Source organism: Mesorhizobium sp. M1004 (genome assembly GCF_040318795.1).
In the GTDB taxonomy this organism is placed as follows: Bacteria; Pseudomonadota; Alphaproteobacteria; order Rhizobiales; family Rhizobiaceae; genus Mesorhizobium.
Genome location: NZ_JAMYNB010000011.1, coordinates 53,535 through 108,244, shown reverse-complemented (window position 1 = coordinate 108,244; position 54,710 = coordinate 53,535). Strand labels below are relative to the sequence as shown.

Here is a 54,710-nt window from a genome sequence, read left to right as displayed (position 1 = left end):
TGCAGGCATTCGGGTTCTTGGCGCCCTTCCTGACGTTCATCGCCGGCCTGTAGGCAGGGTCGGTATTCGACTTGTTCAGCGTGCCCGCATAGACGTCGAAACGGACGTTCAGACCGACATTGACCTGGCCGAGCGTGACACCGGGTTTAGTAGTGACGCCGTTTGACTTGTAGCAGAGACCGGCATTTCCGATGGCGAAGGCATCCCTGAGAGAAAGCCCGTCGACGGAATCGAGCAAGCCGAAATTGCCGGGACCAGGAGCCGACGATGTTTTCAGCAGCCTGAGCTCCTTGCTGTAGAGATCGCCGGCGGCAAAGGCATCGACGATGCTCTTACCGGCTGCTTCGTACGGATTACAGATGAACATCGGCGTCGTATTGCAAACCGCCGAAGACATCGTTGCAACAGCTTCAGCCTGGAAATTCAGGGTGGACAGCGTCAACCCGACCGGGAGCGGAAAGAGCGATGTCATGGCGCGGGGATTTGACCTCACAAGCAGATAGGCCGCTGCGGTGCCATTCGTGGTCTGGTGAGCGCCTATCCATGTGGCGTCGATTTTGGTGTCGTCGCTTGGCGGAATGGCATTGAGGTAAGCCGTACTGATCTGGGTCTGGTCGATAACCGCCGGGCCGCCGTTCGAAAACCGAGCCCTGTTCTTCACCAGAGCGGCCAGAGCTGTATTGGCTCTCGTGATGGAATCCGCCCTGCCGTCGAGCTCGCGCGCGCCGGCCAGTGCCAGTGAATCCGCTGCATTCTGGAGATCGGTGTGCAGGTTGTTGCCGCGCCCGACATCGATGACGAGCAGCGAAAAGCCGAGCAGTAACGGCATGGCGACCATCGTCAGAGCGGTCACATAGCCTTCGTTGTTACGAAGGAAGTCGCGTAGGATACGCATGCAATTCGAGCCCCTGCCCAATTAGAAGGCGCTTATAGAACGCCTTTTTCGGCAGGATTTCAATTCCCTTGAGCTGGTGCCTCCGGCGGGATCAGGCCGGCGCGCCTGCATTCGGCAAGTAACTCTGGATCTGGATGCCCCTTGCGGGCCTCGATCACGGCCCGCTGGCACTTCGCGACTTTGTAGACTTCCGGGATCTCGACGAAGTCGCCGCGCATCCATGCAGCAACGAAATAATAAGCAGCAAGAGAGCCGATCATCAACGTTACTGTCGGTAGAGCCTGGCCTTTTCGCACAGGCCAACCATAACCACACTTCCCGACATCTCACAACAAGCCGGTTGCCGGTGGCAAGGGGCGCAGGGGTAGATGGCGCTAACCAGCTATTGCCATTCCAATGCCAACGCCTAGGCCAATTGCGAGGCCTAGGAACAGCTTGCCTGCCATGTCGAGGGCGAAGGCGCGGACGGGGCGCCATACGTCCTGGCGGGGCGCTCTGAGGGCTTCAGGCGAGCGAGAACGCGCAGGTTCAAATCCGCAACGCGTTGCGCTTTTGCGGGATCGTCGCCGACGTGCTTGGCGACCTTCATATAAAGCTGGGCGGTGCGCATCGAGAACGAACAGTTGTCCGACACCCACGCGTCCCATTGGCCGTGGGGCTGCGTCGTCTTTGCCTGTTGCAGAAGTCGTCCGCACTCAATGACGTGTCTGACGCCTTCCCGCTTGGCTTGCTCGACGGAAGCGTGAGCCGCATTGATCGCGACGGCGATGTTTGATCCGTTGCTCATTCCGCTGCTCCTTTTGGTAGGAAGCCCTTGGCCTCCAGATCGTCCACGATGAGTTTCTCGACATAGGCGGCGACCGTGCGCCGGTCCGCCTTGGCGGCGTTCTCTAGAGCTTCTTTCAAAACGGGTTCAATCCTGAGCCCTAGTGCTGCTGTCCGCGCCATGCTGCTGTCCCTTGTATGCGATTGTTAGCAGATGCTAGTTGACCATTAACCGTAGTCGTGTCACATCTGCTAACGTTGTAACACAATGTTAGAGGATTGCAATCATGCCGAACACCCATGTTCCGGCTGCCGGCGAAGCTATGCCCGCAGTCATCGGGAGATTTTCCCGACGTGCCATGCTTGGCACCTTTGCCTCGCTTCCACTCATAGGAGGCGCTGTAGCGCTGGCGCCGCCCGCGTCGGCTTCCGACCCGCTCGCCGACACCATCGCCCAATACTATGCCAAGATGGCAGAGTTCATGGCAATTCCCAACGGCGAGATCACGGGCGAAAACGAGGATGCCCTCGTCGCGGCAACCTATGGGCCGCTGGATGACAAGCTGTGGCACGCAACGCCGCCGGCAACGAGCAATCGGGGCGTTGCAGAAGCGATCCGCTACGCTCTGGATGAGCATTCGCTGATTGATCGGGTGGCAGAAGCCATCCTGATATCGGCGCTGGCGTTCCTCGATCAGGAGCGCGTGTCATGACCGCCCACATTTGCGTTCTAAAGCCCTACGGCATGCCAAAGGGAACCGACCCGCGTGTCTGGCGCCGGTCAGTCGAGAAGCGCCTGAACGACCTCCTAGACCGTGCCATGAGCTTGATAACGGCGCTGGATCTCATGCAGGCCGATTGCGACCTGGAGGAAACCGCAGACGACGAGCCGTCTCTGGGCTGGGCGCATAACGGCGGGCAGTCATTCCTGTCCGGCACCGCTCCCAACCTGCCGGCCGGCGACACATGCGATCTAGAACTAGACAACGCCGACGACGAGGACAACCACGACGCGGAGGGGTATTGTCCGGATGACTACGGCGAAACCGTCATGTGGGGCGACGACCTGAAATCTCAGGAAGTTCTGGTCTCGCTGTAAGGTCGCGGAAATCTTTTCCACCACCACGGTAAGCCCGCTGCCTCACGGTGGCGGGCTTTTTTAATTGCCTGAGGTCGCTCGTACTAAAGCCAGCATTGCTCCACCACCAGCCAGAGCTAGAGCTAGAGCGAGCATGGAGGCGCAGATGCCAACTACCTGCCACGTCGACGGCATGGAAGACAGCCTTCCCTTAATCTCTGCTGCATCTTTCACGATGCCGTCGAGTTTACTATCGATCTTGTCGAACTTGTCCTCAAGGGCCTTTACGCGCGTTTCCATACCGCCGGATGTACCGTCGCCACCACCCGATGCCGTCGGGGTCATTGGTCGCGGAGGCGACTTCCCAGTCATCGACCGTGCAAATGGGGCACGCAGTGTGAACTGATTTCTCTCGCAAGAACTGGATGAATTGATCCGGCGAAAGATCGCCTAATATCAACTCAGATTTAAGCGACTCTTCGTCTTCTGCGTCCGTTCGTCGAAATGACAACACATCCCCCCAATTAGCGAATAGCGCGAGTTGATTGTCGCAGGAAATAGTTGGCACCGCAATTGGCACCGGACTGTGAGGGAAGGGCAGGGACAGGGTAAAACGATCGGCCAATGGCGGCAAAGAAAAAGCCCAGAAAACCGAGCTATTCGGGACCAACAAAGACCAGTCGGGATGGCTTTCACCACGTTTCAAGACCGGTGCCTTAAACCGCTCGGCCATCCCTCCAACGTGACTTTTCAATCATCTAGGAACATCAACCGACCCAGTGAACGACAGTTGGTATCGAATGATACCTATCCTTCCGGACCAGCTTGCGGTTCATTTCTCTAGAGCGTTGCCCATCGCCAAGTCAACCATCGGCGCTGCCATGGATAATAGGGGGTGGCGTTCGTTACCCGAACGGAGCTGCGAGCCCGTTTTTTTCGAGCGCAAGGGCTCTAATTGCGATCCTTGCTGCCGACCTGCACCAGTTGCAGAAGGCCCAGCACGACAAGTGCGAGCACAGTTGCCAAAGCCGCGATCTGCCAGAACCCGAGCCCAACCGCCAGGCCTATGGCGCCTGCCAGCCACATGCCCGCCCCAGTGGTAAGCCCTTGAACCTCGCCCTTGGAGAAGAAGATCAAGCCCGCGGCCAGAAATGCCACGCCGGCAGTCGTGGCTTCGATCAAGCGGATAGGATCGATGGCGATTTCCTGACCATCGAAGACGTGAAGATGAGTAATCTCGATCGTGAGGATGGCAATTAGAGCCGTCGCAACACAGACCAGGATGTGTGTCCTCAATCCGGCCGGTCGGTTACGCCATTCGCGTTCGATCCCAACGATGGAGCCAAGGACGGCCGCGAGCAAAAGCCTGGCTGAAATTACGGAAAAGGGCAGCCACGTCTGTTGCCCGAAACGTTCAATGAATTCATCCATGAGGCGCAGAACGTATCTCGGGTCGGTCGGTTCCAGGCAGCCGCGCTTCATGCCACAGGTTCACTTCCAGAGACTCCAAAGGACAGAGGTCTCGGATGCCTCCTCACAGGCGCCCGGCCAGCCCGGGACCTGGCCGCCACATTCCTGCCCGGTTCCGGACACAATCGATTAATACGCTGATAAACAATTCCTGCGCACAAGGGATGGGGATTGGCGCGTCGCAGGCATTGCTCATCTGGCTCCGCCGAAATTCTAGAAGCGGCGCCTGTGTCGAGACGGTAGGGGACATCGGAAAACATGCAGACCACGACGCATCGGCGTCTTCGTCGCGCTCCTGCTTTGGTGTTGTGCGCTCTTTCGGCTGCGTTGCTGGCCGCGTGCGCGTCGCCGCAGTCCGAGCCGAAAGCCATGGTCTACAAGAAGCCTCGCTCGAAGGAATATTTTGCCGAGACCGAATACGGTGTGAAGGCCAGCCCGCGCGTTCAGTACATGCGGCGCGGCGGCGGCCGCGACCAGTTGGGCAAGCCCTATCAGGTGCGCGGCAAGTGGTATTACCCCAAGGAAGACAAGCGCTACGCCAAGGTCGGTCTCGCCTCCTGGTATGGCGATGCCTTCCACGGTCGTCTCACAGCCAATGGCGAAGTCTACGACATGACCCATCTGACGGCGGCGCATCCGACCATGCCGCTGCCAAGCTACGCCCGTGTCACCAACACCGAGACCGGAAGCTCGGTCATCGTGCGCGTCAACGACCGCGGCCCCTATCACGAGGGACGCATCATCGATGTCTCGGAACGCGCCGCGCAAATGCTCGACTATGCCAAGGTCGGCACGGCCAGGGTCAAAGTGGAATATATTGGCCGCGCACCGCTCGACGGCGACGACGACCAATATCTGGTCGCCTCCTACCGCCCGGGCAACAACCGCCCGGACCCGTCCGATGGCTTGCCGACCGGCGTCATGGTGGCGATGAACGGACCTTCGCCGAGCCTATCTGTTGGCGCACCCCCTGCCGTAGTGCCGTTTCCTGGTCAGTTGACGAATTCCGACACACAGCCAGGGATGTCGATGCAGGCACCGGCCTCAAGCGATGTGACGCTGCCTGAATTCGGGCCGATCGTGCCTCAGCGCCCGGAATCGCCCTTTGCCGTGGCTTCGCTCTCCTACGCGGATGAGCGCGTACAGCGCGCCGACGTCTTTGCAGCGCTTGACGACCAGGGCATGTCGCCAGCCGACATCCTGCAATCGTGGAAGAAACCCAACCCGCAGGCATCGCCTGCCGTTTCCGACTATGTCGCCGCCGGATCCTTCGACGATGCTGCCGAGGCAAAGCGGGTGGCTGCGGCTCTCGAACCGTTCGGCAGGACCGAAATCCAGAGCACCGAACTCGACGGCAATGACTGGTACGCGGTCAATCTCTATCCGGATGGCCATGGCAATGTCGACGACCTCTTGCGCGCGGCATGGTCGCATGGCGCGCCGGACGCGCTGGCTGTGCGCAACTGACCAACAAAGGCACGCCGGTTTTGTCATTGCGCGGTTGATCGGCCGGGAAGAAGCCTGATAGCGTTGCGGCAAGTTTCTGCCGGCTAACAGTCGAGCCTCTTCATGCGATTTCGCCTTTTCCACCCTTTTGCCGGGCTTTTTGGCCTTGGCTTCTTGCTTGCCGCGCTGGTTCCGGCCAACGCGCAGCTTTTTGAGACCAAGGCCACGCAGGCTTTCATGATCGATGCCGAAACCGGCACGGTGCTGTTTTCCAAGGACGCCGACCAACCGATCCCGCCGGCCTCGATGGCCAAGCTGATGACCATGGAGATGGTCTTCAACGCCATCAAGTCGAAGCGCATGAGCCTCGACGACACCTTCGTGGTCTCGGAGAATGCCTGGCGCAAGGGCGGTGCGCCTTCGGGAACGTCGACCATGTTCGCCAAGCTCAAATCGGCGGTCCGGGTCGAGGACCTGATCCAGGGGGTCACCATACAGGCCGCCAATGACGGCTGCATGGTGCTGGCCGAAGGCATGGCCGGCTCCGAACAGAATTTCGCGGCGCAGATGAACGATCGCGCCCGCCAGATCGGGCTGGCGAAATCGACATTCGTCAATTCCACCGGCCTGCCGGCCGACGGCCAGCAGACGACAGTGCGCGAACTGGCGCAGCTTGGCCTGCATATATGGCGCGAATATCCGGATCTCTATCTCTATTACGGCCGGGCCGATTTCACCTGGAACAAGATCTCGCAAAAGAACCGCAACCCGTTGCTGGCCATGGGCATCGGCGCCGATGGGCTGGCGGTCGGGTCGAGCGAGGCGGGCGGTTTCGGCATTGTCGGCTCGGTCAGCCATGACGGAACCAGGGTGTTCGCGGGGATGAGCGGATTGGCCAATGATCGCGAGCGCGCCGAGGAAGCGCGCAAGCTGCTCGAATGGGGCGTCCGCTCCTTCGAGAAGACCGAGATTTTCGCTGGCAACGAAGTGGTCGGCGAGGCCCAGGTGTTCGGCGGCGCCAAATCCAGCGTAGCGCTGAAGGCAAAGGCGCCGATCGACGTCCTGCTGCCGATCGCCAACCGCGACAAGCTGACCGCCAGGATCGTCTATCAGGGGCCGGTATCGGCGCCGGTGGAGGAGGGGCAACCCGTCGGCGCGCTGCGCGTCTGGATCGGCGACACGCTGAGCCAGGAAACGCCGCTTTTCGCCGCCGAATCGGTCGGCGTCGGCACGTTGCCGCAACGCGCGTTTGATGCCGCCAGGGAACTGGCCGTAGGCTGGCTGCGTTGAGTTCCTGCGGCGTGGACCTTTTCTCGGGCGCGGACTAAGACACCAGCGCAAAGCAGGACAAAGGCCTTTCGATTGGCAAGCGGATTTTTCATCACCTTCGAAGGCGGCGAGGGCGCCGGCAAGTCGACGCAGATCGAACGGCTGGCCCAGAAGATGCGCGCCAAGAAATACGATGTCCTCCTCACCCGCGAACCCGGGGGGTCACCCGGCGCCGAGGCGGTCAGGCACGTGCTCCTGTCCGGCGCCGCCGAGCCGTTCGGGCCGAAGATGGAGGCGCTGCTGTTTGCCGCCGCACGCTCCGACCATGTCGAGCAGGTCATTCGGCCGGCGGTGGAGCGCGGCTCCATCGTGCTTTGCGACCGTTTCCTGGATTCGTCGCGCGTCTATCAGGGCGTCACCGGCGGCCTCGATCCGGCTTTCATGGAAGCTCTGGAGGAGGTCGCCATCAACGGCATGATGCCGGACATGACGCTGATCCTTGACATTGACCCCGCCGAGGGCTTGCGGCGCGCCGCCGTGCGGCGTGGCGCCGAGGACGGTCCGGACCGCTTCGAAAAGGAGACGCTGGACATCCACCAGCGCCGCCGTGACGCCTTCCTGGCGATCGCAGCCGCCGAGCCGGACCGCTGCATCGTGATCGACGCGTTGGCGCCTCCCGCTGCGGTGGAGGATGTCATCACCGCGGTGGTGTTCGCCGCACTTGAGGCGAGGGCGCCCGCGCGCAACCGACAGGCGGCGCCCGCATGATCTTCGAACGCATCGCTCCCGAGCAGCACGACACACTGGACGGTGTACCGGAGCCGTCCGAGACGCTGCGCCTGGTCGGCCATGAGCAGGCGGCCGCGATGCTCGCTGCCGCCTATCGCTCGGGAAAACTGCCGCATGCGTTGATCTTTGCCGGGCCGGTCGGCATCGGCAAGGCGACGCTTGCCTTTCACCTGGCGCACCATCTGTTGAAGCATCCGGCCTTCGACCAGGCGCCGGACACGTTTGCCGTTCCCGATCCGGCCTCACCGCTGTTTCGCCAGATCGCCACAGGGGCGCATCCCGGCGTGCTGCATCTGACCAGGCCGCTGAACGACAAGACCAAGAGCTTCAAGACGGTCGTCACCGTCGACGAGATCCGCAAGGTCAACCGCTTCCTGTCGCTGACCTCGCATGACGGCAGCTACCGGGTGGTGATCGTCGATCCGGCCGACGACATGAACACCAACGCCGCCAATGCCTTGCTGAAGAACCTCGAGGAGCCGCCGAGCCGCACGCTGTTCATCCTCATCGTGCATGCGCCGGGCAGCCTTTTGCCGACCATCCGCTCGCGCTGCCAGATGGTGCGGCTGACGCCGCTCGATGCCGGCAGCCTGATGAGCGTTCTGGAAACCGTCGAGCCGCCGCCACCTTCCGATCCTGCCGCCCGCGCGGCACTGGCGGAACGGGCAGGGGGCAGCGCCCGCAATGCGATCCTTCTGACCCAATATGGCGGGCTGGAGATTGCCGGCACGCTCGACGCCCTGGTCACGTCGGGCAAGAGCGACATCGCCGGCGCCTATCGCCTTGCCGAGGCCGTCGCCGGCCGCGACCAGGCGATCCAGTTCGACATCTTCAACCGCCGCGCGCTCGATCTGCTCTCCACCGGCGCCAGTGAAGCCGCGCTGGCTGGGGATCTCGCGCGGGCGAAAACGCTGTCCGACACTTGGCACGAGGCGCTGAACGCCATATCTGAGACCGATACCTACAATCTTGACAAGAAGCAGCACGCCTTGACCATGATCGACCGCCTGAATTCCGCAATGCGAATGTGACCGGTTTCGGCATTGGGGCGGGATGGCAATCGCCGTCTCGATGCGATATCCACCGCTCACATTCATTCGGCCATTCATGACGGTTAATTCATGTCACGCGACACATTCTACATCACGACACCAATTTTCTATCCGAACGGCAAGCCGCATATCGGCCACGCCTATACGGTCATTGCGACCGACGCGCTGGCCCGCTTCCAGCGCCTGGACGGCAAGGACGTGCTCTTCCTCACCGGCACTGACGAACACGGCCTCAAGATGCAGCAGACGGCCGAGAAGGAAGGCATAACGCCACTCGCGCTTGCCGACCGCAACTCGGCGATCTTCCGTTCGATGACAGAGGTCCTGGGCGGCTCGAATGATGATTACATCCGCACGACGGAACCACGCCACTACGAGTCGTGCCAGGCGATCTGGAAGGCGATGGCGGCCAATGGCGACATCTATCTCGACCGCTACAGTGGCTGGTATTCGGTCCGCCAGGAAGCCTATTTCGAAGAGAGCGAAACCACGCTCGGCGACGACGGCGTGCGCCGCGAGCCGCTTGGCTCGCCGGTCGAATGGAATGAGGAGGAAAGCTACTTCTTCAGGCTTTCCGCCTATCAGGACAAATTGCTTGCGCTGTACGAAAGCCGGCCCGATTTCGTCGGTCCGGCCGAGCGCCGAAATGAGGTGATGAGCTTCGTCAGGTCCGGCCTCAAGGACATCTCGGTCTCGCGCACGACCTTCAATTGGGGCGTGCCGGTGCCGGGCGACGACAAGCATGTGATGTATGTCTGGGTCGATGCCTTGACCAACTACATCACCGCTGCCGGCTATCCCGACACCAAGGCCGAGCAATGGCGCTACTGGCCGGCCACGCACATTATCGGCAAGGACATCGTCCGCTTCCATGCCGTCTACTGGCCGGCTTTCCTGATGTCGGCCGGCATCGAACTGCCGAAGCGCGTCTTCGCGCATGGCTTCCTGTTCAACCGCGGCGAGAAAATGTCGAAGTCGGTCGGCAATGTCGTAGACCCCTTCACCATGGTCGAGCATTACGGCCTCGACCAGGTGCGCTATTTCTTCTTGCGTGAGGTGCCATTCGGCCAGGACGGCAGCTACAGCCATGACGCGATCGTCAACCGCACAAATGCCGATCTCGCCAACGGTCTCGGCAATCTGGCGCAGCGCTCGCTGTCGATGATCGCCAAGAACTGCGGCGGCGTGGTGCCGCATCGCGGCGAGCTGACCGAAGCCGACAGCGCGATCCTCGACCAGGCGGTGGAAGCGCTGGGTACCGCGCGCCAGGCGATGGCGGAACAGGGCATCCATCTCGCGTTGGCGGCGATCTTCGGCGTTGTGGCGGAAGCGGATCGCTACTTCGCCTCGCAGGCGCCCTGGGCGCTGAAGAAGACCGATCCGGCGCGCATGGAAACAGTGCTGTGGACGACCGCCGAACTGGTGCGGCGCGTGGCATTGCTGTGCCAGCCCTACATTCCGGGGTCGGCCGGCAAGCTGCTGGACCTGCTGGCGGTGCCGGCGGACAAGCGTGACTTCGCGCATGTCCATGCCGACTATGCGCTGGTGCCCGGCACGGCGCTGCCCGTGCCGGAGGGCGTGTTTCCGCGTTATGTCGAAAACCCTGAGGCGAGCGCCTGATGCTCGTCGACAGCCATTGCCATCTCGACTTTCCGGATTTCACCGAGGAGCGGGCGGCCATCGTCGCCCGCGCCAAGGCTGCTGGTATAGGTCACATGGTGACCATCTCGACACGCGTGAAGCGGTTTGCGCAAGTGCTTGAGATTGCCGAGAGTTTCGACGAAATCTATTGCTCGGTCGGCACTCATCCTCACAATGCCGGCGAAGAGCTGGATGTGACGGCTGAGGACCTTGTGCGCCTGTCCGCGCACCCGAAGGTGGTGGCGATCGGCGAGGCCGGGCTCGACTATTTTTACGACAAGGCGCCACGCGATGCGCAGGCGCAGGGCTTTCGCACTCACATAGCGGCCGCGCGCGAGACCGGCTTGCCGCTGGTGATCCATTCGCGCGATGCCGATGACGACATGGCTGCCATCCTCGAAGACGAAACAGGGAAGGGCGCCTTCCCCTTCATCCTGCATTGTTTTTCGTCGGGGCGACGGCTGGCAGAGGTCGGCGTGGCGCTTGGTGGCTATGTGTCCTTCTCGGGCATACTGACCTTCAAGAACTCCGCCGATTTACGCGCCATCGCAGCCGATGTGCCGCATGACCGGCTGCTGGTCGAGACCGACGCACCGTATCTGGCGCCGGTGCCGTTCCGCGGCAAACGCAACGAGCCGGCCTATATCGCGCATACAGCCAAGGTGCTGGCGGAGACGGTCGGCGTTGGCGAAGCCGAGATCGCGACGCTGACGACGGCGAACTTCTTCCGGCTGTTCGGCAAGATGCCGCGGCCCGCCGGGCTCTGACGCATGAGCGACCGGCTGCGCCTCACCATCCTCGGCTGCGGCTCGTCACCTGGCACGCCGCGCATCACCGGCGATTGGGGCAATTGCGACCCGGCCAATCCGAAAAACCGGCGTACACGCTCAGCCGCGCTCGTCGAGCGGATAGCAGCCAACGGCGCCAGAACCACGGTCGTCATCGACACCGGGCCTGATTTCCGTGAGCAGATGCTGATGGCGGCGGTCCGGCGCATCGACGCCGTGGTCTATACGCATCCGCACGCCGACCACATCCACGGCATCGACGATCTGCGCGGCTACGTGCTGGAGCAGCGCCATTTGATCGATGTCCATGCCGACCAGCCGACCATGCTCAGGCTGCGCGAAGCGTTCGGCTATTGCTTCGAGACGCCGTTTGGCAGTTCCTATCCGCCGATCGTCAGGCCGCACATCATCGATCACGCAAGGGCGGTGACGATCGAAGGCGAGGGCGGTGCCCTCACCCTCGAGCCGCTGCCGCAGATCCATGGCGACATCATTTCGCTCGGCTTCCGCATCGGCGGGCTGGCCTACTGCCCCGATATAAGCGACTTCCCGGATGCCACCGCCGAGCGGCTGCGCGGCCTGGAAATGCTGGTCATCGATGCCTTGCAGTACCATACCCATCCCAGTCATCTGTCGCTCGGTCAGGCGCTTGGCTGGATTGAAAAACTGGCGCCGAAACAGGCCGTGCTGACGCATATGCATGTGCCGCTCGACTATGCCACGGTGAAGGCCGAGGTGCCGGCCAACGTCACTCCGGCCTATGACGGCATGGTGATCGAAATTCCTTTATGAGACAGCATGATACGAGCAGATCTTTATAAGGACGTTCGGTTCTTCGGCGCGAAGATCAGCAGCGTTCCAATCCGCTCATAGCCCATGCGGGGATAAAGCAGCGCTCCGGCACGCGTCGCCAACAGCATCGAGCACCGCGACCCATGCGCTTTGTCGTCATGCAGCATTTTGGCCATCAGCGCCTGGCCGATGCCTCGACGCTCGACAAACATTGCCGAGCACCATGTGGCGCCGACGGCGTCTATGCTGCGCACACGCCCGACGATGGCGTCGCCATCGAGCGCCACATACTGGCGAAACGGCGCATCGTCGCCGAGTTGATCGTCTGGAAGTGGCCGCCTGCGTATGACCTTTCCCAGTTGTGCAGCGCGTTCAGCCGTCCTCACGCGTTCGATAGACACGATTGCTGGCGGGTCTGGAATTTGGCGCAGCGACTGGATGAAAAAGCCTTCCGTCCGCAGCAGCCGGTAGCCGAGCGCCTTGTAGGCCGTTCGCGTTGGTTCGTCCGGGCCGTCATTCGCGATCACGACCGAAACGGCAAAGCCCGGCCGCGCATGCTGCCGCACGATAGCATCGGCTTCCTCGGCGGCGACGTCATGGACGATCCATTCTTCGCCACGGTAGTCGCGTGCATTCTTGCGCTCGGCATCGCGCATCAGCCACAAGGGTCCGACGCGGCTGGCTTCGTATGGAAAGGTGCGGCTCTTGTCGGTGCTGAAGCCGTGCACGAACACTTCGATCGCCGCTTCGATGTCACGCTTTCCTGTCGTCATCGACACAGCGTAGCGTTGGCCAACGGCTCATGCCAAGCCCTATGAAAGTCCGCGTCCTTTCCCAGCTGCAGCCTGATGCATAAGTTCCATAATCTATCTTATGCGACCTTCATATGTGGCTGCTGCTTCCATTAGCGGCGTGCCAATATACGCCCTGCTGACTGAGATGCAGGCCGGCGGCTCACTGGGCGGTCACCATCCCATGGTTGCGATACAACGCATGATTCGCCGACAACGTCCCAAGGGGTACCCTCAGAGGCATCCATCTGCCAGCGATCTGGCCTGCTGACGCGCGGTTCGTATAGCTTCCCCGAATGGAATCGTTCCCGGAGGTCATCACTCACAACTACGATCCCCGTCGAGGACCGTGCAGAAACATTTGCGAGCTGTCCGAAGAGCAGGCAGAACGGGTTCTTGACGAGATCAGAGCGTCTGGGCTGCGCGCTATCAAAGCAAACTACTTGGAGAGGCGACGATTAACGGAGGAATGGCTCATTCGAGAACGGCGCCGACTGCTTGGGCCCACGAAGCTAGAGCGTCCGGTCTATTTCTTTCTTGGCGACTTTGCCGACGGCAAAGACCCGTCACGGCCAAGCTCACTCGTTATTCGACTGCGAGAGTTCCCACCGGAGACGCTCACTTTCACCTATCCGGACAGCATGGCAAGTCTTCCGATCGCGACGCGTGACGATCTTCGCCCCCAACGAAAGCGATACCACGGGCAAGTGTTTACTCTTGGTGTGGCCGAATTTGGGATGCCCGGTGAGCGCTGGAAGAGCGATCCAACGATGAAGTATGACAAGTTCATCGAGGTGCAGGTATGGGATGATCGCCTCATTAACGAGCGGCTGCTTCAGGTCGATTCCCCCCTCTCCCCTTAGCGATTGGGATGGCGCCTTTCGCAAAGGCCTCGACTTTCCTGCTCGACCGGCCCGCGCCGGGATAACGAACAGGAGCGTCATCCCGAAAAGCTTTCCAGGAGGCCGCTGAAGGCTGCTGCGATTGCAACAAGATGGAAGACGCCAAGGGCCAGCCATCTGGAGCCGCCGGCGCCCGCACAAATGCCCCATAGGCAGCAGACTGCAGCGCAGCCAATCCGATGGAAAGGCTGGTGATCGTTGTGTTGGTCAAAAGCGTTGCCAGCATGGGGACCGGATAGAGAAGTCGCGCCAGCACATAGTCGCCATGCCCGGCCCCGGCCGAATAGAGCGCCAGGAAAAAGGTGACCGGCGGCCAGCATGGGGACCGGATAGAGAAGTCGCGCCAGCACATAGTCGCCATGCCCGGCCCCGGCCGAATAGAGCGCCAGGAAAAAGGTGACCGGCGTGACGCCGAGGCCGACAAGGAACCCTGCCCGCGAGGAGAATTTTGGCGACGTCATCTGGCCATGGCCATGGCGGCCGGTGGGTCGCCGCCGGGTGGCAGTGGTACGGGAGCGTATCCGGAATAGTCGGCGCGCAGGCGTGCCAGTCCGTTCGAACAGGACCGGAGCGCATCCTCCAGCATGAACATGTTCGCGAGCGGCATTGTCGCTTTGACAACGACGACCACGCCGCTGATTTCCCGACTCCGGATCAGGCCCCGGCGGCTGTGCAGTGCGGCGATGATTTTGTCGACATAGGCCGCCGACGTGTTCACCTCGACTTGCATGATCGGCTCGAAGAGCTGCACGCCCAGCTTGGGAGCGGCTTCACGGAAGCAGGCTCGGCCGGCGATCTCGAAAGTCAGGGGCGAGGAATCAGTATCGTGATACGCGCCGTCGATCAGCGTTGCCTTCACGCCAAGCATCGGGAAGCCAGCAAACGGGCCTGAAGACAGAATGTTCCGCAGCCCCTTTTCGACGCCCGCAACATATTCGTTCGGAAGCGCACCGTCGGCGACCTTGGACCCGAAGACGAAGTCCCAGCTACCGCCATTCGGCTCGAACGCAATCTTGACGCGGGCGAACTGACCCGTACCACCGGACTGCTTATTGTGCGTGTAGTCCTGCTCGTGCTTACGGGTGATCGTCTCGCGATACGCTACCTTGGGCGCGCCGACATTCACCTCAATGCGAGACTCGCGGCGCAGGTGGTCGATGACTATGTCGAGGTGGAGTTCGTCCCTGCCGGCGACGATCGTCTGGCCCGATTCCGCATCCTGCTTGACGTGCAACCAGGGATCCTCGTCCGCCAGCTTCGACAAGGCAGTAGCTAGCTTCTCCTGATCCGCCCGCGACTTCGGCTCGATCGCGATTTGCAGCAGAGGCCAGGGCGCGGCAGACTTTTCCATCATGACGCCATGGTTGCAGATCGATCCGATGACCGCAACGGAGGGGTCTACGCCCGGCCGGCCGCCCTGCCCGTCCCTTTCGCTTCCTGACTGTGGACGCGCGCCAGAAAATCGCGCACCAGCGGAAGCGCCTCATCGAAATGGGTTTCGAGCAACCAGTGGCCGGCGCCGCCGATGAGATGAAGTTCTGCTTCCGGCAAATCGCGCTGGTAGGCATGCGCGGATTGCGCCGGCATGTAACCATCCTCGGGACCCCAAACGATGAGCGTCGGAGGTTGGTGCTCGCGCAGAAAGCTCTGATAGCGGGGGAACCAGCCGAGGTTCGCCTCCAACTTCTCCATCAGGTTGACCGCGAGCCGCCGGCGGATCGGCGTGTCCATCAAAGGCCAGTGGAGTTTCCAAAGATCGGGAGGCACGCGCTCGGCTACAGCGTCATCCACCTCTCCGACAAACTCGTGCCGGAAGCCCTCCTCGCTTACCGCCTCTTCCAACGGCCGATGCTTTTCGGGCGTCTTCTCATTCCAATAGGCTTTTATGGCGGCGTATTTCGGCCCGAGAACGTCCTCGTAGATGTCACCGTTCTGGATAATGAGTGCGGCGATGCGCTCGGGATGTGCGATGGCGTGGCGCAGTCCGATCTGAGAGGCATAATCGTGCAGCCAGAGAGCATAGCGCGACATGCCGAGCGCATCGCCGAAAGCTGTCAGAAACCCGGCATAGGCATCGAAATCATAGCCAAAAACCGACATTTCGGGCGTGGCGCTGTAGCCAAAGCCGGGAAAGTCCGGCGCGAATGTATGCCAGCGATCGGCAAGTGCCGGCATCAACCTTCGGAATTGATAGGACGAGCACGGATAGCCGTGCGGCAGCAGGAGGACGGGAGCATCAGGCGGGCCGTCTTCGCGATAGAAGATGCTGTTTCCGTCAACGTCGATCCGGCGATGTTGCAATTCTACCTCCTTGCTCAAAGCTTGCCCGCCACTTTGTTTACGGCGCTCCGGCAAGAAGGTTCCCTTGAAGTCAGGGCGTGACGGCTTCCGGCTCTCCATTGCCCGACAGGATCTGCAGCGTTCCGCGTGTGGCGTTGCGGAACGCATCGTCGAAACTGACGCCACGTACCTGCCAGCGATACTCCTTATGCTTGAAGCTGAGCCGCCAGTCGCCGACCCAGCCCAGCGCTTCCTGGCGCCATACCAAAGTGCCGGCAAGCAGGGCGTCCCCATCCAGCGTGTTGGCCACGTCGGCGAGCGCGACGTCGGACGGCCGAGGCAACTCCAGCGGCAAACCGGTCCGGTGCGCCGCGTCCGCCAGCGCAACGCGCATATCCGCCGCAAGCTCGCCGCCGCCATCGCGCACCAGCGTGAAGCCGTCGCCTTTCATCGGCCTTACATCCAGCAGTGCGACGATTTTTGGCCGCGGCACCGTCCACGGTTTGCGCCCGAGCGACGCCAGCAAGGCATCGATCTTGTCCGGGTCGAAATCGGCGGTGATGTAATGCGGCCGGTCGTGGGTGCCCTGCTCGTCATGCGGCGGGCGGTTGTTGAGCAGGTCGCGGTAGCCGACACCAGTGACATAGTCGGCTGCGTGCCGGCTCATGTCCGCAACACGCGGGTCGCCGATCAGCCGCGGGTCGCCGGAAACCTTGACCAGCACCTCTTCAAGGCACGGCGCCAGGCCCCACGCCCGGTTCTCCTCGCCAGTGCCGCTGGTCACCGATTGCGCGCGGTAGAGGCTGGCGCGGTCGATGTCGGCGGCGGCGACCGGAAAGACAATCAGCATAGCCAGCACCGCTGTCACAAAGCCCAATTTCAAGCATCCAGGCATCCTCCGACCCTCCCGAACGGTCCGGAACATCCGGTGGAGCCATACTCCTGATCATCAGGGAATTTCAAGGTACCGCCCATCAAGGCGTATCGCCGACGATGCGCCGGTGTACGCCGTCCAGGCTCTCGGTGAGCGCCTCGAACACGTTTCGCGCCGTGAGTTCGCGAAGAACCTGTTCGTTGATGCCGCCGCGCGTCGCATAGTCCTGCGCCAGATGCATGAAGTCGGCATCCGGCGACATATCAGGAGCGCATCCCAAGGCTTTGAAAAGCGAGGCGATGTAATCGCGCCCCTTCCCTTCCTCCACGCCATTCCTGTTGAGCCAGCTGTTAATCGTATCGAGATATCTAAAGTAGCTGGCATAGGTTGCGGTGGCCACGCTCAACGCGTTGAATTCGGCTGGGTTCTCGACCTCGATCACTTTCCCCAGATTGCCGAACAAGGCAGCGACAGGGGCATCCGGCGGGCAGATGATCGTTGCCTCCAGCCGGTGGGCGATCATCGGCATGGGCAGCGCTTTCGTCACCTGGTGCGCGGGTGCGGTCAAGCGGGCAATCTCCTCGCGCGGCAGCGTGGCGATCAAGCTGATGAGGTGATGCTCGCGCCGAAACCGCAAACCCGGCAGGACGTCATGCGCAATTTGCGGCCGGACAGCCAGCATGACTAGGTCGCATTGATCGAGAACCGCCTGATTGTCATCAGCGATACGCACATCCGGATAACGGGCTGCCAGCTCTGCGGCGATCTCTTCATTGCGCGGCGACAGCAGCACGGAGACGGAGTTATCCGCGACGGATTTGAGCCCGCTGACAATGGCCGCTGTAAGGGCACCCGTGCCGATGAAGCCAAGTTTCATCGCGCCTGTCTCTGGTTCATCGGTCACAGTGGCGCATGGTAGAGCCGTAACTGATAGCTCAGCACACGCTTTTCACCGGGCGCGATCAGCCTCACGCCCGGCTTGTCCGCGAACTCGCCATCGAAATCGACGGGGCTGGCAAGCCCGTGCCAGGGTTCGATGCACAGGAACGGAGCGCCGCCCGGCTTCGACCAGATGCCCAATTCCCTAAAACCCTGCCACGACATCTCGATCGCCGCACCGTTACGGGCGGCATAGCGCACGCTGGTGCTGGCCGGCCGGTCGAGGATCACGGCGTCTGCCTCGAACAGCTGTTCGGAAAGCGCCAGCGTTTTGCCTTCGATGGGCGTCGGCTGTGGTGCAGCCACCACCAGGCCATCCTTCAGCCGGCGGATCGGCGCCGGCTCGTTCTGGGCAAAGGTCAGGTGGTAGTCTGTCTTGGCGAGCCCCGGCTGCAATGGCCAATTGAAAGCCGGATGTGCACCGATGGAGGCTGGCAGCGTCTCGTCGCCGGTGTTGGCAATCTCGAAGCTCACACCAAGTTCGCGACGCTCGAGCGTGTAGGTGATGGCAAGGCAAAAGGCGAACGGATAGCGCGTGCGTGTATCGGCATCGTCGGTCAACACCAGCGTGCAGGATCGGGGGCTCGCGTCAGCCCACACAAATGGCTTGTCGCGGGCAAATCCGTGCTGCGTCAGGGGATAGACCCGGCCCCGATGGCGAAGCTGGTCCCCCTTCAGCCGGCCGACGATCGGAAACAGCACCGGCGAATGCCGCCGCCATTCCGGCCCGGCCTGCCACAAAAACTCCAGACCCTCGGCATTGCGCAAGGAGACGAGCTCGGCCCCCTGCCCGACAATGGTCGCCGAAATGCCGTCGCCGTGAAGCGTCACTTGTTCCATGCGTTCTCGCGGAAAGCTGCGTGCGAGCGGCAGGTTAGCAAAAGCCCGCATGGACTCAAGGGCGCAGCGACATCGCGCTGATAGCGGAGCGATGTCTCCACGGCAAAACGACAGTGGCCGGAGATTCTCCTCCGGCCACTGCGAGATCGAGATTGTTGTCCTGCTACGGTTCGACTATTCGCGCTCGCCGGTGAAATTCAGCAACAGCTGGAAGATGTTGACGAAGTTCAGGTACAGCGACAGCGCGCCGAAGACGGCGAGCTTCTGCTGCGATTCCGCGTCGAAATTCTCCGCATACTGTTCCTTGATCGTCTGCGTGTCCCAGGCGGTCAGGCCGATAAAGACGGCAATGCCGATCACCGAGATGGCGAACTGCAGCGCGGTCGAGCCAAGGAAGATGTTGACGACGCTGGCGATCACCACGCCGATCAGGCCCATGATCAGGAAGGACGAGAACTGGGTCAGGTCGCGCTTGGTCGTGTAGCCGTAGAGGCTGGTGGCGCCGAACATGGTGGCGGTGATGAAGAAGGTGCGCGCGATGCTGGTGCCGGTAAAGACCAGGAACACCGAAGCCAGCGACAGGCCCATCACCGCGCAGAAGGCCCAGAACATCGCCTGGGCACTCGCCGCCGACATCGTCTGCATCTTGAACGAGAACAGCAGCACGAAGGCGAGTGGCGCCAGCATTACCACCCATTTCAGCGGGCTGGAAAAGATCGGCACGTAGAGGGCCGGCGTCGAAGCGACCACCATGGCGACGATGCCGGTGACGACGAGGCCGATGCCCATGTAGTTATAGACACGCAGCATGTGGCTGCGCAGGCCCTCGTCATAGACGGTGCCGGCGCGCGCGCCAGTGCCCATGCGGTATCCGAGGTCAGGGGTATTCATGCGGGTTCTCCTTATGTGGTCTCAGTAAAGCGTCTGGATCAGTAAAGTGTCTTGGCAAGCGTCTCGGCGGCGCGGTCGAGGTCGTGGACATCGCTGCGCGCGACGACCGCGTACGCGACCTCGCCGATCTGGAAATAGGCAGAGGAGATGTCGCCGGAGGGCGCGATGGCAGGCTTGACCACGTCGAAGGTTCCGGGCCGGATCGCAAACAGCGAGACCAGCCCCATATCCTTCGTCTCCAGCGCCACCTCGACGCTCGGCCCGAAGCGCGACGGATAGATCTGCACGTCGCGGACCTTCCAGTCCTTGGGCAGCGATGGCATGACGATTGCGGTGGCGGCGCGGATTTCGTCGCCATTGTAGTTGGGCGCCTCCAGTTGCGAGGGCATCGCCTCGCGCATGAGCGTCGTCTTGTGCGCCCGGATCGCTTCTTCGACATAGACGGGCGGCGGCGGTGAGGCTACCACTTTGGTCACCAGCAGCGGTCCGAAGAGGCCGTTCGCCAGCCAGCCGGCAGCGACAAAGACGGCGACCGCCGCCGCCCGCTGCAGCACGGCGAAGACACGGCGACTGGCCAGCCCCCTGCCCAGCCGGCGCGCGACTTCAGTCGGCGCCGGCCGCGCCATGCCTGTGCACGCGGCCAGCGCCAGACGCAGTTCGTCGCGCGTCCTCAAGTCGGACATCACCCGCGCCGCAGCCTCCGGACGAGCCGACAGGAACGCCTCGACCTCGATGCGGCGCGCGACATCCAGCTGGTCGTCGACATAAGAATCGAGATCGGTATCGGTCACCGGGTCCCGCAACAGGTCGGTCATGACGGGTCTCCCACGATCCTCAGATGGCTTTTGGCCGGCGAAGGTGCAGCGTTTTCCATCTCGCGCAGTGCTGCGCGCGCCCTGCCGATGCGCGACATCAGCGTGCCCAGCGGCACCCCGCTGGCGTCGGCGGCCTGCTGGTAGGAAAGGCCCTCGATTGCCACCAGATGCAGCGCCGAACGCTGCTCCTCCGGCAGATGGAAAAAGGCCTCGCGCACCTGCGCCAGTCGCACGGAATGTTCCTGCGGCGCCGGCGTGCTGGCGGGAGTAAGATGAAAGGCCTGCTCGACGCGCACCGCTTCCGACCGGCGCGAGCGCATCTTGTCGATGAAAGCGTTGTGGACGATCGACAGCAGCCATGCCCGCAGATTGCCGCCCGAGCGGAATGTGTCGCGCCGCTCGTAGGCGCGCACCAGCGCATCGTGCACCAGATCCTCGGCGTCAGTGCGGTCGCGCGTCAGCGAGCGTGCGTAGCGCCTGAGCGAACCCAGCTGTCCGACAATATCGAAGCGTGGCATCGACCGTTTCATGCCCTGTTTACGAAACAGGCGGGGATCTTAATCCATCGCCACTAAACTTTTTTGCGTCGCCACAATAGGCATCATGCAATCAGAAGTCCGCTTCGCAATCACCCCATCTCCCGCGCGGCAGATGTTTGCTCTATGATGACGATCTAGCCTTCTCCGTCGTTGCCGGGAGCAAAAGATGGCCAATGGTAGTCGTGTAACGGGTTTTGCGGCGCTGCCGGTCGTCGGCAGGGTGTTCATCATGTTTGGCATTGTCGGACTGATCGCTTCCGGCGTGCTGGCCATCGTCGAGATGTACGGCCCTCGTACCGCTTCGGCGACAGGCAGGATTGTCGCCGCCGAATACAATCCCCGCATCGAGTTCTCGACCGCCGACGGCACCGTCATCCGCTTCAACAATGCCGTCCACAGCTCGTTCTGGGGTGATGGCGACAGCGTCCCTGTCGCTTACGACCCAACCAATCCGCAAAATGCCTCGGTCGACAGCTTCGCCGGACGCTGGTTCCTTGCCGGGCTGGCCGGCATGCTCGGCGGTTTCTCCCTACTGACCGGCATCGGTCTCGCCGTGATTGGACGGGTGCTTATCCGGCGGATTGGAATGAACCCGTCGCCATAGCCGCCGACCCCTGCCGTACAGACAAAGCTTGGCGTAACGGTCCAGCACGCTAGCGGACTGGCGCAAGTGGAAGCACTGGCGAAACGCGGCCGCTTTGCGTATTACTCCGCCGCCATTGGAGCCGTATTGATGTTCGAGACCCTGCAACCTGCCCCGGCTGACAAGATCATCGCCTTGATCGGCCTCTATCGCGCCGATCCGCGCCCCGGCAAGATCGATCTCGGCGTCGGCGTCTACAAGGACCGCGACGGCAGGACGCCGGTCATGCGCGCCCTGCGCGAGGCCGAGAAGCGGTTGCTGCAGGGCCAGGACACCAAGACCTATCTCGGCCTTGCCGGCGACACCGGCTTCAACACGGCGATGGTCAAGCTGGCCTTCGGCCCCGCCGCCGACATGACGCGCATCCGCGCCGCACAGGCGCCGGGCGGTTCGGGCGCGCTGCGGCTGGTGGCGGAGCTGTTGAAGCGGACCCGCCCCGACGCAACCGTCTGGCTGTCGGACCCGACATGGCCGAACCACCCGCCGGTGATGCGCGGGGCCGGCCTCAAGGTGCGCGATTATCCCTATTTCGATGCCGCTTCCGGCGCGGTGCGCTTCGACGAGATGCTGGCAACGCTTGGCGCAGCCGAGCCCGGCGATATCGTGCTGCTGCATGGCTGCTGCCATAACCCGACCGGCGCCAATCTCGATATCGCGCAATGGGCCAGCGTCGCCGATCTTGTCGTCGAGCGCGGGCTGTTGCCCTTTGTCGACATTGCCTATCAGGGCTTTGGCGAAGGCCTCGACGCCGATGCCGCCGGCTTGCGCCTTCTCGCGGGCAAGGTGCCTGAAATGGTCGTTGCCTCGAGCTGCTCGAAGAACTTTGCCGTCTACCGCGACCGCGTTGGCGCGGCGATGATCCTGGCGAAGGATAGCGCGCAAGCCGATGTGGCGATGAGCCAGATGCTGGCGGCGGCGCGCGCCATGTATTCGATGCCGCCGGACCACGGCGCCGCCGCCGTGCGCATGGTGCTGGAAGATGATGGCCTTCGCGCCGACTGGGAGGCGGAGCTGGAGGAGATGCGGCTGCGCATGCTGAGGCTGCGGGTCCAGTTCGCCGACGCGCTGCGCCGGCAGTCCAACTCCGACCGCTTCGACTTCACCGCCAGCCATCGCGGCATGTTTTCCAGGCTTGGCCTGACCGAGGCGCAAGTCGAGCGGCTGCGTGCCGAGTATGGCGTCTACATGGTCGGCGACAGCCGCATCAACGTTGCCGGCCTGCCCGAGGACGGCATGGATGACCTCGCCAAGGCGGTTGTGTCGGTACTCGGCTGATACGGCTGAGCTGTGGACAAGGTCAGGCCGCCAGCTGACAGCGTTGGCCGCACGACAGGCAGCGGGATAGCATTCGCCGCATGAAACCTTCGCGCGACATTTCCCGGCTGATCGAGATCATGGCGGCGCTCAGGGCGCCGAAGACCGGCTGTCCCTGGGACATCGAGCAGGATTTCTCGACCATCGCACCCTATACGATCGAGGAAGCCTACGAGGTGGCGGACGCCATTGCGCGCGGCGATCTCGACGATCTGCGCGACGAATTAGGCGACCTCCTGCTGCAGGTCGTCTACCACGCGCAGATGGCGCAGGAGACCGGCGACTTCGCCTTTGGCGATGTGGTCGAGGCCATCACCACCAAGATGATCCGGCGCCATCCGCATGTCTTCGGCGACGAGAAGGCGCGCTACGCCGGCATGGCCAAGGGCATGTGGGAAAAGATCAAGGCGCAGGAGAAGGCTGAAAAGCGAAGTGCGCGCCTCGCCCGCGGCCTCGACCCCGAAGACAATGGCAAGGGGTTCCTGGACAGCGTGCCCGTCGCCCTGCCCGCTTTGACGCGGGCGCTGAAGCTGCAGGAAAAGGCTGCCCGTGTCGGTTTCGACTGGAGCGAGGCAGCACCCATCCTCGACAAGATCGAGGAAGAGATCGGCGAATTGCGCGAGGCGCTGGCCAAGGGCGAAACGGCGGAGATCAAGGACGAGTTCGGCGACATGCTGTTCGCCGTCGTCAATCTGGGGCGTCACCTCAAGCTCGATTCGGAAGCGGCGCTGAGCGGCACCAACGAAAAGTTCCGCACACGCTTTCACTATGTCGAGCGCGCCATCGATGCCACGGGAAGCACGCTCGAAAAAGCCACGCTGGACGAGATGGAAGCGCTCTGGCAGCAGGCCAAGAGCGCGAAATAATCAGGCTTACTCTCTGTTTTTGCGGTGCAATCGGCTTTCGATCTCACGCCGCGCGCTGTGCGTGGCCTTGAGTGCGATGGTTGCGCTGCCATCCTCATTGTCTACCCGCGAAACGACGTCGCCATTGCGGTAGAGCCAGTCGACAAGGCCGAACTGCGCCGGTTCGATCGTCACCGTCAATTCCTCCAGTTCGCCCGACATCCTGGTCTCGATCAGCGCCTTCAGCGCATCGATGCCTTCGCCGGTGACGGCCGAGATGGCGATCGGCGGCGCCTTGCTGGCGTCAGTGCCGTCGGCAAGCAGACGCTCGCGGTTGCCGTCGTCGAGCAGGTCGACCTTGTTCCACACTTCGACGACGCGCTTGGCATCGCCGGCATCGACGCCGAGATCGGCGAGAATGCGCTCGACGTCCTCGGCTTGCGCTGCGGTATCCGGATCTGAGATATCACGCAAATGGATGACCAGATCGGCCTCGACCACCTCTTCCAGCGTGGCGCGGAAGGCGGCGACCAGATGCGTCGGCAGGTCTGAAATGAAGCCGACTGTGTCCGACAGGATGATCGGCGTGCCGTGCGGCAGGCGCACGCGGCGCAGCGTCGGGTCGAGCGTGGCAAACAGCATGTCTTCGGCCAGCACGTCGGCCCCGGTCAGCCGGTTGAACAGCGTCGACTTGCCGGCATTGGTGTAGCCGACGATCGCCACCACCGGGAACGGCACCTTCTTGCGCTTGGCCCGGTGCAGGTCGCGGGTGCGGCGCACCGTTTCCAGCTCATGCTTGAGCTTGATGATTTTTTCCTGCAGCTGCCGCCGGTCCGATTCGATCTGGGTTTCGCCGGGGCCGCCGAGGAAGCCGGCTCCGCCGCGCTGGCGTTCTAGGTGGGTCCAGCTCCGCACCAGGCGGCCCTTCTGGTAGTTGAGATGGGCGAGTTCGACCTGCAGCGTGCCCTCCTTGGTCCGCGCGCGCTCGCCAAAAATCTCCAGGATCAACCCGGTGCGGTCGAGCACCTTGGCATTCATTTCTTTTTCGAGATTGCGCTGCTGCACCGGCGTCAGCGGATGGTCGACGATGACCACCTCCGCGTGACCCTCTTTGACGATCTCGGCGAATTCCGCGACCTTGCCGCTGCCGAGCAAGGTTGCCGGGCGTGGATCGTTGACGGTGACCACCGCCGTGTGGATCAGATCCAGGTTGATGGCGCGGGCAAGGCCGACCGCTTCGTCGTGGCGCGCATCCGCCGAACGCGTCAGCCGTGGACGGTTCGTTTCGTCATCGTTGCGCTGATGCCGGGAAAGCACCGGCACAATGACAACCGCCCGGGTCGGACCTGTGGCTTCCGTCCCGGAATTATGTGCTGGTTTCCCGCGGACGCCGCGGTCCGCGTCTTTTTCACGTGCCAATCAGGCGCCCTGGCTTTCCTCGCCATCGAACATCTGAACCGGCTGGCTCGGCATGATCGTGGAAATGGCATGCTTGTAGACGAGCTGGGAGTGGCCGTCACGGCGCAGCAGAACACAAAAATTGTCGAAGGAAGTGACCACGCCGGTCAGCTTGACGCCGTTGATGAGAAAGATGGTGAGTGGATTTTTGCTCTTGCGAACAGAATTCAGGAACAGGTCCTGAAGGTTTTGCGATCGTTCCGCCATTGTTCTTGTCTTTCGCCGATCCCCTTCGGTTTGCAGGCTAATGCGCCAAATTAGCGGGCACATGTCAAGCTTGCAAACACCCCCTTGTCGTCAGTAACGACAAGCAGAACGAGATATATTGATGTGCAGTCCGTCTGTGCGGTTATCAGGCTGGACTTTTTTCCGCAACGTCAAAAAAGGCTTGCCGCAATGAAAGTGTTATCGAACCGGGGTGCCCATTGGCGACCGCGGCACCGTCGATTGCCACGACCGGCATGGCGATTGTCGTTGCCGAACTGATGAAAGCTTCTCGCGCCGCCTTGGCTTCAGTGACTGAAAACCCGCGCTCCTCGATCGTCAACCCGAGCTTTGCCGCCACTTCGAACATGGTCGTGCGGGTGATGCCGCGCAGGATGCCATGCTCCGCCGGCCGGGTGACCAGAACGCCGTCCCTTGTAACGATCCAGGCGTTGGACGAGCCGCCCTCCTTGACGTTGCCATCGGTGTCGACGAACCAGGCTTCCTGGGCGCCGGCCTCCTTGGCCTTCTGCTTGGCCAGCACGTTGGGCAGCAGGCCGGTGCTCTTGATGTCGACCCGGTCCCAACGGTTTTCCGGCACGGTGATGACCTTGATGCCCGCCTCGGCTCGCTTGGCGGCCGCCACCGGGTCGGCCTTTCTGGCCGTAATCACCAGCGATGACGGTGTATCGGCCGGGAAAACGAAGTCGCGGCTGGCAACACCGCGCGTAACCTGGACATAGACCAGGCCGTTGACGACGTGGTTGCGCCGGACGATTTCGCGCAGAAGAAGCGGCAGCACGCCCTTGGTGACCGGCCAGTTGATCGACAATTCGCTAAGCGAGCGGTTCAGCCGGGCAAGATGGCGCGGCATGTCGACGACAAAGCCCTGCGCCACCTCGCAGACCTCGTAGACGCCGTCGGCGAACTGATAGCCGCGATCCTCGATATGCACGGCAGCGTCGGCATGGGCGACATAGCGCCCGTTCACATAGGCAATGCGCGGCATGGGTTATCCCTCAGAACAGTCTCGCTATTTCTAGGCGATTCCGCCGCTGCCGTAACCGGCAATTGCACGGGCCACGGCCCGCTGGACCAACAACAATGGGGATCAGACCCCCAGCGACTTCAGTTTCCGGTGCAGCGCCGAGCGCTCCATGCCAATGAATTCCGCCGTCTTCGAGATGTTGCCGCCGAAACGGTTGATCTGGGCGATCAGATAGTCCTTCTCGAACTGTTCGCGCGCCTCGCGCAGCGGCAGCGCCATGATGTGCTGGTCGGACTGGTTCGGCGTGCGCGGCATGACATCGCCGATCTCCGACGGCAACAGGTCGGCGGTGATCGGCGCATCGATATCGTCGCCACGCGCCAGGATCATCAGCCGTTCGACATTGTTGCGCAGCTGGCGGACATTGCCCGGCCAGTTGTGCGCCTGCAGCACGGCAAGCGCATCGTCGCCGATGCGGCGCGGCTTGATGCCGGCCTGGCGAGCGATCTGCTTCATGAAATTGTCGACGAGATAGGGAATGTCCTCTCGCCGCTCGGCCAGGCCCGGCACCATGACCGGAACCACCGCCAGGCGGTGATAGAGGTCTTCGCGAAAACGGCCGTCGGCGATCATCGCCTCCAGGTTCTGCGAGGTCGAGGAGATGATGCGGACGTCGACCTTGACCCGCTTGGTGCCGCCGACCCGCTCGAACTGCTGTTCGACCAGCACGCGCAAAATCTTGTTCTGCGTCTCGCGCGGCATGTCGGCCACTTCGTCGATGTAGAGAATGCCGCGGTGCGCCTCTTCAAGCGCGCCGACCTTGCGCTCGGTGCCGTTCGATTCGGTGCCAAACAGCTCGATCTCCATGCGCTCGGGCGTGATGTTGGCCGCGCTCAGCGTCACGAACGGCGCGCCCTTGCGCGTCGACAGCGTGTGGATGGCGCGCGCGGCGAGCTCCTTGCCCGAGCCGGACGGACCGATGATCATGACGCGGCTGTTGGTCGGCGCCACGCGCTCGATGGTCTGGCGCAGCTGGCTCATCGCCGACGACATGCCGATCAGGTCGAAGGTTTCGCCGCTGCGCTGCTTGAGGTCGGACACCTCGCGCCGCAATTTCGAGGTTTCGAGCGCCCGCTCGGCGATCAGGATCAGCCTGTCGGCCTTGAACGGCTTCTCGATGAAATCATAGGCGCCGCGGCGGATGGCCGACACCGCTGTCTCGATATTGCCGTGGCCGGAGATCATCACCACCGGCAGGCTCGGATGCATCGTCTTGATCTCGTCGAGCAGCGCCAGCCCGTCGAGGCGCGAGCCCTGCAACCAGATGTCGAGGAAAATCAGCCGCGGCGCCCGGTCGGCGATTGCCGCGAGCGCGCTGTCGGCATCGAATGCCGTGCGGGTTTCATGCCCTTCGTCGCTCAATATGCCCGCGACGAGTTCACGGATGTCTTCCTCGTCATCGACGATGAGAATATCAGACGCCATTACCGACCTTTTCAGTTTCTCGTTCGTGTTCCGTTTCGCCTTGACCGCGTGGCGGCGCGGTTGCGGCAGCTGGCGGCAGGATGATCGAGATCATCGCGCCGCGTCCACCGTGGAAGTCCGCGGGCGCATCGTGCAGTTCGAGCCGTCCGCCATGGTCTTCCACGATCTTCTTGACGATGGCGAGGCCGAGCCCGGTGCCCTTCTCGCGCGTCGTCATGTAGGGCTCGAGCAGCCTTTGGCGATTCTCGCGCGGCAAGCCTTTGCCATTGTCGATGACGTCGATTCTGATCGCGCCATTCTGCCGGGCAGCTTGAATCCGGATTATGCCGTGCGAACCGTCCTTTTGTTCCAATCCGTCAATCGCTTCGGCCGCGTTCTTGATCACGTTGCCGAAAGCCTGCGCCATCAGCCGGCTATCGAAGGTGCCCTTGAGCGGCTCGTTGCCGAAAACGCGTTCGAAAGCGATATCGGCGCGACTGACTTCGACCAGGAACGAGGCCTCGCGCAGCGATTCGCGCAGATCGATGGCCTTCATTTCGGGCTTGGGCATGCGGGCGAAAGCGGAGAACTCATCGACCATGCGGCCGATATCCTCGACCTGCCGGATGATAGTGTCGGTGCACTGGTCGAAAATCTCGCGGTCCTCGGTGATGACCTTGCCGAAGCGGCGCTTGATGCGTTCGGCCGAGAGCTGGATCGGCGTCAGCGGGTTCTTGATCTCATGCGCGATGCGCCGCGCCACGTCCGCCCAAGCCGACGAGCGCTGCGCCTGGACCAGATCGGTGATGTCGTCGACCGTCACGACGTAGGATTTCTCGTCCTCGCCATCAGCGCCGGCCTCGATGGTGATCTGCACGTTGAAGGTGCGCTCGGCGCCGGTGCGATAGAAGGTGACCTGCTCGCGATAGACCGGCTTGCCGGATTTGCGGCCGATCTCGAAGACACGGCCGACATGCGGCAGCACGGCGGACAGGTTCTGCCCAAGTGCTGCCGTGGCCGAAATGGCCAGCATCGTTTCGGCCGATTTGTTGACGATGGAGACGATGCCGTAGGGATCGACGCCGATGACGCCGGCGGTGACGCCGGCCAGCACCGCTTCCGAGAAACGACGCCGTTCGTCGATCAAATCCTTGGCCGACAGGATCTCGTTGCGCTGCGATTTTAGCTCAAGCAGCATCTTGTTGAACGTATCGCCAAGCGAGGCGACATCGCCGTCGGAAGGCCGTACCGGCACGGCGACATCGAGATTGCCGGTCGCAACCTCGTCAGCCGCGCCGATGAGCTGGCGGATGGGCCGCACCAGACGGTCGGCCACCGCTATGCCGGTCCAGATGGCCGACAGGATGATGATCAGCGTCAGCGACAGATAGGGAAGCGCAAACGCCACCTGCGAGGTCCGCCTGTTGTCTTCCAGGCCGCGATATTCCGCGGTGTTGGATTGGACGATCGCCCGTGCCTTGATCACTTCGGGGTCGACGAGGCGATTGGTGTAGAGATAGAGGCCTTCGATCTCACGCAACTTGATAATGGCGCCCATGATGTTGCGCGTCTTCGGCTCGATCAGCACCGGCTTGCCGTCGGCCGCACTCGCCACCGCGCCCTCTGGCGGTGCCGGCATGGCGAAATTCGCATCGGTCTGGGCACTCACGACAAAGGAGCCGTCTTCCCTGACCAGCGCCGCATGCACCAGGCTTCTGCCGACGGCTTCCTTGTTCATCAAGTCGAGAAAGCCGGTTCGATCGAGGCCATAAAGCGTGCGCGAGGCGTCGAGATCGTAGGCCATCGACAGCGTCGTGCCCTGAAGATTGCGAGCGTTTTCCTGCACGTAGGCGTCAGCGATCGACAGCGACGAGTTGACGATCGCCTTGGTGCGGATCTCGAACCAGCGGTCAAGGCCGATATCGAGCGTGATCGAGGCGATGATGGCCACCATGATGGCGGGGATGGCCGCAACCAGCGCAAACATCGTCACGATGCGCACATGCAGCCGCGAGGCCGCCTTGCCGTGCCGGCGCGCCATGGTGATGCGATGCACCTCGCGGCCGACCAGTGCGATCAGCGCCAGCACGAATACGGCGTTGGCCGCAATCAGCGTCAGCGTTGTGTTTGCGTCTGGCGTGATCGGCGTCGCGCCGACAAGAATCGCAAACGAGATTGCCGCCGTAACCAGCGCACCGGCAATCGCGACAACGCCGGGCAACGCAAGCAGCCGGCGTCCATCCCTCTGGCCGGGTCTGCTGAAAAGCGGTTCGTTTGATGTCAGAGCTTGCGAAGCCATGTCGCCGTCTAAGAGCCAGTGATTGCGTTGGATGTATGCAACGCATTGTGGCGATTATGCAACAAGTGTGGCCGTGACGGAAATCTTTCGGCTGCCGATCCCCTGAAAAGGGGATGACCTGGCGTCACTTCGGGCGGTACGCGCTCACGATCTCGACGATTTGTAGACGTTGACGCCCAATTCGCGAATCTTCTTGCGCAGCGTGTTGCGGTTCAAGCCGAGCAATTCGGCCGCCTTGATCTGGTTGCCGCGCGTTGCCGTCATGGAAGCCAGGACCAGCGGATATTCGACCTCGGACAGGATGCGCTGATAGAGACCTGCCGGCGGCAATTCGCCGGCGAAAGAGGCGAAATAGCGCTGCAGGAAGTGCTCTACCGCCTGGCCGATGGAGAGATCGTCCGGGATCAAATTGCCGCCGCCGGGAACGACCGGCCTTTCGCCTGTCTTCAGCTCGGCTTCGATGATCTCGGCGGATATTTCGTCCTGCGAATAGAGCGCGGCAAGCCGGCGCACCAGGTTTTCCAGTTCGCGCACGTTTCCGGGCCACGGATAGCGCTTCATCAATTCAATGCCGCCGGTCGAAATGCGCTTGGTCTGCAAGCCTTCGCTGGCGCCGATCTTGAAGAAATGCCGCACCAGATCGGGAATGTCTTCCGACCTCTCACGCAAGCCTGGCAGCCGAAGCGGCACGACATTCAGGCGATAGAACAAATCCTCGCGGAAAAGCCCCTGGTTGATCAGCGTGCGCAGATCCTTGTTGGTGGCGGCGACGATGCGCACATCGGTCTTGATCGGGGTGCGCCCGCCGACCGTGGTGTATTCGCCCTGCTGCAGCACGCGCAGCAGCCGCGTCTGCGCTTCCATCGGCATGTCGCCGATCTCGTCGAGGAACAGCGTGCCGCCCTCGGCCTGTTCGAAGCGGCCGGTGGAGCGGTTCTGCGCGCCGGTGAAGGCGCCCTTCTCATGGCCGAACAGTTCCGATTCGATGAGGTCGCGCGGGATTGCCGCCATGTTGATGGCGACGAACGGACCGCCGCGGCGGCGGCCATATTCGTGCAGCGCGCGCGCCACCAGTTCCTTGCCGGTGCCGGACTCGCCCGAGATCATCACCGTCAGATCGGTCTGCATCATGCGCGCCAGCATGCGGTAGATGTCCTGCATGGCGGCCGAGCGTCCGACCAGCGGCATGGCATCCGGCTGCTCTTCCGGCCGCGTATCGATCTTCGGCCGCCGCGGCTCGGACAGCGCCCGGTTGACGATATTGAGCAGCTCGGTCAGGTCGAACGGCTTCGGCAGATACTCGTAAGCACCTGTTTCGGAAGCACGGATCGCCGTCATGAAAGTGTTTTGCGCGCTCATCACGATGACCGGCAGCTCGGGCCGCGCCTTCTTGATGCGCGGCAGCATGTCGAAGGCGTTCTCGTCCGGCATGACAACGTCGGTGATCACCAGATCGCCCTCGCCCGCCGCCACCCAGCGCCACAGCGTCGAGGCGTTGGAGGTCACGCGCACCTCATGGCCGACGCGCGACAGCGCCTGATTGAGCACGGTGCGGATGGCCGCATCGTCGTCGGCGACGAGAATATTGCCGCGAACCGTCATTTGCGGTCTCCTTCGCCTTCATCATCGGCAGTGTCGATGGGTGTTTCTTTCCAGGCCGGCATCAGGATTCGGAAGGTGGTGCCGCGCGGCGTCGAATCGCATTCGATGATGCCGCCATGCTCGCCGACGATTTTCGCCACCAGCGCCAGGCCGAGCCCCGACCCGTTCGGCTTGGTGGTGATGAACGGATCGAACAGGATCGGCAGAATGTCTTCCGAAACGCCGGACCCATTGTCGCGCACGCAGAATTCAAGCGGTAGCGACACGCGGTCCTGGGTTCCGGGAACGGAAACGCGGATGCCCGGCCTGAACGCGGTCGACAGCACGATCTCGCCCTGCGGGTCGCCGCCGATCGCCTCGGCAGCGTTCTTGACCAGGTTGAGAAACACCTGGATCAGTTGGTCGCGGTTGGCGAAAACCGGAGGCAATGATGGATCATAGTCCTCCAATATCCTGATTCTCTTGGCAAAACCGTTCTTCGCGATTGCCTTCACATGGTCCAGCACGACATGGATGTTGACAGGATAGCGGTCAATCGGCCGCTCGTCGGAAAACACTTCCATGCGGTCGACGAGGGAGACGATACGATCGGTCTCGTCGGTGATGAGGCGGGTCAGCGCGCGATCCTCGTCGGACGCCGAGAGTTCGAGCAGCTGTGCGGCGCCACGTATGCCGGACAGCGGGTTCTTGATCTCATGTGCCAGCATGGCGGCAAGGCCGGTGACCGAACGCGCGGCACCCCTGTGTGTCATCTGCCGGTCGATCTTGTCGGCCATCGAGCGTTCCTGGAACATCACCACGATCGAGCCTGGGAATTCCGGCACCGGCGCGACATAGAGATCGACGACCTTCTCGATGCCGAGACGCGGCGACGACACGTCGACACGGTATTCGTTGACCGGCGCACGGCGCTCGCGCACCTGGTCGACCAGTTGCAACAGCGGGCTGCCGAACGGGATCAGCTTGGACAGTGTGTTGCGTGCCAGCATGTTGGCGCTGGAGCGGAAGAAGTCTTCCGCGTCGGCATTGGCGTAGGTGATGAACCCATCGGGATCGACCATGATGACGGGACGGCGGATGGTGTTCAGCACTATACTGGCGGCATCCGCCATGTCGGAGCTCGGTGTGACGGTGGCGTTCATGCGGCGCTCCGCAAGGGCGTGGCTTCGCCGGAAAACACCTCATGCAGCAAGGCAATGACGCGGGCGGGTTCGAAAGAGGTGAGGATGGCTTTCCGCCGCTCATCGGAAACGCCAGCAGCGTGGCGGTCGAGATACCAGCCGAGATGCTTGCGCGCCTGGCGCAAGCCACTTTCGACGCCGTAAAGCGTCAGCATGTCCTCGTAGTGGGAAACGATGTAGTCGGCCATGGCTTGCGGGCTTTCCGGCACGCCCGAGAGCGCGTCGCCCGCAGCCGTCGCCGCAATGCGGCCCGCCGTCCATGGCGCGCCATAATGGGCACGACCGATCATAACCGCGTCGGCGCCCGACTGTTCAAGGATTTCGGCGGCCTCCGCGGGCGAGCCCACATCGCCATTGGCGACCACCGGGATCGAGACGGCGTCCTTGATGCGGGCGATGGCGCCCCAATCGGCCTTGCCTTGATAAAACTGGCAGCGCGTGCGCCCATGCACGGTCACCATTTTAACACCGGCCTCTTCGGCGCGGCGCGCCAAAACGGGTGCATTGAGCGCATTGTCGTCCCAGCCGAGCCGCATCTTGACCGTGACCGGCACTTGGACCGCGCCGATCACCGCTTCGATCAGCGACAACGCATGGTCGAGATCGCGCATCAGCGCCGAGCCGGCATAGCCGCCGGTCACCTTCTTGGCCGGGCAGCCCATATTGATGTCGATGATGTCGGCGCCCTCGCCGGCAGCGATGCGCGCGCCCTCGGCCATGTGCTCGGCCTCGCGGCCGGCAAGCTGGACCATATGGACGGGCAGCCCGGAATGACGGATGCGCAGGTCGCAGCCGGCCCTGCCCTTGGCAAGCTCGCCGCTCGCCACCATTTCCGACACGACCAGGCCCGCGCCATGCGCGTAGGCGCGCTGCCGGAACGGCTCGTCCGTTATTCCCGACATGGGCGCGAGGAAGACGCGGTTGCGGATCGTCACGCCGCCAATGTCGAGCGGCGAAGCCAATTTTGTCACTTCAGGCATGCACAAAAACCAAGCATATCGGATTGCTGCACATTCTCTAGCCATAAGAAAGGCATTGTGCAACGCGCAATGACGTCACATTGCGGCGCATTTGGGAAAATGCTGGCCTTCGCCATAAGCCGCGACTAAGCCTCTCGGCATGACAGACGCAAGCGAAAAACCGGCCGAGGCGACGACCGACAAGGTCGGCGTGGTCATCGTTGCAGCCGGCCGCGGCGCGCGCGCCGGACAGGCCGACGGGCCGAAGCAATATCAGCGCATCGGCGGCCGTGCCGTTATCGCGCGCACGCTGGAGACTTTCCTGGCGCATCCCGAAATTGGTCCCGTCGTCGTCGCCATCCATGCCGATGACCGCGCGCTTTTTGACAAGGCAGCCGGCGTATATGCCGAGCGGGTTACCGCCGTGGTCGGTGGCGAGTCGCGCCAGGCATCGGTCCGGCTCGGCCTGCTGGCGCTGAGGGACCGTACGCCCGGCCGTGTCCTTGTCCATGACGCGGTGCGGCCCTTTGTCGACGCGGCCCTGATCGACCGCACCATTGCGGCCATTGGCGAGCGCCAGGGCGCGCTGCCCGCTTTGCCCGTCGCCGATACGCTGAAGCGCGAGTCGGGCACCGGCATGATCGAGGAGACGGTGCCAAGGGCCGGCCTTCATGCCGCGCAGACGCCGCAGGGCTTTCCGTTCTGGCCGTTGCTCGCCGCGCATGAAAAGGCCCATCATCTAGGCAAGGCGGATTTCACCGACGATGCCGCGATCGCCGAATGGGCGCATATTCCGGTGAAAATCGTCGAGGGATCGCCGGACAATGTCAAATTGACCTGGGCAAGGGATATCGCGATGGCGGATCAACGGCTTACTGGCGAGCGTTTTCCAGACATTCGCACCGGCAATGGCTATGACGTGCACGCCTTCGAGGCTGGCGACCATGTCACTTTGTGCGGCGTCGCCATCCCGCACGGCAAGAAGCTTTCGGGCCATTCGGATGCCGATGTCGGCCTGCACGCGCTGACCGATGCGCTGCTCGCTACTTGCGGCGCCGGCGACATCGGCACGCATTTCCCGCCTTCCGATCCGCAATGGAGGGGCGCGGCGTCAAAGATCTTCGTCGAGCATGCGGCCAGGTTGGTGCGCGAACGCGGCGGCCGCATTGCCAATGCCGACATCACGCTGATCTGCGAGGCGCCGCGCGTCGGCCCGCATCGCGAGGCCATGACCAACGCGTTGTCGGCGATGCTGGGCATTTCCAGCGATCGCATCTCCATCAAGGCGACGACCAACGAAAAACTCGGCTTTGTCGGCCGCGAGGAAGGCATCGCCGCCATCGCCACAGCCAGTGTCGTCTTCCCCGGGGAGGTTCCCGCATGAACAACAGCGATCTTGCCAACGCCCTGCTCCAGGTCTGCCGGCAGCGCGGCATCATGCTGGCGACGGCCGAGAGCTGCACCGGCGGCATGATCATCTCGGCACTGACCGACATTGCCGGCTCGTCCGCTGTCGTCGATCGCGGCCTCATCACCTATTCCGATGAAGCAAAGATGGAGATGCTCGGCGTCTCGCCCGCCACACTCGAGGCGCATGGCGCCGTCTCGCGCGAAACGGTTCTGGAGATGGCGGCGGGCGCTCTGGCGCGCTCGCGCGCCGGGCTGGCGCTTGCCGTCACCGGCATTGCCGGCCCAGGCGGCGGTTCGCCGGAAAAACCGGTCGGCCTCGTCTGGTTCGGAGTTGCCCTAAGACGTGGGCCGGTGGCTGCCGAGCTCAATATGTTTGCCGACAATGGCCGCGACTTCATCCGCCGCGAGACGGTCAAGCATGCGCTGGAGATCGGGCTGCGCGCGCTCGGCGACACTCATGAGATGGGCGTCGTTCCGTAGATGACGTCCGCACGTTTTTCGAAGGCTTCGGAAAACATGCGGAAGGCGCGATCGAACATGGTGCCCATCACCACGCCGAGGATGCGGCTCTTGAACTCGTAGTCGATGAAGAAGCGGACGTTGCAGCCGCCGCCGTCGGCCGGCTCGAAGCGCCAGATATTGCTCAGATATTTGAACGGTCCATCGATGTATTTGACATCGATTGTGTTCTCGTCCGGCTTCAGCAGCACCTGCGTCGTAAAGGTCTCGCGGATCGCCTTGTAGCCGATGCTCATATCGGCGAGGAGAATGGTGCGGCCGTCACGCTCCTTGCGCGAGCGCACCGTCAGCGCCTCGCACAGCGGCAGAAATTCAGGATAGGTCTCGATATCGGCGACCAGCGCAAACATCTGCTCCGGCGTGTGGGCAACGCGGCGTGTGGCTTCGAATTTCGGCATTGAAGCAGGATTTAACTGGCTTTTTTGAGCTGCGCCTCACGCGCCGCCCGCAGCCTGGCGAAATCGTCACCGGCATGATGCGAGGAGCGCGTCAGCGGGCTCGACGCCACCAGCAGGAAACCCTTGGTCTTGCCGATCGTCGCGAAGGAGTTGAACTCCTCCGGCGTGACGAAGCGGATCACCGGGTGGTGTTTCTTCGACGGCTGCAGATACTGGCCAATGGTCATGAAGTCGACATTGGCCGAGCGCAGGTCGTCCATCAGTTGCAGGATCTCGTTGCGCTCTTCGCCGAGGCCGACCATGATGCCGGACTTCGTGAAGATCGACGGGTCGAGCTCCTTGACCCGCTGCAACAGCCGGATCGAGTGGAAATAGCGAGCACCCGGCCGCACCGTCAGGTAGTTCGACGGCACGGTTTCGAGATTGTGGTTGAAGACATCGGGCTTGGCCGCCACGACGATCTCCAGCGCGCCCTCCTTGCGCAGGAAATCGGGCGTCAGGATTTCGATCGTGGTCAAGGGCGTCGCTGCTCGGATCGCCCGGATAACCTCGGCGAAATGCTGCGCGCCGCCATCGGCGAGATCGTCGCGGTCGACCGAGGTGATGACGACATGGGTCAGCCCCATCTGCTTGACGGCATGCGCGACACGCGCCGGCTCATCGGCATCGAGCGCGGTGGGAATGCCGGTGGCGACATTGCAGAAGGCGCAAGCGCGCGTGCAGATCTCGCCCATGATCATGAAGGTGGCGTGCTTCTTTTCCCAGCACTCGCCGATATTGGGGCAGCCGGCCTCTTCGCACACGGTGACCAGCTTGTGCGACTTCACGATCTCGCGGGTTTCGGCATAGCCCTTCGACATCGGCGCCTTGACGCGGATCCAGTCGGGTTTGCGCAGCACGTCCTGATCAGGCTTGTGTGCCTTCTCGGGGTGCCGCAGGCGCGGCGCGTTGGCGATCGTGTCGAGAACAGTGACCATCTCAAACCTGACTTGTTGGCGTCTGCCCGTCGGCATTCGCCCTTCTGACGTCATCTAGGACTTTTCGGTGCAAAGAAAAAGGCCGCGGCGGCGCATGCCGCCACAGCCTTTTTCGCATAGCGGTAGTCTAGCGGCGTATGAGCCGCCCGGCAAAGATCAGCAGGCAGGCGCCGATGAAGCCGGTGATCAGGTAGGCGAGCCAGCCGACACCGAAGGGTTCGATGTTGAGCGCCCTGAGAATTGCGTTCAGCACCACCGCGCCGACAATGCCCATAATGATGTTCATCAAGACGCCGGTATTGCTCTTCATGACCATCTCGGCCAGCCACCCGGCCAAACCGCCGATGATGATGGCCGCAATCCAGCCCACGCCATTCACGTCCATATGCCAACTCCTCCAGTGTCAGGTGAAAATGCATCCGGAAACGAACTGTCTTGCCGTAAGGTTCCTCCGGCGCATGCGTCTGAGTCTCGCGGCACCAATTTATCACGCGTTGAGCGCACGGCCATAGGCATCGAGCACGCTTTCCTTCATCATCTCCGACAGCGTCGGATGCGGGAAGATGGTGTGCATCAGCTCTTCCTCGGTGGTCTCCAGGTTCATCGCCACGACAAAGCCCTGGATCAGCTCCGTCACCTCGGCGCCGACCATATGCGCGCCGAGCAGCTGGCCGGTCTTCTTGTCGAAGATGGTCTTGATGAAGCCCTGGTCCTCGCCAAGCGCGATCGCCTTGCCGTTGGCGCCGAACTGGAAACGGCCGACGCGGATGTCCTTGCCTTCGGCCTTGGCCTTGGCTTCGGTGAGCCCGACCGAGGCGACCTGCGGGTTGCAATAGGTGCAGCCCGGGATCTTCAGCTTGTCTGTCGCATGCACGCCGGGGAAATTGGCGATCTTCTCGATGCAGACCACGCCTTCATGCTCGGCCTTGTGGGCGAGCATCGGCGGTCCGGCGACATCGCCGATAGCGTAGATGCCGGGAACGTTGGTCTTGCCATAGCCGTCAATGACGACGCAGCCGCGATCGGTCTTCACGCCGAGCGTCTCGAGGCCGAGATTATCGATGTTGCCCTGCACGCCGACGGCCGAGATCATGCGGTCGGCGGTGATCTTCTCGACCTTGCCGTCCTTCATCTCGACATGGGCGGTGATCGAGTTGGCACCCTTCTCGACCTTGGTCACCTTGGCCTCGAGGATGATTTTCATGCCCTGCTTCTCGAACTGCTTCTGCGCGAATTTCGAGACCTCGGCATCCTCGACCGGCATCACCGCCGGCAAAAGCTCGACCACCGTCACCTCGGCGCCCATGGTGCGGTAGAAGGAGGCGAACTCGATGCCGATGGCGCCCGAACCCATGACCAGCAGCGACTTCGGCATCTCCTTCGGCACCATCGCCTCGAAATAGGTCCAGATCAGCTTGCCGTCCGGCTCGATGCCGGGCAGCGCGCGCGGCCGGGCGCCGGTGGCGAGAATGATGTGCTTGGCGGTATAGGTCCCCTCGCCCTTGACGCCCTTCGGCACCGGCGGCTGCGGCTCCATCGGTTTCTTGGCCGTCTTGGAAACGACGATTTCACCTGGCTTTGAAAGCTTGGCCTCGCCCCAGATAACGTCGACCTTGTTCTTCTTCATCAGGAAGGCGACGCCGCCATTGAGCCTCAACGACACTTTGCGCGAGCGGTCGACGACAGCGGCCGTGTCGGCGCTGACCTTGCCGCCTTCGAGCTTCAGGCCGTAGTCCTTCAGATGGTCGGAATAGTGCATGATCTCGGCCGAGCGCAGCAGCGCCTTGGTCGGGATGCAGCCCCAGTTGAGGCAGATGCCGCCGAGATGCTCACGCTCGACGATGGCAGTCTTGAAGCCGAGCTGGGCGGAGCGCACCGCCGTGACATAGCCGCCGGGGCCTGAGCCGATGATGATGACGTCGTAGGATTCAGCCACGGGGTTTCTCCCTGATTTTTCTCTAGAGTTCCAGCATCACGCGCACCAATGGCGCCAGCGCCTGGCCGATATTTCGCGTGTTTTCGGCATCGAGATGGACGCCGTCGATCGGTGTGGTCTCGGCCACCGTGCCGGCATCGAAAAAGCCGCAGCCGGCCTCGTCGGCGAGCGCGGAATATTGCGGCGCCAGCCGCTTCGAGGCCTCGTCGCCGCCGGCAAACATTTCCTTGAATTCGGCATTGTCGGTGCGGCTGACCGCTGGTGGCGCGACGATCAGGATTTGCGGCGCGGCCCAGTCGAACGGATAATCGTGGCCGCGCACGATGTCGATCAGCCGCTGCACCCCCTGCTTGGCCGCGACCGGATTGCCGTGGATCCAGGGCTTCATGTCGTTGGCGCCGAGCATGATGATGATCAGGTCGAGCGGCGCATGGCTGGTCAGGATCGTCGGCAGCACCTTGGCGCCGTTGCGGTCCGCACCGGCCAGATGGTCGTCGAATGCCGTGGTGCGACCGTTCAGCCCTTCGGCGATGACCTCGATATCATCGTCGCCCAGCGCCGCCTTGAGCACGCTCGGCCAGCGATCTTCCAGAGCATGGCGGCCAAGGCTCGCCGCGTCGTAGCCCCAGGTCAGGGAATCGCCATAGCAGAGGATCGTCTTCATGCACCCGCACCCGCCTCCGCCCTAAGCCCGCGCCGCACGCGCCATCCCACGAACAGCCACTGCACGATAACCGTGGCGATGCTTGGCAAAATCAGACCGGCGCCAAAGTGAAGATCGCCTGACCACTGGGCCTTGCCCGGCGGTTGCGAGAAGGTCCAGGCAATCAGCCCGATTCCGGCCAGCACGAACAACGCAATCCCAACAATCCCCGCCAGGTTTATCGCCCTTTGCGGATTTGGCACGAACTGCGCGATGAAAAATGCCACCGTCGCAACGATGGTGACCAGCGCCGAAACCATGAAGACCAGGATGTATTCCGAATTCGCATTGGTGGCGATTGCCAGCCACAGCGCCACCAGCCCGCCGGCCAGGCCGGAAAGGATCAGGGCGAAAAGGCTGGTGACGAATTTCCGCACAGCCTTTTTCCTTCCTAGACTAGCATGCCCATCGGATTTTCGATCATGCGCTTGAAGGCGACCAGAAGTTCGGCGCCGAGCGCACCGTCGACGGCGCGGTGATCGGTCGACAGCGTCACCGACATGATATTGGCGATTTTGATCTCGCCATTCTTGACCACCGGCCGCTGCTCGCCCGCACCCACCGCCAGGATCGTCGCATGCGGCGGGTTGATGACGGCGGCAAAGTCCTTGATGCCGAACATGCCGAGATTGGAGACCGCCGTCGTGCCGCCTTGATATTCCTCCGGCTTCAGCTTGCGGCTGCGGGCACGGCTCGCCAGATCCTTCATCTCGTTGGAGATAGTGGACAGCGTCTTTTCGTCGGCGTGGCGGATGATCGGCGTGATCAGGCCGCCGGGGATTGACACGGCAACGCCGACATCGGCGTGCTTGTGCTTGACCATGGCGCTTTCGGTCCACGATGCATTGGCATCCGGCACCGCCATCAGCGCCATCGCCATCGCCTTGATCACCATGTCGTTGACCGAGAGTTTGTAGACGGGAGCCTCGCCCTTGTCGGTCTTCTTCGTCGGAGCAGCCGCATTGATCTGTGTGCGCAGCGCCAGCAGCGCATCGAGCTCGCAGTCGAGCGTCAGGTAGAAATGCGGGATGGTTGTCTTGGCCTCGACCAGGCGGCGCGCAATGGTCTTGCGCATATTGTCGTGCGGGACGAGCTCATAGGACCCTTCGGCAAACAGCTTCAGCACCTGTTCGTCCGACATCGCCTTGGGTGCCGCAGCCGGAGCCGCAGGTGCCGGAGCGCCGGCAGGTGCGGCTTTCGCGGCCGGTGCAGCCTTGGCGCCACCGCCGGCAATCGCCGCCTCGACATCGGCCTTGACGACACGGCCATGCGGGCCGGTGCCGGTTACGGCGGACACGTCGACTCCGGCATCCTTGGCGATGCGACGAGCCAGCGGCGAAGCGAAGGTGCGCTCGCCTGACGATTGGCTGATCTCCCCCCTTGTGGGGGAGATGGCCGGCAGGCCAGAGGGGGGCGCGACAGACTGAGAGGTCGGCGGGGCAGCGCCCCCCTCTGTCGACTTCGTCGACATCTCCCCCACGGGTGGGGAGATTGACGCCTTATCCTGCTTGGCATCGGCTTTCGCGGGCGCGGCATCGCCACCACCCTTTGCCGCCGCCCCTGCATCCTCGCCTTCGCCGGCGAGAATGGCGATCAGCGCATTGACCTTGACGCCTTCGGTGCCGGCCGGAACGACCAGCTTGGCGACCGTGCCCTCATCGACGGCCTCGACTTCCATCGTCGCCTTGTCGGTCTCGATCTCGGCGATCACGTCGCCCGGCGAAACCTTGTCGCCTTCCTTGACCAGCCACTTGGAAAGATTGCCCTCTTCCATCGTGGGCGACAGCGCCGGCATGGTGATGTTGATTGGCATGATGTCCTCCCGACCGGCTCAGCGATACGTGACGGCTTTGACCGCCTCGATGACCTCGCCGACATTGGGCAAGGCCAGCTTTTCGAGGTTCGCCGCATAAGGCATCGGCACGTCCTTGCCGGCGATGGTGATGACCGGCGCGTCGAGGAAATCGAAGGCGCGCTGCGAAACCTGGTTGGCGATGTGGTCGCCGACCGAACTTTGCGGGAAACCTTCTTCGACCACGATCAAGCGGTTGGTCTTCTTCACCGAGGCAATGACGGTGTCGAGGTCGAGCGGACGGATGGTCCTGAGATCGATGATCTCGGCATCGATGCCCATGCCGCGCAGCTCGGCTTCCGCCTTGATGGCATAGGTCATGCCGATGCCGAACGAGACGATGGTGACGTCCTTGCCCTGCTTGTGAATGCGGGCCTTGCCGATCGGCAGCACGAAATCGTCAAGCTTCGGCACGTCGAAGGACTGGCCGTAGAGGATTTCGTTTTCGAGGAAGATGACCGGGTTCGGATCGCGGATCGCTGCCTTGAGCAGGCCCTTGGCGTCGGCCGCCGTATACGGCATCACCACCTTTAGCCCGGGAATATGGCTGTACCAGGCGGCATAGCACTGCGAATGCTGGGCGCCGACGCGGGCGGCAGCCCCGTTCGGTCCGCGGAACACGATCGGTGCGCCCATCTGGCCGCCCGACATATAGAGCGTCTTGGCGGCGGAGTTGATGATCTGGTCGATCGCCTGCATGGCGAAGTTGAAGGTCATGAATTCGACGATCGGCTTCAGGCCGGCCATCGCCGCACCGACGCCGACGCCGGCAAAGCCGTGCTCGGTGATCGGCGTGTCGACGACGCGGCGCGGCCCGAATTCCTGCAGCAGCCCTTGCGTGATCTTGTAGGCGCCCTGGTATTCCGCGACCTCCTCGCCCATGACGAAGACATCGCCGTCGCGGCGCATTTCCTCGGCCATGGCATCGCGCAAGGCCTCGCGCACCGTGGTCGAGACCATCTCGGTGCCGGCGGGAATATCGGGATCGACCGCAGGTTTGGCCGCCGGAGCGGCGGGAACTGCCTTCGGAGCCTCGCCGGCATCCTGGGGAGCCGCTTTTGAACCTTCCTCGGCTGCATCGGTCCGCTGACCGCCAGCGGAAACGGCATCCTGGGTGGAGCCAGGCTTGCCGCTCTTTTCGACGTCGCCTGCACTTTCGCCGTCCTGCAGCAACACGGCGATCACCGCATTGACCTTGACGCCTTCGGTGCCGGCGGGAACCACGATCTTGCCGATCGTGCCTTCATCGACGGCCTCGACTTCCATCGTCGCCTTGTCGGTTTCGATCTCGGCGATGACATCACCGGCGACGACCTTGTCGCCCTCGTTCTTCAACCACTTGGAAAGATTGCCCTCTTCCATGGTCGGCGAGAGAGCGGGCATGAGAATTTCGATCGGCATGTCCTTGCCCTCCCGTTACAATACGATGTCGGTCCAGAGCTCGGACGGATCCGGCTCTGCGTCGTGCTGGGCAAATTCGGCAGCGTCGGCGACGATGTCGCGGACTTCCTTGTCGATGTTCTTGAGCTCGTCCTCGGTCGCCCACTTCTTGGCCGTCAGCCGCGCCTTGACCTGCTCGATCGGATCATGATCCGAGCGCATCTTCTGCACTTCTTCCTTGGAGCGGTATTTCGCGGGATCCGACATCGAGTGACCGCGATAGCGATAGGTCTGCATCTCGAGGATGATCGGACCGTTGCCGGCACGGCACCATTCGGTCGCCTGATCGCCGGCGGATTTGACCGCACGCACATCCATGCCGTCGACCTGAATGCCGGGAATCTTGAACGAGGCGCCGCGATGCGAAAAATTGGTTTCGGCCGACGAGCGCGACACCGAAGTGCCCATGGCGTAGCGGTTGTTCTCGATGATGTAGATCACCGGCAGCTTCCACAGCGAGGCCATGTTGAAGCTTTCATAGACCTGACCCTGGTTGGCAGCGCCATCGCCGAAATAAGTCAGCGACACATTGTTGTTGTCGCGGTAGCGGTTGGCGAAGGCGAGACCGGTGCCGAGCGAGACCTGCGCGCCGACAATGCCGTGGCCGCCGTAAAAATGCTTCTCCTTGGAGAACATGTGCATGGAGCCGCCCTTGCCCCTCGACAGGCCACCACGGCGTCCGGTCAGCTCTGCCATGACGCCGCGCGGGGAAAGTTCCATCGCCAGCATGTGGCCATGGTCGCGATAGGCGGTGATCATCTGGTCGCCGTTGATCAGCGACATCTTCATGCCGGTGACGACCGCTTCCTGGCCGATATAGAGGTGGCAGAAGCCGCCGATAAAGCCCATGCCGTAGAGCTGGCCGGCCTTTTCCTCGAAGCGGCGGATAAGCAGCATGTGCCGGTAGGCGGCAAGCTCCTCGTCCTTGGTGAAGTCAGCCGGCTTGGGGGCGGAAAGCCCCGTTGATTTGGCGGACGTCGATTTAACGGATTTGGCAGGCGCTTTTTTGGCGGCGGTGGCCATGCATCACTCCCTGTTGGCGTCTCTTTGCGGACACTAAAGCAGACCATGTCTGCTCCGGGGAGGATCAGCTCCTCCCCACCGATTGGAGGGAAGCTAACATGCGAGACCGCGTTTCGCCATGCAGAAAAATGCATGGCTGGCATGCGCCTAAACGCCCAGAATCATTAGAGATAACAGCGATTAACTGAAACTTGGTTATTTCGAATTGGCCGGCAGCATGATGGTGATTTCATCGGGCTGGGACAGATTGAGCGCCCGGCGTGCCTGCTCGTCGAGCATATCCTTTTCAAGCGTACCCTCATGCATCAGCTGGACACGCCGCTCCAGATCGACCCGGCGCGCCTTGATGGCATCGTACTTGGCCTGCAATTCGATGGTCTGCGCTTCGAGCTGATATTTGGAATTGATGCCGAACTCGCCATGATAGGCATGGAAGCCGAAATAGGCCAGGAACGCCACGCAAAGGGACGGGATGATCAGCCGGCCGGTGTTTCTCTGCTTGTGCTGGCGTGTCCACATGGTCGCAATCCTTTGACCGCCATTTGTCGCTCGATTGTGCTTAATGGACGGTTACGGACAGGTGCATTAGCCAGCGGCCGCAACGAAAAAGGGCGGGAAAATCCCGCCCTTCCATCGTTTTCGCCAGTTCGGCAGAATTTAGGCTTTGACCACCGACTTGCCAGCGTAGCGCGCCTGCTTGCCGAGCTCTTCCTCGATGCGGATCAGCTGGTTGTACTTGGCCATGCGATCCGAGCGCGACAGCGAACCGGTCTTGATCTGCCCGCAATTGGTGGCGACGGCGAGGTCGGCGATGGTCGAATCCTCGGTTTCGCCCGAACGGTGCGACATGACGGCTGTGTAGCCTGCCTTGTGCGCGGTCTCGACAGCGTCGAGCGTTTCGGTGAGCGAGCCGATCTGGTTGACCTTGACCAGGATCGAATTGGCGACACCCATGCGGATGCCGTCGCGCAGCCGCGCCGTGTTGGTGACGAAGAGGTCGTCGCCAACCAGCTGCGTCTTGTTGCCGATCAAATCGGTCAGGTACTTCCAACCCTCCCAGTCGTCCTCGGCCAGGCCGTCCTCGATCGAGATGATCGGATAGTCGGCGGCGAGCTTGGCCAGGTACTTGGCCTGCGCCTTGGGATCGCGGGTCTTCTTCTCGCCCTCATAGACGTAATTGCCGTCCTTGAAGAATTCGGTCGCCGCACAGTCGAGACCGAGCGCGATCTCTTCGCCCGGCTTGAAGCCGGCCTTCTCGATCGATTCCATGATGAAATCGAGCGCCACCGGCGCACTCTTCAGATTGGGCGCGAAGCCGCCTTCGTCGCCGACATTGGTGTTGTGGCCGGCATCCTTGAGCTTCTTGCGCAGCGTGTGGAAGATTTCCGAGCCCCAGCGCACGCCTTCGCGCAAAGTCGGCGCGCCGACCGGCAGGATCATGAATTCCTGGAAATCGATCGGATTGTCGGCATGCGCTCCGCCATTGATGATGTTCATCATGGGCACCGGCAGTAAATGCGCCTTGGTGCCGCCGACATAGCGGTAGAGTGGCAGGCCGGCGGCTTCCGCTGCTGCCTTGGCGACCGCCAGCGAAACGCCGAGAATGGCGTTGGCGCCGAGCCGGCTCTTGTTGGGCGTGCCGTCGAGCTCGATCATGGTCTGGTCGATGTGGATCTGGTTTTCGGCTTCCATGCCGCCGATCGCCTCGAACAGCTCGCCATTGACGGCCTCGACCGCCTTGAGCACGCCCTTGCCGAGATAGCGGGCGCCACCGTCGCGCAGTTCGACGGCCTCATGCGCGCCGGTCGACGCGCCGGACGGCACCGCGGCGCGGCCCATCGAGCCGTCTTCGAGAACGACGTCGACCTCGACGGTCGGATTTCCACGGCTGTCCAGGATTTCACGCCCGACAATGTCGATGATGGCGGTCATTGCGATGTCCCCGATTGATCGATTGAAAGCGTCGCGCCCCTCTTAGCCAAAGTGCCGCAAAAGGCAATCAGGAATGGCATGAAATAATAGCGACGATCGCCCCATGCGGCCAGGCCCAGGGGCCATGGGCGACGCCATCTGACGCAAACAACAACCCCTACCTGACCTCATATGTCTACGCCCATGGGGCGGATGCCCCTCCCCCTTTTATCGCGGCAATGCCTTTGTCACGAAATACCAGACGGCACACAAACTCCAGCCGATGCTTCAAAAGAGGCTACCGCCAACGTGACAAACTTCACAATGCAGAGAATTCGAAGATGTTAGGGTCACATCTACAACGCGGACTATTTGACGACGACAGTGAAATCAACAAACTTGAACTCTTTGGGGAGGTGGCAATGGCAGCGATTTCAGGTACTGGCTGGGAACTTCTTATTAGCCGCAGAGTCGAGCATATGAGGGGCACCAGACGCAGGACGGTCGGTACCTATAAAGTCTTCCACAACGGCACGGCAGTAACGGGTCTATCGGGGTTCGTGTGTGAATCTCGCGGCCCTGGCGACAATTCCAAAGAAGACAATGGCAGGCGCATCGAGCCCGGAACCTATCCACTGGCGACACAGGCCGGAGGCAAATATGTGACCATCGGCTACACTGGCGCCAAGACGCCACCCAAACCTGGACTCGAACTGCTGAAGACCAACAAGCGCACCGAAATCCTGATCCATCCGGGCGTCAATTTCCTGTCCAGCGTCGGATGCATCAACCCAACGAAGAAGGTGAGCGGTCCGCTTTCCGACATGGATTTCACGGAGAGCCGGACACGCGTAATCGCCCTCATTGACGATCTGAAAACCTTTGCCGGCGGTGGCTTCCCGAAAAGCAACGGCAAGCGAATTCCCAATGCTTCGGTGGTCGTCGAAGGCGAACCGGTGCTGTCGACCGAGAGTGTCGAGAGCGTGCTCGAAGCGGTTGCGGGCGATCCGAACAAGGGTTTGCCGGCAGCGGTCTTCCAGAAATTCGCGCCGAGACCGGCAAGCGGTTCCAAGCGAACAATCTATGACGGTTACATCGGCGCCTTTACCTCCGACAAGGGCCTCAAGGCACTTGGCGATCATGGCGTGTGCAACAATTATGATCGGCTGATGCATTTCTTCGCTCAAGCGGCGATGGAAACCGGTGGCTTCACCCTCATTCGCGAATCCCTGACCTACACGACCGTGGCGGCAATCCGGAACGCATGGAGGTCGCGAGCCGCGGGCAAGACCGATCAGTGGATCGGGGACAACCTGCTGCGCAAGCCGCAAGCCCTAGGCGACTGGGCCTATGGCGGCCGCATGGGCAATGTGAAAGGAACGTTGGACGGCTTCAATTTCCGCGGCGGCGGCACGTTCCAGACCACCGGGCGCGACGCGTACACGGCCAAGGGCAAGCTCGCCAAGGTTGACCTCGCCAATCATCCTGAACTGATCGAGGATCCGCAGACTTCGCTGCTCGCAGCTTGCGCCGAATGGAAAGGGTCAGGCTGCAATGCCTTTGCCGATGCCGGCCTGATCAAAAAGATCTCGCGCGCGATCAACGTCGGCAACGCCAATTCCGCCACGCAGGCCAATGGCGAAGCGGATCGGATCGCCTGGCACGAAAAGGTTTTCAAGGCGGTGAAGAATGCCGGACTCCTCGGCTGAGCATGCCTCGGATCACGTTCGACAACACCACGTCATCATAATTCAGAGATAACAATCTCTGTGTCGACTAGGATGGTGATGCGCGGGGCGAAACAGGAGGAGTTTCGCCATGTCCGAGTTGAGCGGTATCGTGAGTTTGTTCCTGATCGCGGCGGCGTTCCTGACGTCCTGCGATACGCAGCAGCCGCCCAGGGCGGCGACGCAGCTGTCTACGCTTCATGCAGCAGAATAATTTAGAAACTGTCGGGTTGCACTGAAAAGGCCCCCGTTTCGGAATTCGGGGGCCTTTTCACGTCAGGCGTCAGCGCAGCTGATCAATGCCAATACGGCGTGACCTTGTAGTAATCATAGGAAGCATCACGTGCGGCCTCGCCATCGGCGCCGGCCAGTTCATTGATCGAATAGGCGGGTGCTGCCTTCAGCTGCTCCTTCGAGAACGGCACGACATAGCCGCCCTTGTCCTCGTCATAGTCGAGGCTCGCCCACGGAATGGCGTGATACTTCTCGCCAATGCCGAGAAATCCACCGAACCCGATCACCGCGAACATGATGCCGTTCGACGTCTTGTCGAGCATGATGTCCTCGATGCTGCCGATGCTCGTGCCTTCGGTGTTGTAGACCGACGTGCCGATGACGCGCGAAGCGGCGATGGCTTCGGTGTGGCCTGTCTGGGTGGTCATGGCTGCTGCTCCTCATGTCGTTGATCGATACTTTGACAATGAGGGGCGCGGGCGAAAGTTCCCGTTTTTTCGAGCGGCGGGCGGTTACTCCGCGAGGATGAACGTCACCTTCATGTTGACGCGATAGGCCGCGATCCTGCCGTCCTCGACGACGATCTTCTGGTCCTGGATCCAGGCGCCTTCGACGTTCTTCAGGGTCTTTGAGGCGCGCTCAATCCCCTTCTCGATGGCGTCCTGAAAGCTCTTTTTCGACGACGACGTGATTTCGGTGACGCGGGCGACGGACATGGCTTCCTCCTGCCAAGACGCTCATTTGCAGCAGCGAGCCTACAGCCCGCTTATGCCTTCCACAAGCAGGGCAGCGCGCGCGCCATGCCGAAACCATCAGCCTCGGTTCAGGTCAGCAGCATTCTTGGCGATGCGGTCGAACGCCATCAGTCTTTCGAGCAGCGCCGGCATGTCCTTCAGTGGCAGCATGTTGGGCCCGTCGGAGGAGGTCGAATTGTCGGGATCCTGGTGGGTCTCTATGAACACGCCGGCGACGCCGACGGCAACGGCAGCCCGCGCCAGCGTCTCGACAAAGCGGCGCTCGCCACCGGAGGAACCGCCCTGCCCGCCTGGCTGCTGCACCGAATGGGTGGCGTCGAAAATCACCGGCGCGCCGATCTGGGCCATCACAGGCAAAGCCCGCATGTCCGACACCAGCGTGTTGTAGCCGAAAGACGCGCCGCGCTCGGTGGTCAGCACATTGTGGTTGCCCGAACCGGTGATCTTGGCCACCACGTTCTTCATGTCCCAGGGCGCCAGGAACTGCCCCTTCTTGACGTTGATCACCTTGCCGGTCTTGGCCGCGGCGACCAGCATGTCGGTCTGGCGCGACAGGAAGGCCGGAATCTGCAGCACATCGACATGGGGTGCGACGATCGCGCACTGCTCCTCGGTGTGGACATCGGTCAGAATGGGAAGCGAAAACGCCTTGCGCAACTCGTCGAACACCGGAAGCGCCACGTCCATGCCGGCGCCGCGCGTTGCCGACAGCGAGGTGCGGTTGGCCTTGTCGTAGCTGGTCTTGTAGACGAGGCCGATGCCGAGCTTGCCGGTCAGTTCCTTCAGCGCGCCGGCCATGTCGAAAGCGTGCTGGCGCGATTCGAACTGGCACGGGCCGGCGATCAACGCCAAGGGCCCGCTGTTGTCGAAGACGACGTTGCCGACGGTTACCGACGAATTCGGCGCCAGCGAATTGGGCCCTTGCGGCTTGCTCATGGGGTCTCCCGGAAGATGAAAGCCGCGCCCTGTCCGGATGCCGGCTGCACGACGATTTCGTTGCCCGCTATATCGTGCCCGACGGCGTTGTCTGCAAGCAGCCTCGCGACAGCGCCGACACTGCGGACTGAAAAGACAATCGCGGCGAAGCGAACTCTTGTCGGCGCACCGGCCGGAATGTCGAAGCGCGCGGTGAAAGCCGCAGGATCCAGAACGGTCAGACGCGCATTCGGCAGGTCGAAGACCGCGCTGCTCTGCTGCTCCGAGCCAACCACTGTCGAGATCAGGCTGATCTGTGTGGAAGGCACATCGCTGACCGCAACGATTTCGGCAATGCCGGTCACGCCATTGGCATGAGCCTGCAGCGCCGTACGGTCGATTTGAGGGGCGTTGATCCGCTCGCAAGCGAACAGAAAGGCGTCCATCGTCTCGGCGCCGGCGGCGAAAGCCAGTTTGAACGAGGCCATGTCGCTCTTTCCGGCCGTGTCGGTGAAGGCGCGGGAAAAGCTCAGTACGTCTCCCGCCGACAGGCCGGCTTTGATAAAGCGCGCATGGTCCGCATCGGCATCGTCGGTGGCCAGCACCACGGCGGAAAAGCCCTCATCGCCCAGCCTCGCGCGATAGAGCCGGTCGCGCGCGACAAAGACATTGCCGCCGGCGATCGCACTCGCTGCCAGCTGTTCGTTCCCAACCGCCAGCGGTTCGAGATAGGTGCCGTCGGCAAGGAAGACGCAGCAATTTTCGGTGCCGAAGGGATGAATGCCGGTTGGCGCGACGATGAAGCCAAGCGATGTCAGCCGCGCCCGCGCCACGGCGAGGCTCGCCGTCGGCAGCACCAGATGGTCAAGCGGATGGGTCGTGCTGGTCATGCCGGCGCGGTGTGCATCATTCCCGAAATTGGTTCAAGGCCTCTTGCCGGCCCGATCAGGCCGTCGCCACGATATCGGCCGAATAGCGCAATTCGCGCAAGGGTTTGACCCGGCTGGTCGTCTCGGCATAGAGCGGGTGCGCCTTGTATGCGGCAAGCGCGGCATCATCCTCGAACTCGGCATAGACGACCACGTCGATCGCATCCGACAGCGGATCGACCTTGCTGTTGAGCGTCACCTCGAAGAGGCTTGAATGCGGGATCTTGCCCAGTGTGAGCAAGCCTGTGCGCACGGCCTCGACATCGTCCTTGCGCCGCGCGCTGAAGAAAACGATATGCCGGATCACGCCTGCCTCCACGTTCGATTTGCAGCATGTTTTGTGTGAGCGGGACCGTCGCGTCAACCGCCACGATGTCGCGCCCGGCAATGCCGGCAGGCGACTTTGCAGAGGCGCAAAAAGCTAGGCTTTGCCGGTGACGTAGCGCACGACGCGCGACATCTCCCTGACCGTCGTGTCGAGATAGCGGCCCTGATTGTAGAGGCCGTCCCAGATCAGGAAAAAGGCGATGGCGACGATGACGATGACATAACGCATGGCTGAAACTAACGTATGTGGCTGTTCGTAACCATAGCGATTTCGCCGAGGGCCGCGCTCTCCCGCGGATTCTGGCCTCAGGCCGGCAAGCTGGGCCAGCGCCGCACGAAGCTTGCCTCTTGAAGTTTCGGCCAATGCCATGGAAGATTGTGGCGAAAATTCACGCAGGCTACGGCGTTCGCGCCTGGCGAATGAAAGTGGAGGATGTGGAGGCCGGCAGATCTTGCGCCGCCCCCGCGGAAGTCCAGGGGGGTGTGAGATGGCTGTCAGGGAATACAAAGGCATCGGCGACGCCATCAGGCTGGACGAACTCAATTTCGCCGAGATGGTCAAGGGCCTGCCGGCCAAGGCGCGCATGGTGCTGTCGGCGGCGATGAAATTGCCGCGCGGTTCGCTGAAGGTGAGGATGCCGGATGGCCGGGCGGTTCTTGTCGGCGGCAACGGACCCGGCCCGGATGCCGAACTGGTGTTGAAGAACTGGCGCCTGCCCGGCCGTGCCTTTTCCGGCGGCACCATCGGCGTTGCCGAATCCTACATGGACGGCGACTGGGAAAGCCCTGATGTAACCAGCTTCCTGGAATTGTTCGTCGTCAACTCGGCCGTTGGCGAACGCATTGCCGGCGGCGCCAACTGGCTCATCAACACGGTCCAGCGCATCCGCCACTGGTTCAACGAAAACACCCGCACAGGCTCGAAGCGCAACATCTCGGCGCATTACGATCTCGGCAACGCCTTCTACAAGCAATGGCTCGATCCCAGCATGACCTATTCGTCGGCGCTCTATGCGACCGGCGCCAACGACCTGGAAAGCGCTCAGGCCGCCAAATACCGCGCGCTGGCCAAGGATACGGGTATCGGCAAGAAGGACCATGTGCTCGAGATCGGCTGCGGCTGGGGCGGTTTTGCCGAATTTGCCGCGCGCGAGATCGGCTGCCGCGTCACCGGCCTGACCATCAGCCGCGAACAGCACGATTTCGCCAAGGCGCGCATCCAGAAGGCGGGACTGTCTGACAAGGTCGACATCAAGCTGCAGGATTACCGAGACGAAACGGGCACTTACGACCGCATCGCCTCGATCGAGATGTTCGAGGCGGTCGGCGAAAAATATTGGCCGGTATTTTTCGGCAAGATGAAGGCATGCCTGAGGCCCGGCGGCACCGCCGGCCTGCAGATCATCACCATCAACGAGGCCGCTTACGACACCTATCGGGCGCGGCCGGATTTTATCCAGCGCTATGTCTTTCCAGGCGGCATGCTGCCGACGCCGTCGATCCTGAAGACGCTGGGCAGCGACCATGGCCTTGCCCATCTGCGCGAGCGCGTCTTTCCGGACGACTATGCCCGCACGCTTGCCGAATGGCGCAACCGCTTCTGGGCGTCGTGGGAAAAGATCGTCCCGCTCGGCTTCGACGACCGCTTCAAGAAGCTTTGGGAATTTTATCTCCACTATTGCGAAGCCGGCTTTAGAGCCAGCTACATCGACGTGCGCCAAGTGGTCTACAAAGCCTGATCCGAAGCGTGATTGAGCGGGCGTATGCCCGCTCGTTTTCCCTGTTAGCTGCACGTTGCCTCAAAGCAGGATGCGATACTTCGCAAACCCGGATTCGCCCTCGCCGGCCGGCTCGATCTTGAGCGATTTCACTCCCGATATGAAATCCTTCGCTTTGGGGCCGGTCTCGAACACGACGCTGGTGCCGGGCAGCGGCGTGAACGACCAATTGTCGTCGGCCGAGGGGTTGATCGTGCCTTCGCTGACGACGTAGCGCACGATCACGTCGCGGTTGGTGTCCGGCGCCTCGTAGATGATCTTCGAGGCATTGATGTCGGGGAAATTGCCGCCACCGCCGGCGCGGTAATTGTTGGTGGCGACGACGAATTTCGCTGCCGGATCAATCGGCTTGCCGTCGAAGCTGAGGCCGACGATGCGGTTCGAGCCGGCATTGGCGACGCCACCCTTGGCATCGTATTTCGGCAGCTGCGACAGGTCTATTCCGTAGCTGACGCCATCGATCACATCGAAATTGTAGGACGGGAATTCGGTGTCGATGAGCGCCTGGTCGGCCTTGCCCGGCTCGATCTTCCTGAAAATGCCGGCCGACATTTCCAGCCATTCCTTCACTTGCGCGCCGGTGATTTCGACGGCGCGCACCGTGTTCGGATAGAGATAGAGGTCGGCGACGTTCTTGATGGCGATGTCGCCCACCGGCACGTCGGTATAGTAGTCGGCGCCGTTGCGCCCGCCGGCCTTGAAGGGTGCTGCCGCCGACAGCAGCGGCACATCCTTCCACTGCGTGCTCTTCAATATGTCCATGAGGTACCAGCTCTGCGCCTGGTTGACGATCTGCACCGACGGATCGTCGGCGACCAGCGCGAAATAGGAATAGAGCGGCGCCGAGGTCTTGCCGACCGGTCGGCGGACATAGGCAAGTGTCGCCTCATGGTCCGCCTTCAGCGCATCGACGACGCGCTGGTCGTCCGCCACCGTCGGCTTGTTTGCCTTGTCGACGCGCTCGTAGATCGGCCTTGCCTCGGATGTGGCCGAGGCTACGCGCCATTTCGATCCGTCCCGTTCCAGAAGCAGATCGATCAGTCCCATATGCGAGCCCCAGAAACCGCCCATCACGGCGGGCTTGCCCTGCAGCGTGCCTTTCTCGGTGTCGACGCCTTCGAGCGCCTGAAAATCCTTCTTGCCGGGGAAGACCAGATGCTGATGGCCGGTGAACACCGCATCGATGCCTTCGACGCCGGCGACGAAGAAGGAGGCGTTCTCCATGCCGTCGCCCTGCTTGATATCGATGCCGGAATGCGAGAGCGCGATGACGATGTCGGCGCCCTCCTCCTTGATCTGCGGCACCCATGCCCTGGCCGCCTCGACGATGTCGCGCGTCCTGACATTGCCTTCCAGGTTCTTCAGGTCCCAGACCATGATCTGCGGCGGCACGAAGCCGATGATGCCGATCTTGATCGGCTGCTCGGCGCCCGACCCGTCCTTGATCTTCTTGTCGAGGATGACATAGGGCTTGAGGTAGAGCTTGTCGTCGCGCGGGTTGGCGGCAAGCTCGGTGCCGCGGATCAGATTGGCGCAGACGAACGGGAAATTGGCCCCGGCCAGCACCTTGTCGAGGAACGACAGGCCGTAATTGAACTCGTGATTGCCGAGCGTCGAGCATTCATAGCCCAGCAGGTTCATGCCCTTCATGATCGGATGCAGATCGCCTTCCTTGAGGCCCTTCTCATAGGCGATGTAATCGCCCATCGGATTGCCCTGCAAAAGATCGCCATTGTCGATCAGCATCGCATTGGTGGCTTCCTTGCGCACCGCCGCGATCAGTGAGGCCGTCCGCGACAGGCCCATCGTGTCGTTGGCTTTGTCTGCGTAGTAGTCGTAAGGCAGCACATTCACATGGATGTCGGTGGTCTCCATGATCCTCAGATGCGCTTGATTGGCCTGCGCGCGGGCGGAAAACGGATGCAGCATGATCAGCGCCCCGCTGGCGGCCGCACCGGCAAGCAAACTACGGCGGGAGACGGGGTAGTTGAGATGCGGCATTGGTTTTCCTTCCCAGCGACGTGACAAGATCCCAGCCCCGGGCGGAAGCTTCGCGCCGAAAA

At 62.3% G+C, this 54,710-nt stretch carries 58 protein-coding genes and 1 pseudogene (1 of these 59 only partly in view); 18 read left to right on the top strand and 41 right to left on the bottom strand.

What is annotated here, in order from left to right; all coding sequences use genetic code 11:
- The 4 genes from NKH54_RS22585 to NKH54_RS22570 all read right to left on the bottom strand — a co-directional run.
- Positions 1 to 895 carry the 5' portion of a TadE/TadG family type IV pilus assembly protein gene (locus NKH54_RS22585; protein WP_353028908.1) on the bottom strand. The gene continues 560 nt to the left of window position 1, outside the view, so the window shows 895 of its 1,455 coding nt (coding positions 1-895); its start codon is at positions 893 to 895; the stop codon falls past the left edge of the window.
- A 59-nt stretch (positions 896 to 954) separates the two neighbouring features.
- Positions 955 to 1,155 carry a hypothetical protein gene (locus NKH54_RS22580; protein ID WP_353028907.1) on the bottom strand — a complete coding sequence of 67 codons (201 nt, stop codon included), beginning with the start codon at positions 1,153 to 1,155 and terminating at the stop codon, positions 955 to 957.
- Positions 1,156 to 1,319: 164 nt separating this feature from the next.
- A complete protein-coding gene (locus NKH54_RS22575) occupies positions 1,320 to 1,682 on the bottom strand; it encodes a DUF3102 domain-containing protein (RefSeq protein WP_353028906.1) in 363 nt (120 codons plus the stop codon).
- A complete protein-coding gene (locus tag NKH54_RS22570; protein WP_353028905.1) occupies positions 1,679 to 1,843 on the bottom strand; it encodes a hypothetical protein in 165 nt (54 codons plus the stop codon). Before NKH54_RS22570 ends, NKH54_RS22575 begins: the two co-directional genes overlap by 4 nt.
- Before the next feature lie 176 nt (positions 1,844 to 2,019).
- Here NKH54_RS22570 and NKH54_RS22565 point away from each other — a divergent pair, with 176 nt between their 5' ends.
- Both NKH54_RS22565 and NKH54_RS22560 read left to right on the top strand, forming a co-directional pair.
- A complete protein-coding gene (locus NKH54_RS22565) occupies positions 2,020 to 2,373 on the top strand; it encodes a hypothetical protein (RefSeq protein WP_353028904.1) in 354 nt (117 codons plus the stop codon).
- Positions 2,370 to 2,759, top strand: a complete 390-nt coding sequence (locus tag NKH54_RS22560; protein ID WP_353028903.1) for a hypothetical protein — start codon at positions 2,370 to 2,372, stop codon at positions 2,757 to 2,759. The genes NKH54_RS22565 and NKH54_RS22560 overlap by 4 nt, the downstream gene beginning before the upstream one ends.
- A 253-nt stretch (positions 2,760 to 3,012) precedes the next feature.
- Here NKH54_RS22560 and NKH54_RS22555 read toward each other — a convergent pair whose 3' ends face one another.
- Both NKH54_RS22555 and NKH54_RS22550 read right to left on the bottom strand, forming a co-directional pair.
- A complete protein-coding gene (locus tag NKH54_RS22555; protein ID WP_353028902.1) occupies positions 3,013 to 3,471 on the bottom strand; it encodes a hypothetical protein in 459 nt (152 codons plus the stop codon).
- Positions 3,472 to 3,689: 218 nt separating this feature from the next.
- Positions 3,690 to 4,220, bottom strand: a complete 531-nt coding sequence (locus NKH54_RS22550) for an MgtC/SapB family protein (RefSeq protein ID WP_488377180.1) — start codon at positions 4,218 to 4,220, stop codon at positions 3,690 to 3,692.
- A 246-nt stretch (positions 4,221 to 4,466) separates the two neighbouring features.
- Between NKH54_RS22550 and NKH54_RS22545 the strand changes: the two genes are divergently transcribed.
- The 7 genes from NKH54_RS22545 (at position 4,467) to NKH54_RS22515 (ending at position 11,985) form a co-directional block, all read left to right on the top strand.
- Positions 4,467 to 5,675 carry a septal ring lytic transglycosylase RlpA family protein gene (locus NKH54_RS22545; RefSeq protein ID WP_352805024.1) on the top strand — a complete coding sequence of 403 codons (1,209 nt, stop codon included), beginning with the start codon at positions 4,467 to 4,469 and terminating at the stop codon, positions 5,673 to 5,675.
- 102 nt (positions 5,676 to 5,777) lie between these two features.
- Positions 5,778 to 6,944, top strand: a complete 1,167-nt coding sequence (locus NKH54_RS22540; protein ID WP_352805026.1) for a D-alanyl-D-alanine carboxypeptidase family protein — start codon at positions 5,778 to 5,780, stop codon at positions 6,942 to 6,944.
- Between the two features lie 72 nt (positions 6,945 to 7,016).
- Positions 7,017 to 7,691 (top strand): dTMP kinase, encoded by a 675-nt coding sequence (tmk, locus tag NKH54_RS22535; RefSeq protein ID WP_353028901.1) that lies wholly within the window; start codon positions 7,017 to 7,019, stop codon positions 7,689 to 7,691.
- On the top strand, positions 7,688 to 8,743 hold the full coding sequence (locus tag NKH54_RS22530; RefSeq protein WP_023668948.1) for a DNA polymerase III subunit delta': 1,056 nt from the start codon (positions 7,688 to 7,690) through the stop codon (positions 8,741 to 8,743). The genes tmk and NKH54_RS22530 overlap by 4 nt, the downstream gene beginning before the upstream one ends.
- Before the next feature lie 90 nt (positions 8,744 to 8,833).
- Positions 8,834 to 10,384: a methionine--tRNA ligase gene (metG, locus tag NKH54_RS22525; RefSeq protein ID WP_023696114.1), complete on the top strand. Its 1,551-nt coding sequence runs from the start codon at positions 8,834 to 8,836 to the stop codon at positions 10,382 to 10,384.
- Entirely contained in the window at positions 10,384 to 11,172 is a 789-nt protein-coding gene (locus NKH54_RS22520) for a TatD family hydrolase (RefSeq protein WP_023696113.1), read from the top strand. Before metG ends, NKH54_RS22520 begins: the two co-directional genes overlap by 1 nt.
- Before the next feature lie 3 nt (positions 11,173 to 11,175).
- Positions 11,176 to 11,985 carry an MBL fold metallo-hydrolase gene (locus NKH54_RS22515; protein WP_023688471.1) on the top strand — a complete coding sequence of 270 codons (810 nt, stop codon included), beginning with the start codon at positions 11,176 to 11,178 and terminating at the stop codon, positions 11,983 to 11,985.
- Positions 11,986 to 12,008: 23 nt separating this feature from the next.
- On the opposite strand, the gene NKH54_RS22510 is transcribed toward NKH54_RS22515, so the two are convergent.
- Positions 12,009 to 12,758 carry a GNAT family N-acetyltransferase gene (locus tag NKH54_RS22510; RefSeq protein ID WP_353028900.1) on the bottom strand — a complete coding sequence of 250 codons (750 nt, stop codon included), beginning with the start codon at positions 12,756 to 12,758 and terminating at the stop codon, positions 12,009 to 12,011.
- 314 nt (positions 12,759 to 13,072) lie between these two features.
- Between NKH54_RS22510 and NKH54_RS22505 the strand changes: the two genes are divergently transcribed.
- Positions 13,073 to 13,639 carry a hypothetical protein gene (locus tag NKH54_RS22505; RefSeq protein ID WP_353028899.1) on the top strand — a complete coding sequence of 189 codons (567 nt, stop codon included), beginning with the start codon at positions 13,073 to 13,075 and terminating at the stop codon, positions 13,637 to 13,639.
- Between the two features lie 496 nt (positions 13,640 to 14,135).
- Here the strand turns inward: NKH54_RS22505 and NKH54_RS22500 are convergent.
- The 8 genes and pseudogenes from NKH54_RS22500 to NKH54_RS22465 all read right to left on the bottom strand — a co-directional run.
- Positions 14,136 to 15,035, bottom strand: a pseudogene (locus NKH54_RS22500) (translation factor GTPase family protein); the annotation flags it as partial.
- Between the two features lie 41 nt (positions 15,036 to 15,076).
- Positions 15,077 to 15,997, bottom strand: a complete 921-nt coding sequence (locus NKH54_RS22495; RefSeq protein ID WP_353029032.1) for an alpha/beta fold hydrolase — start codon at positions 15,995 to 15,997, stop codon at positions 15,077 to 15,079.
- Between the two features lie 52 nt (positions 15,998 to 16,049).
- A complete protein-coding gene (locus NKH54_RS22490; protein ID WP_353028898.1) occupies positions 16,050 to 16,841 on the bottom strand; it encodes a DUF8605 domain-containing protein in 792 nt (263 codons plus the stop codon).
- Between the two features lie 91 nt (positions 16,842 to 16,932).
- A complete protein-coding gene (locus NKH54_RS22485) occupies positions 16,933 to 17,709 on the bottom strand; it encodes a pyrroline-5-carboxylate reductase (RefSeq protein WP_353028897.1) in 777 nt (258 codons plus the stop codon).
- 23 nt (positions 17,710 to 17,732) lie between these two features.
- Positions 17,733 to 18,611, bottom strand: a complete 879-nt coding sequence (locus NKH54_RS22480) for an aldose 1-epimerase family protein (protein WP_353028896.1) — start codon at positions 18,609 to 18,611, stop codon at positions 17,733 to 17,735.
- A gap of 174 nt (positions 18,612 to 18,785) precedes the next feature.
- Positions 18,786 to 19,502: a Bax inhibitor-1/YccA family protein gene (locus NKH54_RS22475; RefSeq protein WP_352597257.1), complete on the bottom strand. Its 717-nt coding sequence runs from the start codon at positions 19,500 to 19,502 to the stop codon at positions 18,786 to 18,788.
- A gap of 38 nt (positions 19,503 to 19,540) precedes the next feature.
- Positions 19,541 to 20,317, bottom strand: coding sequence for an anti-sigma factor family protein (locus tag NKH54_RS22470; RefSeq protein ID WP_353028895.1), 777 nt, complete (start codon positions 20,315 to 20,317; stop codon positions 19,541 to 19,543).
- Entirely contained in the window at positions 20,314 to 20,847 is a 534-nt protein-coding gene (locus tag NKH54_RS22465; protein WP_502907559.1) for a sigma-70 family RNA polymerase sigma factor, read from the bottom strand. Before NKH54_RS22465 ends, NKH54_RS22470 begins: the two co-directional genes overlap by 4 nt.
- Positions 20,848 to 21,022: 175 nt before the next feature.
- On the opposite strand from NKH54_RS22465, the gene NKH54_RS22460 reads away from it, so the two are divergent.
- The 3 genes from NKH54_RS22460 (at position 21,023) to mazG (ending at position 23,679) form a co-directional block, all read left to right on the top strand.
- Positions 21,023 to 21,460 carry a DUF3592 domain-containing protein gene (locus NKH54_RS22460; protein WP_353028893.1) on the top strand — a complete coding sequence of 146 codons (438 nt, stop codon included), beginning with the start codon at positions 21,023 to 21,025 and terminating at the stop codon, positions 21,458 to 21,460.
- A gap of 129 nt (positions 21,461 to 21,589) precedes the next feature.
- Positions 21,590 to 22,774 carry an amino acid aminotransferase gene (locus NKH54_RS22455; RefSeq protein ID WP_353028892.1) on the top strand — a complete coding sequence of 395 codons (1,185 nt, stop codon included), beginning with the start codon at positions 21,590 to 21,592 and terminating at the stop codon, positions 22,772 to 22,774.
- An 80-nt stretch (positions 22,775 to 22,854) separates the two neighbouring features.
- Complete coding sequence (gene mazG, locus NKH54_RS22450; protein ID WP_353028891.1) at positions 22,855 to 23,679, top strand: nucleoside triphosphate pyrophosphohydrolase; 825 nt, start codon at positions 22,855 to 22,857, stop codon at positions 23,677 to 23,679.
- Between the two features lie 6 nt (positions 23,680 to 23,685).
- On the opposite strand, the gene hflX is transcribed toward mazG, so the two are convergent.
- The 8 genes from hflX to dusB all read right to left on the bottom strand — a co-directional run bounded on the left by hflX (position 23,686) and on the right by dusB (position 33,834).
- Positions 23,686 to 25,077 carry a GTPase HflX gene (gene hflX / locus NKH54_RS22445; RefSeq protein ID WP_353028890.1) on the bottom strand — a complete coding sequence of 464 codons (1,392 nt, stop codon included), beginning with the start codon at positions 25,075 to 25,077 and terminating at the stop codon, positions 23,686 to 23,688.
- Positions 25,078 to 25,323: an RNA chaperone Hfq gene (gene hfq / locus NKH54_RS22440; protein ID WP_006202172.1), complete on the bottom strand. Its 246-nt coding sequence runs from the start codon at positions 25,321 to 25,323 to the stop codon at positions 25,078 to 25,080.
- Between the two features lie 145 nt (positions 25,324 to 25,468).
- Entirely contained in the window at positions 25,469 to 26,329 is an 861-nt protein-coding gene (locus NKH54_RS22435; protein ID WP_023682546.1) for a D-amino-acid transaminase, read from the bottom strand.
- A gap of 102 nt (positions 26,330 to 26,431) precedes the next feature.
- Positions 26,432 to 27,793 (bottom strand): nitrogen assimilation response regulator NtrX, encoded by a 1,362-nt coding sequence (ntrX, locus tag NKH54_RS22430; protein WP_023668929.1) that lies wholly within the window; start codon positions 27,791 to 27,793, stop codon positions 26,432 to 26,434.
- Positions 27,783 to 30,071 (bottom strand): sensor histidine kinase NtrY-like, encoded by a 2,289-nt coding sequence (locus tag NKH54_RS22425; protein WP_353028889.1) that lies wholly within the window; start codon positions 30,069 to 30,071, stop codon positions 27,783 to 27,785. Before NKH54_RS22425 ends, ntrX begins: the two co-directional genes overlap by 11 nt.
- Positions 30,072 to 30,215: 144 nt before the next feature.
- Positions 30,216 to 31,673 (bottom strand): nitrogen regulation protein NR(I), encoded by a 1,458-nt coding sequence (gene ntrC, locus NKH54_RS22420; RefSeq protein WP_023710528.1) that lies wholly within the window; start codon positions 31,671 to 31,673, stop codon positions 30,216 to 30,218.
- Entirely contained in the window at positions 31,670 to 32,815 is a 1,146-nt protein-coding gene (locus NKH54_RS22415) for a two-component system sensor histidine kinase NtrB (RefSeq protein WP_023706549.1), read from the bottom strand. Before NKH54_RS22415 ends, ntrC begins: the two co-directional genes overlap by 4 nt.
- The gene (dusB, locus tag NKH54_RS22410) at positions 32,812 to 33,834 is read right to left on the bottom strand and encodes a tRNA dihydrouridine synthase DusB (RefSeq protein WP_353028888.1); all 1,023 of its coding nucleotides are present in this window, start codon (positions 33,832 to 33,834) and stop codon (positions 32,812 to 32,814) included. The genes NKH54_RS22415 and dusB overlap by 4 nt, the downstream gene beginning before the upstream one ends.
- 139 nt (positions 33,835 to 33,973) lie before the next feature.
- Here dusB and NKH54_RS22405 point away from each other — a divergent pair, with 139 nt between their 5' ends.
- Together NKH54_RS22405 and NKH54_RS22400 are read left to right on the top strand one after the other, a co-directional pair.
- On the top strand, positions 33,974 to 35,197 hold the full coding sequence (locus NKH54_RS22405; protein ID WP_353028887.1) for a bifunctional 2-C-methyl-D-erythritol 4-phosphate cytidylyltransferase/2-C-methyl-D-erythritol 2,4-cyclodiphosphate synthase: 1,224 nt from the start codon (positions 33,974 to 33,976) through the stop codon (positions 35,195 to 35,197).
- The gene (locus NKH54_RS22400) at positions 35,194 to 35,703 is read left to right on the top strand and encodes a CinA family protein (RefSeq protein ID WP_353028886.1); all 510 of its coding nucleotides are present in this window, start codon (positions 35,194 to 35,196) and stop codon (positions 35,701 to 35,703) included. Before NKH54_RS22405 ends, NKH54_RS22400 begins: the two co-directional genes overlap by 4 nt.
- Here the strand turns inward: NKH54_RS22400 and NKH54_RS22395 are convergent.
- From NKH54_RS22395 to eno, 11 genes are all read right to left on the bottom strand, one after another.
- A complete protein-coding gene (locus NKH54_RS22395; RefSeq protein ID WP_023835245.1) occupies positions 35,679 to 36,140 on the bottom strand; it encodes a type II toxin-antitoxin system RatA family toxin in 462 nt (153 codons plus the stop codon). The two genes, NKH54_RS22400 and NKH54_RS22395, sit on opposite strands and share 25 nt — an antisense overlap.
- Positions 36,141 to 36,151: 11 nt before the next feature.
- Positions 36,152 to 37,117: a lipoyl synthase gene (lipA, locus tag NKH54_RS22390; protein WP_023688453.1), complete on the bottom strand. Its 966-nt coding sequence runs from the start codon at positions 37,115 to 37,117 to the stop codon at positions 36,152 to 36,154.
- A 127-nt stretch (positions 37,118 to 37,244) separates the two neighbouring features.
- Positions 37,245 to 37,502: a GlsB/YeaQ/YmgE family stress response membrane protein gene (locus NKH54_RS22385; protein ID WP_023668920.1), complete on the bottom strand. Its 258-nt coding sequence runs from the start codon at positions 37,500 to 37,502 to the stop codon at positions 37,245 to 37,247.
- A gap of 102 nt (positions 37,503 to 37,604) precedes the next feature.
- Positions 37,605 to 39,053: a dihydrolipoyl dehydrogenase gene (lpdA, locus tag NKH54_RS22380; RefSeq protein WP_023668919.1), complete on the bottom strand. Its 1,449-nt coding sequence runs from the start codon at positions 39,051 to 39,053 to the stop codon at positions 37,605 to 37,607.
- 22 nt (positions 39,054 to 39,075) lie between these two features.
- Complete coding sequence (locus tag NKH54_RS22375; protein WP_023755213.1) at positions 39,076 to 39,717, bottom strand: SGNH/GDSL hydrolase family protein; 642 nt, start codon at positions 39,715 to 39,717, stop codon at positions 39,076 to 39,078.
- Positions 39,714 to 40,133, bottom strand: a complete 420-nt coding sequence (locus tag NKH54_RS22370) for a hypothetical protein (RefSeq protein WP_027050835.1) — start codon at positions 40,131 to 40,133, stop codon at positions 39,714 to 39,716. Before NKH54_RS22370 ends, NKH54_RS22375 begins: the two co-directional genes overlap by 4 nt.
- Before the next feature lie 14 nt (positions 40,134 to 40,147).
- Positions 40,148 to 41,569 carry a pyruvate dehydrogenase complex dihydrolipoamide acetyltransferase gene (locus NKH54_RS22365; protein ID WP_023668916.1) on the bottom strand — a complete coding sequence of 474 codons (1,422 nt, stop codon included), beginning with the start codon at positions 41,567 to 41,569 and terminating at the stop codon, positions 40,148 to 40,150.
- An 18-nt stretch (positions 41,570 to 41,587) separates the two neighbouring features.
- Positions 41,588 to 43,009 (bottom strand): pyruvate dehydrogenase complex E1 component subunit beta, encoded by a 1,422-nt coding sequence (locus NKH54_RS22360; protein ID WP_352908909.1) that lies wholly within the window; start codon positions 43,007 to 43,009, stop codon positions 41,588 to 41,590.
- Positions 43,010 to 43,024: 15 nt separating this feature from the next.
- Positions 43,025 to 44,071, bottom strand: a complete 1,047-nt coding sequence (gene pdhA / locus NKH54_RS22355; protein WP_023682559.1) for a pyruvate dehydrogenase (acetyl-transferring) E1 component subunit alpha — start codon at positions 44,069 to 44,071, stop codon at positions 43,025 to 43,027.
- A gap of 195 nt (positions 44,072 to 44,266) precedes the next feature.
- The gene (locus NKH54_RS22350; RefSeq protein ID WP_023688447.1) at positions 44,267 to 44,590 is read right to left on the bottom strand and encodes an FtsB family cell division protein; all 324 of its coding nucleotides are present in this window, start codon (positions 44,588 to 44,590) and stop codon (positions 44,267 to 44,269) included.
- A gap of 138 nt (positions 44,591 to 44,728) precedes the next feature.
- Positions 44,729 to 46,003: a phosphopyruvate hydratase gene (eno, locus tag NKH54_RS22345; RefSeq protein WP_023682561.1), complete on the bottom strand. Its 1,275-nt coding sequence runs from the start codon at positions 46,001 to 46,003 to the stop codon at positions 44,729 to 44,731.
- Positions 46,004 to 46,644: 641 nt separating this feature from the next.
- Here eno and NKH54_RS22340 point away from each other — a divergent pair.
- Together NKH54_RS22340 and NKH54_RS22335 are read left to right on the top strand one after the other, a co-directional pair.
- Positions 46,645 to 47,691, top strand: a complete 1,047-nt coding sequence (locus tag NKH54_RS22340) for a glycoside hydrolase family 19 protein (RefSeq protein ID WP_353028885.1) — start codon at positions 46,645 to 46,647, stop codon at positions 47,689 to 47,691.
- A gap of 109 nt (positions 47,692 to 47,800) precedes the next feature.
- Positions 47,801 to 47,923: a hypothetical protein gene (locus NKH54_RS22335; RefSeq protein ID WP_023682563.1), complete on the top strand. Its 123-nt coding sequence runs from the start codon at positions 47,801 to 47,803 to the stop codon at positions 47,921 to 47,923.
- Between the two features lie 82 nt (positions 47,924 to 48,005).
- Here the strand turns inward: NKH54_RS22335 and NKH54_RS22330 are convergent, their stop codons facing one another.
- The 6 genes from NKH54_RS22330 to NKH54_RS22305 all read right to left on the bottom strand — a co-directional run bounded on the left by NKH54_RS22330 (position 48,006) and on the right by NKH54_RS22305 (position 51,098).
- Positions 48,006 to 48,371, bottom strand: coding sequence for a PRC-barrel domain-containing protein (locus NKH54_RS22330; protein WP_023668909.1), 366 nt, complete (start codon positions 48,369 to 48,371; stop codon positions 48,006 to 48,008).
- Positions 48,372 to 48,455: 84 nt separating this feature from the next.
- Complete coding sequence (locus NKH54_RS22325) at positions 48,456 to 48,659, bottom strand: dodecin family protein (RefSeq protein ID WP_023668908.1); 204 nt, start codon at positions 48,657 to 48,659, stop codon at positions 48,456 to 48,458.
- Between the two features lie 96 nt (positions 48,660 to 48,755).
- On the bottom strand, positions 48,756 to 49,634 hold the full coding sequence (gene kdsA / locus NKH54_RS22320) for a 3-deoxy-8-phosphooctulonate synthase (RefSeq protein WP_353028884.1): 879 nt from the start codon (positions 49,632 to 49,634) through the stop codon (positions 48,756 to 48,758).
- Positions 49,631 to 50,503, bottom strand: coding sequence for a VOC family protein (locus tag NKH54_RS22315; RefSeq protein WP_353028883.1), 873 nt, complete (start codon positions 50,501 to 50,503; stop codon positions 49,631 to 49,633). Before NKH54_RS22315 ends, kdsA begins: the two co-directional genes overlap by 4 nt.
- Positions 50,504 to 50,558: 55 nt before the next feature.
- Positions 50,559 to 50,849 carry a Dabb family protein gene (locus NKH54_RS22310; protein WP_023691273.1) on the bottom strand — a complete coding sequence of 97 codons (291 nt, stop codon included), beginning with the start codon at positions 50,847 to 50,849 and terminating at the stop codon, positions 50,559 to 50,561.
- Between the two features lie 114 nt (positions 50,850 to 50,963).
- Positions 50,964 to 51,098: a hypothetical protein gene (locus NKH54_RS22305; RefSeq protein ID WP_023688440.1), complete on the bottom strand. Its 135-nt coding sequence runs from the start codon at positions 51,096 to 51,098 to the stop codon at positions 50,964 to 50,966.
- A 259-nt stretch (positions 51,099 to 51,357) separates the two neighbouring features.
- Here NKH54_RS22305 and NKH54_RS22300 point away from each other — a divergent pair, with 259 nt between their 5' ends.
- Positions 51,358 to 52,608, top strand: a complete 1,251-nt coding sequence (locus tag NKH54_RS22300) for a class I SAM-dependent methyltransferase (RefSeq protein WP_353028882.1) — start codon at positions 51,358 to 51,360, stop codon at positions 52,606 to 52,608.
- Between the two features lie 60 nt (positions 52,609 to 52,668).
- On the opposite strand, the gene NKH54_RS22295 is transcribed toward NKH54_RS22300, so the two are convergent.
- A complete protein-coding gene (locus NKH54_RS22295; protein ID WP_353028881.1) occupies positions 52,669 to 54,648 on the bottom strand; it encodes a bifunctional 2',3'-cyclic-nucleotide 2'-phosphodiesterase/3'-nucleotidase in 1,980 nt (659 codons plus the stop codon).
- Positions 54,649 to 54,710 lie beyond the last annotated feature (62 nt).

Excerpts from the sequence above, each read along its gene's own strand:
- NKH54_RS22580 (WP_353028907.1), bottom strand. The coding sequence starts at position 1,155 with ATGATCGGCTCTCTTGCTGCTTATTATTTCGTTGCTGCATGGATGCGC.
- NKH54_RS22575 (WP_353028906.1), bottom strand. The coding sequence starts at position 1,682 with ATGAGCAACGGATCAAACATCGCCGTCGCGATCAATGCGGCTCACGCT.
- NKH54_RS22570 (WP_353028905.1), bottom strand. The coding sequence starts at position 1,843 with ATGGCGCGGACAGCAGCACTAGGGCTCAGGATTGAACCCGTTTTGAAA.
- NKH54_RS22565 (WP_353028904.1), top strand. The coding sequence starts at position 2,020 with ATGCTTGGCACCTTTGCCTCGCTTCCACTCATAGGAGGCGCTGTAGCG.
- NKH54_RS22560 (WP_353028903.1), top strand. The coding sequence starts at position 2,370 with ATGACCGCCCACATTTGCGTTCTAAAGCCCTACGGCATGCCAAAGGGA.
- NKH54_RS22555 (WP_353028902.1), bottom strand. The coding sequence starts at position 3,471 with ATGGCCGAGCGGTTTAAGGCACCGGTCTTGAAACGTGGTGAAAGCCAT.
- NKH54_RS22550 (WP_488377180.1), bottom strand. The coding sequence starts at position 4,220 with ATGAAGCGCGGCTGCCTGGAACCGACCGACCCGAGATACGTTCTGCGC.
- NKH54_RS22545 (WP_352805024.1), top strand. The coding sequence starts at position 4,467 with ATGCAGACCACGACGCATCGGCGTCTTCGTCGCGCTCCTGCTTTGGTG.
- NKH54_RS22540 (WP_352805026.1), top strand. The coding sequence starts at position 5,778 with ATGCGATTTCGCCTTTTCCACCCTTTTGCCGGGCTTTTTGGCCTTGGC.
- NKH54_RS22530 (WP_023668948.1), top strand. The coding sequence starts at position 7,688 with ATGATCTTCGAACGCATCGCTCCCGAGCAGCACGACACACTGGACGGT.
- metG (WP_023696114.1), top strand. The coding sequence starts at position 8,834 with ATGTCACGCGACACATTCTACATCACGACACCAATTTTCTATCCGAAC.
- NKH54_RS22520 (WP_023696113.1), top strand. The coding sequence starts at position 10,384 with ATGCTCGTCGACAGCCATTGCCATCTCGACTTTCCGGATTTCACCGAG.
- NKH54_RS22515 (WP_023688471.1), top strand. The coding sequence starts at position 11,176 with ATGAGCGACCGGCTGCGCCTCACCATCCTCGGCTGCGGCTCGTCACCT.
- NKH54_RS22510 (WP_353028900.1), bottom strand. The coding sequence starts at position 12,758 with ATGACGACAGGAAAGCGTGACATCGAAGCGGCGATCGAAGTGTTCGTG.
- NKH54_RS22505 (WP_353028899.1), top strand. The coding sequence starts at position 13,073 with ATGGAATCGTTCCCGGAGGTCATCACTCACAACTACGATCCCCGTCGA.
- NKH54_RS22485 (WP_353028897.1), bottom strand. The coding sequence starts at position 17,709 with ATGAAACTTGGCTTCATCGGCACGGGTGCCCTTACAGCGGCCATTGTC.
- NKH54_RS22480 (WP_353028896.1), bottom strand. The coding sequence starts at position 18,611 with ATGGAACAAGTGACGCTTCACGGCGACGGCATTTCGGCGACCATTGTC.
- NKH54_RS22475 (WP_352597257.1), bottom strand. The coding sequence starts at position 19,502 with ATGAATACCCCTGACCTCGGATACCGCATGGGCACTGGCGCGCGCGCC.
- NKH54_RS22470 (WP_353028895.1), bottom strand. The coding sequence starts at position 20,317 with ATGACCGACCTGTTGCGGGACCCGGTGACCGATACCGATCTCGATTCT.
- NKH54_RS22465 (WP_502907559.1), bottom strand. The coding sequence starts at position 20,847 with ATGAAACGGTCGATGCCACGCTTCGATATTGTCGGACAGCTGGGTTCG.
- NKH54_RS22460 (WP_353028893.1), top strand. The coding sequence starts at position 21,023 with ATGGCCAATGGTAGTCGTGTAACGGGTTTTGCGGCGCTGCCGGTCGTC.
- NKH54_RS22455 (WP_353028892.1), top strand. The coding sequence starts at position 21,590 with ATGTTCGAGACCCTGCAACCTGCCCCGGCTGACAAGATCATCGCCTTG.
- mazG (WP_353028891.1), top strand. The coding sequence starts at position 22,855 with ATGAAACCTTCGCGCGACATTTCCCGGCTGATCGAGATCATGGCGGCG.
- hfq (WP_006202172.1), bottom strand. The coding sequence starts at position 25,323 with ATGGCGGAACGATCGCAAAACCTTCAGGACCTGTTCCTGAATTCTGTT.
- NKH54_RS22435 (WP_023682546.1), bottom strand. The coding sequence starts at position 26,329 with ATGCCGCGCATTGCCTATGTGAACGGGCGCTATGTCGCCCATGCCGAC.
- ntrX (WP_023668929.1), bottom strand. The coding sequence starts at position 27,793 with ATGGCGTCTGATATTCTCATCGTCGATGACGAGGAAGACATCCGTGAA.
- NKH54_RS22425 (WP_353028889.1), bottom strand. The coding sequence starts at position 30,071 with ATGGCTTCGCAAGCTCTGACATCAAACGAACCGCTTTTCAGCAGACCC.
- ntrC (WP_023710528.1), bottom strand. The coding sequence starts at position 31,673 with ATGACGGTTCGCGGCAATATTCTCGTCGCCGACGACGATGCGGCCATC.
- NKH54_RS22415 (WP_023706549.1), bottom strand. The coding sequence starts at position 32,815 with ATGAACGCCACCGTCACACCGAGCTCCGACATGGCGGATGCCGCCAGT.
- dusB (WP_353028888.1), bottom strand. The coding sequence starts at position 33,834 with ATGCCTGAAGTGACAAAATTGGCTTCGCCGCTCGACATTGGCGGCGTG.
- NKH54_RS22405 (WP_353028887.1), top strand. The coding sequence starts at position 33,974 with ATGACAGACGCAAGCGAAAAACCGGCCGAGGCGACGACCGACAAGGTC.
- NKH54_RS22400 (WP_353028886.1), top strand. The coding sequence starts at position 35,194 with ATGAACAACAGCGATCTTGCCAACGCCCTGCTCCAGGTCTGCCGGCAG.
- NKH54_RS22395 (WP_023835245.1), bottom strand. The coding sequence starts at position 36,140 with ATGCCGAAATTCGAAGCCACACGCCGCGTTGCCCACACGCCGGAGCAG.
- lipA (WP_023688453.1), bottom strand. The coding sequence starts at position 37,117 with ATGGTCACTGTTCTCGACACGATCGCCAACGCGCCGCGCCTGCGGCAC.
- NKH54_RS22385 (WP_023668920.1), bottom strand. The coding sequence starts at position 37,502 with ATGGACGTGAATGGCGTGGGCTGGATTGCGGCCATCATCATCGGCGGT.
- NKH54_RS22375 (WP_023755213.1), bottom strand. The coding sequence starts at position 39,717 with ATGAAGACGATCCTCTGCTATGGCGATTCCCTGACCTGGGGCTACGAC.
- NKH54_RS22365 (WP_023668916.1), bottom strand. The coding sequence starts at position 41,569 with ATGCCAATCAACATCACCATGCCGGCGCTGTCGCCCACGATGGAAGAG.
- NKH54_RS22360 (WP_352908909.1), bottom strand. The coding sequence starts at position 43,009 with ATGCCGATCGAAATTCTCATGCCCGCTCTCTCGCCGACCATGGAAGAG.
- pdhA (WP_023682559.1), bottom strand. The coding sequence starts at position 44,071 with ATGGCCACCGCCGCCAAAAAAGCGCCTGCCAAATCCGTTAAATCGACG.
- NKH54_RS22350 (WP_023688447.1), bottom strand. The coding sequence starts at position 44,590 with ATGTGGACACGCCAGCACAAGCAGAGAAACACCGGCCGGCTGATCATC.
- eno (WP_023682561.1), bottom strand. The coding sequence starts at position 46,003 with ATGACCGCCATCATCGACATTGTCGGGCGTGAAATCCTGGACAGCCGT.
- NKH54_RS22335 (WP_023682563.1), top strand. The coding sequence starts at position 47,801 with ATGTCCGAGTTGAGCGGTATCGTGAGTTTGTTCCTGATCGCGGCGGCG.
- NKH54_RS22330 (WP_023668909.1), bottom strand. The coding sequence starts at position 48,371 with ATGACCACCCAGACAGGCCACACCGAAGCCATCGCCGCTTCGCGCGTC.
- NKH54_RS22325 (WP_023668908.1), bottom strand. The coding sequence starts at position 48,659 with ATGTCCGTCGCCCGCGTCACCGAAATCACGTCGTCGTCGAAAAAGAGC.
- kdsA (WP_353028884.1), bottom strand. The coding sequence starts at position 49,634 with ATGAGCAAGCCGCAAGGGCCCAATTCGCTGGCGCCGAATTCGTCGGTA.
- NKH54_RS22315 (WP_353028883.1), bottom strand. The coding sequence starts at position 50,503 with ATGACCAGCACGACCCATCCGCTTGACCATCTGGTGCTGCCGACGGCG.
- NKH54_RS22305 (WP_023688440.1), bottom strand. The coding sequence starts at position 51,098 with ATGCGTTATGTCATCGTCATCGTCGCCATCGCCTTTTTCCTGATCTGG.
- NKH54_RS22300 (WP_353028882.1), top strand. The coding sequence starts at position 51,358 with ATGGCTGTCAGGGAATACAAAGGCATCGGCGACGCCATCAGGCTGGAC.
- NKH54_RS22295 (WP_353028881.1), bottom strand. The coding sequence starts at position 54,648 with ATGCCGCATCTCAACTACCCCGTCTCCCGCCGTAGTTTGCTTGCCGGT.